Consider the following 55,575-nt stretch of genomic DNA (forward strand, 5'->3'; position numbering starts at 1 on the left):
GTTCGCGACGCGCTCGTGGACGAGGCGGGTGTCGCCTTCGTGGACGCTCGCGGCAAGGCCAAGGCGACGATCATGGCCAATACGTCCGGAAAGGGTCGGCAGACCCTCACCTCCGAGTACGAGATCATGCGCGGCGACCTGGTGCGCATCCTCCACGACGCGACGAAGAACGACACCGAGTACGTCTTCGGTAAGAGCGTGGACGGCTTCGAGCAGGACGAGCAGAAGGTCATCGCGCAGCTCTCCGACGGCTCATCCCAAGCATTCGACCTTCTGATCGGCGCGGACGGGCAGGGATCACGCATCCGGCAGGCGCTCCTGCCACAGGGCCTCGATCCGTACTGGAGCGTCGGCATTCACATGGCTTACTGGTTCATCCCGCGTATCGCCTCCGACAGCAACATCCGGGATACCTACATGGCCCCGAAAGGCCGCCAGATCATGCGCCGCAGCCACAACCCGACCGAGACCCAGGTGTACTTCGTGATGCGGGAGGAATCCGAGGAAGCCTCCGCGATCCACCGCGCGCCCGTCGAGCGCCAGCAGGACTTCTGGGCCGACCGGTTCCGCGACGCCGGCTGGCAGACCGAGCGCTTCATCGAAGGCATGAAGACCAGCCCGTTCTTCTACTCCCAGGAGATCGCCCAAGTGCGCACCGACACCTGGTCCAAGGGCCGCGTGGTCCTGGCCGGCGACGCCGCGCACTGCGCCTCCCCCTACAGTGGCATGGGCATCTCCGCCGGCCTGGCCGGCGCCCACGTCTTGGCCGGCGAGATCAACCGCCACCCCGGCGACCTGCTGACCGCCTTCGCGAACTACGACAGAACGCTGCGGCCCTTCGTCGATGAGATCCAGGGCGAAGTCAATCCGCGCCTGCTGAGCCTGGGCATGCCGATGACTCAGCGCGCGATCGACGCTTTCCAGGTCATCACCGCACTTGCCTGCTTCCTCCGCGTCCCGGAACTCACCGCACGCTTCTCCAGGGAAGACCGCGGCGGCGACTGGCAGCTCCCCGCCGATCCGGCACCGATCAGCGCCGCGTAAAAAGCCGCAGGAGCAGCAGGAATCCGGCCGTCACGACCAGGATGCAGAGCTGGCCGCCCAGGCGAAACAGGCAGGTCCGGGCGAGTGCCGAGAAGGCGACGGCGGCCCCGGACCAACGCCCGGGTCGGCTGCCCGTAGTCCTGCCCGGCCCCGTCGTCGTCCCCAGCGGGGACCGCGGGTCGGACTCCAGCGCCTGGGCTTCCGCTTCGCCGCCTACCGCGACGACCTCGGCCTCGACTCGGCCCTGGAGCTGCACTCCCTGCACAGGTCCTCCTCACCCATCTGATCGAAGCTGTGGGCGCCTCGTGCGGCCACAGCCGCATGAGGCGCCCAGGTGTTCTTCCGTTGAGTTGTGCCTCAGCGGAAGGCAGCGATGTTGCGGGTGACCCAGCCATTGAAGGGGCGCGGGGCGCGGCCGAGGACTCGTTCCACGTCCGGGCTGATCCGCAGTTCTGCCGGGTTCGGGGCGGAGATGATGTCGAGGGTGTCGTCGGCGAGTTCCACCGGCACGAACTGGGTCATCATGGCCTTGGCCTCGTCGCGGGTGAGTTCGTGGAACCGTACGGGCGAGCCGAGCTCGGCGGCGATTGCCTCCGCTTGCTGACGCGGTGTGATGACCTCTGGCCCGGTCAGCTCGTAGACCCCGCCGGTGTGCCGTTCGTCCAGCAGGCAGGCCGCCGCGACCTCGGCGATGTCCGCAGGGTCGATGACCGGCACCCCTACGTCGCCGAAGGGCGCGGCGACCGTCCCTTGTGTGCGGACGGACTCGGCCCAGGCAAAGGCGTTGGAGGCGAAGCCGCCCGGTCGCAGGACGGCCCAGGCCAGGCCGGACTCCCGCAGCGCGTCCTCCACCGCGCGCATCGCGACCCGCGACGGGCCGAGCGGTCTGGTCGCCACGCCCTGCGAGGACAGCAGGACGACTCGGCGGACCCCACTGGCCGCGGCCAGGCTGATGATGTCGGCCGGCCTGGCGTCGGGGGCGTGCAGGTCGCCGGACAGCAGGAGGAACAGTGCCTTTGCCCCGTCCAACGCGGGTGTGAGACTTGTCGGTTCGGCCAGGTCGGCCGCCACATGCCGGACTCCGTCCGGCAGCGCCACCGCGTGCCGCGAGACCGCCGTCACCTGCTCGCCCGCCTCGGCCAAGGCGTGCGTCAAAGGTCGGCCCACATTCCCGGTGGCCCCGGTCACCACAATCATGTTCAGCTCCTGGTCGGTCGTGTACTAGGGCATTGACGCTAGGAGCCGGGCTTACTTTTCGTAAGAACGTACCTAGAGGTAAGCTCCAGACGTGAGAGAAGGTGCGCAGCGTACACAGGCCGAAGTGGGCAGTCGGTATGAGGTGTTTCACACCGACTGCCCCGCACGTGACATGGTCGACCACGTGACCAGCAGGTGGGGTATCTGGGTGCTGATCTCCTTGCGGAGCAACGACCTTCGGTTCTACGAGCTGCGCAACAGCATCCACGGCATCAGCGAGAAGATGCTCGCTCAGACCCTGCGTGCGCTGGTCCAGGACGGCCTGATCCGGCGGGAGGTGGAGCCGACGACGCCGCCTCAGGTCACCTACGGGCTGTCTGAGTTCGGCCAGGACATCACCGAGCCGCTGACGGACTTGTTCAACCGGATCACACAGTGGCTACCGCCGCACAGCGCGGGATAGTGCGGTAGCGGCCGCCCTCGGAACCGGGGCCCACCGAGCGGGCCGTGCTCGGCCAAGGGGTGACCGTACGGCGCGGCCAGGGCCGCACCCTGCGCGTCACCGCCACCGATACGCCCCCGGCGACCGCACACGGTGGTACCGGAACCGCCCTCGACGAGGAATGGCGCGACACCTCAACAGGCGAGCCACCAGCCCCGAGGCCGTACAGCGCTCCACCGGCCCTCCCGTCCCTGCCGCGTCAGCCCACCTCATGCCCAGCCGTCAGGGGCTCGTCAGGATGACGAGTTGCCGGGTCGCCCGGGTCATCGCGACGTAGCGGTCGACCGCTCCCTCGACACCCTCGCCGAACGCCTCCGGGTCGACGAGGACGACCAGGTCGAACTCGAGCCCCTTGGACAACTCCGGGCTCAGCGACCGGACGCGGGGCGTCGCCCGGAACGTGGCATCGCCGATGACGCAGGCGATCCCGCCGGTGTTCCCGCCGAGCCAGGTGCCGAGGACCGAGTCCAGCTCCGCGACGGACCCGTGGACGACGGGGGTGTCGCCGCTGCGGATGGAGGCCGGCACATTGGCGTCCGGGAGCACGGCTCGGATGACCGGCTCGGCTTCCGTCATGACCTCTTCCGGCGTCCGGTAGTTGACACTCAGGGAGGCCACGTTGATCCGGCCGAGCCCGATCCGCTCGAGCCGTTCCTGCCACGACTCCGTGAACCCGTGCCGGGCCTGGGCGCGGTCCCCGACGATGGTGAAGCTCCGGGACGGGCAGCGGAGCAGCAGCATCTGCCACTCAGCGTCGGTCAGTTCCTGCGCCTCGTCCACGACGATGTGCGCGAACGGGCCGGCGAGCCGGTCCGGGTCGGCGTTGGGCAGGGCGGCCTCGTCGATCAGGCTGTCCTGGAGATCCTGTCCGCGCAGCATCGTCACCGCGCCCTCACCGTCGTCATCGGCCGCGAGCACGGTGTCGATGACATCGGTCATACGCTCCCGTTCGGCGGCGACGGCGGCCTTGTGCCGGCGCTGTCGCCGTGCCGTCTCCGGGTCGCCGAGCCGCTGCCGCGCCGCGTCCAGGAGTGGCAGGTCGGACACCGTCCAGGCCTGGGGCGCCTGCTTGCGCTGAAGCGTGCGGACCTCGTCGGGGCTGAGCCAGGGGGCGCACATCCGCAGGTAGGCGGGTACCGACCACAGGTCTCCGACCAGGTCGGCCGCTTCGAGCAGCGGCCAGGCCCGGTTGAGGGTGGTGACCAGCTCTTCGTCGTGCAGCAGCGACCTGCGGAACTGGTCGGGCGAGACGTCACCGTCGTGCTTGTCCATCAGGATCGTGAGCAGCTCCTCCCAGATCTGCTCACGGGCCTCGTTGTGCGGGGTGCCGGGTTCCGGTGCCTCGAACGCCTCGGCCCAGTCATCGGCGCTCAGCCAGATGTCGGACCAGTCGGTCGTGACCGTCATCCCCTCGGCGGGCGGCTCCTCGTAGAACCTGACGGCCTTCTCGATCGCCCGCACCATGTTCGCGGACGACTTCAGACGTGCCACGTCCGGATCGGCCTCGACCGCCGCCCCGGCTCCCTCGGCGACCAGGTCCCGCAGGGTGCAGGTGCGCACCCCCTCCTCTCCGAGGCTGGGCAGGACGTCGGCGACGTAGGCCAGGTAGGGCTGGTGCGGACCGACGAACAGCACACCTCCCCGACGCTGACCGAGGCGGGGGTCGGAGTAGAGGAGGTAGGCGGAGCGGTGCAGCGCGACGACTGTCTTGCCCGTTCCCGGGCCGCCGTCGACGACGAGAGCGCCACGGGACCCCGCCCGGATGATCGCGTCCTGGTCGGCCTGGATGGTGGTGAGCACGTCCCGCATCCGGGACGACCGGTGGCCGCCCAGGCTGGCGATGAAGGCGGACTGGTCGTCCAGCGCGGCATGGCGTTCCAGCCCGTCGGTGGTGAACACCTCGTCCCAGTAGTCGCTGATCCGGCCCTGGGTCCAGCGGTATCTGCGGCGGCTCGCCAGCCCCATCGGGTTGGCGTGGGTTGCGGCGAAGAACGGCTCGGCCGCCGGGGAGCGCCAGTCGAGCAGCAGTCGGCGCCCCGTGCTGTCCGTGAGGCCGAGCCGGCCGACGTACACGGGCTCGGGGTCGTCGGCGCTGACGATGTGCCCGAGGCACAGGTCCAGGCCGAAGCGGCGCAAGGCGCGGAGGCGGCCGGTCAGCCGGTGGATCTCCCTGTCCCGGTCCATCGCCCCGCGGCCGATGCCGCCGGGTGCCTTGCGTTCGGCATCGAGGCGGTCGGACAGTTCGGCGATCGTCCGGTCGAGGCATTCGGCGATGGCCGCGAAGTGATGCTCGTCGTCGGCGATGAGCATCGGGTCGGCCTTGGGGGCGAGACGGTCGGGAAGCGCAAACGCGCTGGTGGTCAGCGGGTTCATATCACCGGCTCCGATCCGGAGTCGATCCATGAACCGACAAGAACGTACGCACTTCGTGAATCCCCCAATACCGCAGGTTCTGGTCTTGGCCTGCGATTCTGCGGCACGACCCGGGCCTTGCCGCAAGCCCCCCGGTGCGCTATACGTTGAGAGTGGCAAGAGGTGTGTACACCCTCTTGCCCCGATCGCCCGCTATGGACGGGCAAGCCCTCGCACCCTGGTCTGCACGGGGACCCGTACGGGTGAGGTGTGCGGCGGGGGCGGCATCAGGGAGCGAACAGACGCAGGTTCTCCAGTGCGAAGGCCACCATGGCCGCGCGCCCCTCAGGATCCGGGGAGTTATCCGGATCATCCCGTTCGGCCCATCCCGTCCGCTGCAGCCGCAGCAGCGCCTGCTCGAATTCGGCCGGCACCGAGGACGGGACGTCATCCTCCAGCGCCAGGTCCATCGTGCGGGATTCGGCCAGCAGGACGAAGTGCCAGGAGGGGTCGGGTGATTGCAGCTCGTCGAGCAGCCAGCGGTTCGCCCCTGGCTCCTTGCGCTGCCAGGCCCCGGAGACCGACCGGGCGCGGAAGGCGGCGTCGGGCGAGTCGGCGTAGCGGGCCAGCGCGGCCCCGGATGCCCGGGTGTTGGCCTTGTCGGCGCACTCGAAATCGGCGAGGGAGGTGCCCGCGTCCAACCGGACGCCGCGATCGGGGTCGTGGTCGAGGAGTTCGATGAGCACCGCCACGGCCGACGCTTCCTCCGGACCTTTCCTCGTGATGGTGGGCAGCCCCATGGCGGCCGACGATCTCACCTGCGCCTCGGTGTGCCGCGTGCACGACAGGAACAACGCCACCGGCATCTCGACCAGTTGGTGGTGGACCCCAAGCGTCCGGTAGCAGTCGAGCACCTTGGACATCACGGAGGCGTCCTGGCCGGGAACGGCGAGAGGACCGAGGGTGGCGAGGATCGGTCCGGTGCGCCCATGGCCATGGATGTGGAGCATCATGAGGAGGTCCAGCGCCTCGACCCCGACACGGACCCGTGCCGGATCCGCGCTCCGGCACAGCACGAGGATCTCGTCGATGCGGGCACTGGCGCAGGCGCGGTCCCGCCACGTTCGCGTATCCGGGGACTGGGCGAGAGCGATGAGCTGCTCGGAGCGTTCCGCACTGCCCGGCGGATGAGCCAGTGCCCGGCCGAGCAGGAGACGCGCCTCTTCCTGGATCCGCTCAGCCGTTCCCGCAGGGAGCGGAGCGGCGCTGCGGCGCAGGGCGGCGTGCACGTCCCGCACCGCAACCCCCATCTGCGCCTCGTGGGCCAGGCCCTCACCAGGTGCTCCCGCCTCGGTCCAGCCGACCTCCCGCAGGGTGCCCTGTCGGGTGCGGATGTCCCAGCACAGCTCGTCGTCCAGGGTGTGCGTACAGGCCGAGCCGAGCCGCCCGGTGAACGCGGTCCAGGCACCCACCAGCGCCGCCGGATCGGACAGCGACCCGGCCAGGATCCGCTCGGCCTCCGCGTACAGGGACGGGTCCTTGCCGAGCGCGAAGGTGAAGCTCTCCGCCACCGCCTCGAACACATCCACCGACGGCTCGTTGTCGAGGGACCACAGCAACTCACGCAGCGCCCAGGCGGTATCAGGAAAGTGTGCGATGCTCCGGGACGCCGCTTCGCGCACCGCGCCCTCGGTCGACCTGAGCTCCGTCGCCAGCTGCCGTTGACGTTCCTCCCGCCTGCGGGCCCTCCGTGTGCGGAACATCTGGCCACCCTAACCGCGGGCCCGGTACGTGTGAGCATCCGGGCACATGGACGACGGTGTGTACGTGGGCAACGCGGGCAAAGACGCGGCGCTGGACCGTGGATGGCCGCTCGGGCACGTCAAGGAGCCCGGCGACGCTCGTCGGAGCGACGACGTGGAGATCGGATGGGGCGTCCACTCACAAGGCGACACGCGAACCCGGTGCGTGCGCGGCGAGTGATGGGTCTCCAAGTGCTCATCAGCGGCCGCTTCTTCGGCCCGGATCATCTCCGAGGCCGGCACGAAGCCGGCGGTGCGGTGGAACAACGCTGTCTCCCAGGGCGCGGTCGCGCAGCTCGTCCGCGGTTCCGAAGCACTGGTTTGGGCGGCAGTTGTGGATCTCGGGGCCGTGGATGGTCACGAGAAATAGCAGCGCGGATGATCAGTCGATTCGTGATCTCGTTTGAGCCGGTTAGGCGGGGCGGTGGTCGGCCGGGGAGCGGCGGCGCTGCGGTGCTGTGCAGAGGGCGGGCGGCGGCACAGAGTGCGGGGGCTCCGCCGCCCGCCCACAGGATGCCCAGACGCGGACGCGTCCGGGCATCTGGCATGCATGCCTCCGCCAACTCACCTATTCGACATACCGCACACAGTGTGTCGGTGAAGAAGTACCCATACAACGCTGGCGAATTGCGCTTGTCCGGGGCATGATCCTTTCCTGATGACCCGACAGGCTCGCCGCTCAGGGAGCCTGTGAGTGAAGAGAGTGAGGGACGTATGTCCCGTATCAAGCGTGTTCTGACCGTGGCGGTCGGCGCCGCCGCCTGTGTCGCCCTTGCGCAGGCCCCGGCGAACGCCGTCGGATCCTGGACCATCGCGGACGCGTCGCACGGTGTCGGAACCGGGGCGTTCAACAGTATCGACAACAACAAGTTCCGGATCGCGGACACCAAGAAGGACGGCTACGGCATGGTGCTCCGCATCAAGCTCCCCGGCCGCGACGAGATCACGTCGTGCGACGACCGGAACGGTGCGGACAACGGGTTCGAGTACTGCCAGATCCGCAGCATCCCGCGCAACACCGAGGTCAAGTTCAAGGCCTGCGCGAAGGACTTCAGTGGCGAGCTTCCGGGCTGGATCAACTGCTCTTACTGGATCAAGGACTACACCAGGTAAGAGGCGGGCGGGCGGGTGGCGGTACCGAACGCGAGGGTTCCGCCCCCCGCCTGCGGAATGCCCGGGCCTGTCCGCGCCTGACGGCAGCCTGTGGGACAGCACTGTTGAGTGGTGCGGCGCGTCCTCATTGGCGACCCGTGAAGTTCGGTGCCTTCAAAAGTGACGGCCTTGCTGTCACGGGCGAACATGGCTTGTTCGTACTCGGTGAGCGCGGCCTCGATGTCGTCGGGATGCGCGGCGAGGGCCTTCCCGAGTCTGGCGCCGTCGAGCATGGCCAGGTTGGCGTCTTCGCCGTTCGGGGCTGCGAGGTGGGCGGTGTCACCGAGCAGGGTCGCCCCCGGCACTCGGTTCCACCGGTGCTCGGTCGGCAAGGCGTAGTGAGGGCACAGAACAGGCGCGATATCAGCGTCCATCGACAGATTGCCGATACCCACCCGGAACGGCGTTCAGCTCGGCGTCTGGCTACCGGTCGGCCGGTCCCAGGGTGCGAGATGGCACTCGCCCGGTAGCGGGTAGCGGGTAGCGGTTTGCGGGTGCCGCTCCCGTACGGTCGGAGGGGGCGGCGCCGCCGTCCTGACGGCCGACGGCCGTCGCACCGGGGCAGCCGGTCCCCTCACCGGTTCCGAGAGGATCCTCCCTTGCCGCACACCACGACCCCGGACGGTGCCCGCATCGCCTACCAACTCCGTGGCGACGGCCCCCCACTCGTCCTGCTCGCCGGCCAGGCCAACAGCCACCACTGGTGGGACGGGATCCGCGAGGACTTCCACACCGCGCACAGCACCCTGACGATCGACTATCGCGGCACCGGCGAGAGTGACGAGCCCCGAACTCCTTACAGCACACAGCAGTTCGCGCGCGACGTGATCGCGGTGCTCGACGACCTGGGCATCGACCGTGCGGACGTCTACGGCACCTCGATGGGAGGGCGGGTGGCTCAGTGGCTGGCCATCCGGCACCCGGAACGGGTCCGTGGGCTGATACTGGGCTGCACCTCCCCTGGTGGGCCGCTCAGCCTGGAACGCAGCAACGAGGTCCGCCGGTCCCTGGCGGCGCCCGACGTGGCCGCGGCACAGCGGGCCCTGGCTGGACTGATGTACACCCCGGCCTGGCTGGCGGCCCACTCCGCGCCCTATCAGACCCTGGGTGACCCCACCATGTCCGCCCGTGCGCGTCGCGCACACCTGACCGCGAGTCGCGACCATGACGCGTGGGATGAGCTGCCCGCCATCAGCGCACCGACGCTGATCCTGCATGGCGACGCCGACCTCCTCAACCCCGCCGCGAACGCCCCGCTGCTCGCCGAACGGATTCCTGGTGCCCGGATGACACTCATCCCCGGGGCCCGGCACGCCTACTTCGAAGAGTTCCGTTCCTGTGCGAGTCCACTCGTCCTCGACTTCCTCCATCGGGAAGCGGCCGAGGCCTGAAGACCGCATGGCGCACGGGGGCTTGCGAGTGGAGCCGGCCCCGGATTCAGCAGGAGCTGAGTGTCACGCCGGCGGCTGGCCGAGTTTGGTGGCCACGGCGTCGAGGACCCAGTCCAGGCCGGTGGCGAAGGATGCCTCGGCATCCACGTCGGTGCCGTCGTGCACGGCCCTGGCCAGCGCCGGGAAGCGTCCCGTGGCCAACATGCTCGTCACATGCGGGCCGTTGGCGCGCTGCCAGTCGTGCTTGGACAGGCCCGTGGCGCGCTCGGCCCGCAGGTTCGCGATCTCGCGTCTGATCGCGCCGATGAAGTAGGCGCTGACGGTTTCCACGGCGCGCAGGACGGTGTCGATGTCGGCGATGCCGTCGAAGGCGGACAGTGTGGCCTCGGTCACGGCGAGGCCGTTCGGGCCCAGGGCCGGGCGTCCGCCGAGGAGATCGGCGAGCCATTCGTGGCGGAGGGCGGCCTGCCGGGTGCGCTGAGCGAGGATGCCCAGCGCCTCCCGCCAGTCGCCGGGCTGCTCCTCGGGGCGGATCTCGGCGTACACCTCGTCCACCATGAGGTCGAACAGCTCCTCCTTGGTGGAGATGTATCGGTACAGCCGCATAGGACCGGCGTCCAGGCGGGCGGCGATCTTACGCAAGGACACCGCCTCCAGCCCGCCCTCGTCGGCCAGCGCGACGGCGGTGGTGACGATCCGCTCCCGGTCGAGCGGCACGGGTTGAGTCGGCGGCTCCGGCCGGTCCCACACGGTCATAGGGGCATCGTACCGTTGCGATGCATCGTATCGACTCAATACAGTGTATCGACATGAGACGTCGTATAGCAGTCGTCGGCAGTGGTCCTGCCGGCCTCACCTTCGCCCGCGTTCTGCATCGCCACGGCCATCCGGTCGCCGTCCTCGAACGCGATCCCGCCCCCGACACCCGCCCCCCGGGCGGCACGCTGGACCTGCACCGAGGGCTGGGTCAGCTCGCGCTGGACAAGGCTGGGCTGCTGGCGGAGTTCCAGACGCTGTCCCGTCCCGAGGGGCAGGCCATGCGCATCCTGGACACGGACGGGACCGTCCTGCGCGACTGGCAACCCACTCCGGATGAACAGGCCAACCCCGAGATCGACCGCGGACAGCTCCGTGACCTGCTGCTCGGCTCCCTCGACGTCCAGTGGGGGCGTAGCGTGACGCGGCTGGTGCCGGGAACCCGGGACGGCGTACTGGTCCATTTCGCGGACGGGCGACAGGAGGCGTTCGACTTCGTGGTCGGCGCGGACGGCGCCTGGTCCCGGGTCCGTCCGGCGGTCTCGTCGGTGGCACCGCACTACACCGGCGTCACCTCGATGGAGGCCTCCCTCGACGACGTCGACACCCGCCACCCGGACCTCGCCGGGCTGATCGGCGACGGTTCCCTGGCTGTGTACGGCGTGAACCGAAGCCTCGTCGCCCAGCGCTCCAGCGGCGGCCATGTCAAGGTGTACGCCCGGTTCCGCGCGCCGCTGGACTGGCACACGAACCTGGACCTGGCCGATGTCGAGGATGTCCGAGCGAGCCTGCTGGCTCTGTTCGACGGCTGGGCCGCTCCCGTCCTCGACCTCCTCCGCCACGGCACCGCCTTCGTCCACCGCCCCATCCACGCCCTGCCCGTGTCCCACACCTGGACCCACGTCTGCGGGGTGACGCTACTGGGCGACGCCGCCCATCTGATGCCCCCCTTGGGGGCGGGCGCGAACCTCGCGATGCTGGAAGGCGCCGAGCTCGCCGAGTCCATCACCACCGCCGGCACCGAAGACCTGGACGACGCCGTCCGCGCCTTCGAGGGACAGATGTGGGCACGGGCCGCCTGGTGGGCGAAGATCACGACGGCCGGCCTGGAACGCCTGGTGAGTCCGGACCCCGCCGAAGCCCTCGCCGTCTTCGATCAAGTCCAGCCATCCTGACCGCCGGGCGCGGCGGGCACCGGGCGATGTACCCCGACGTCGCCGGAGCCCGCCACTCACCCCAGTAGCGTCCCTGGTCGCCGCAGGAGGAGCGCAGCCGGGCCCGGGTCACCAGTGCTCTTCCCGCTGCTCCCAGTGGTCCAGGAGGTCCGTGTAGGCCCGCGGCAGGAGCCAGTTCTCCCCCGAACCAGGCCAGGAGTGGAAGATGCCTGGCGCCGCCGGGTTCTGCAGGTGCCGGGCTCTGCTGCTGGATGCGACGAACTCCTCCCACGTCAGCTCGCCGGGCAGTCCGTTCGCGCCGATGATCCGCCCGGAGTCCCACGCATCGTGGTGCCGTCCCTGTTCGACGAGCGGGTTGCGGGCCCGGCCGAACCTCCGGACGGTGGCAGGCGGCACCGACAACGCCTGGCCGGGATGCCGGCCCGCGCGCAGCCCGAGTCGGTCATCCGGGCGTCAAGCACGCCTCGAGAGCAGCTCGCTGCTGTTCGGGCAAGTGGCCGCCCAAGGGAGTCTTGCGCGGGCTGTGATCGCCTTCGCAGATCCAGCTGCGTTCATCTGTGTCGAACCACCAGTCCTGGGCGCCCCACATGGGGTGCCCCCGGAGCAAGCGCCTGGCCAACGGCTCGCTCGCCTCGGGAGCACCCTGGGCGATCAGGGCCCGGACCACGGCTGCCACAGCTTCTTCCTGGACTGCGGTGTCGCCCAGGACCGGAAGCAGGAGAAGCAGCCGCACATGAGGGTCAGCGATCCCGACGGCGTCTGCCGGTGCCTGCAGCAATGCGGCGAGCTCGGGCCAGCACAGCCCAGGTCCGATACGGTCCTGATCGTCGCTGGCCAGGACGAGATCCTGGCTCCAGGCGGGGTGCGTGAGGAAGTAGTCCGTGGTGGTGAACTCCTCGCCGCTGTTGTAGTGCACGACGATCGTGAAGCCGCCGATCAAAGGCACGGTGAACACCGGCCAGGCCGATGGGTCGTGAAGCTCGTCCAGCATGGCGTCCGCGTCACCCGCATCCGAGCCGAAGAGCTCTGGCGGCAAGCCCTCGCAGAGGTCAGCCAAGTGCGCGGGCCAGAAGCCCGGCTCATCCAGGAGCGGGTGCCCGTCCACGGCGGGCGAGGAGGAGTACCGGTGCCGTGCCATCACCATGCTGGGATTCTCTCCCTGCCTGGCCAGGAGTGTTCGAAGAGCCCGGCCTTCATGGCCGGCCGACGTGACGACATGGCAACGTGCCCCGGCCGTACCAAGGCCCGGTCACGGACTGTAATCATCCGGTCGGCCCCTCCAAGCTGCCGCCTGGCGCCGGAGAGCGCATAGTGGGACCGTGGCGCGGCCTGCCGAGCGCATAGGCGCTGGCCTCGGATCCCTGCGGCTGTCGGGTTCTTCCCCCGGCCGTCGCGGGTCAGGAGATGCTCATGGCAGCAGGAGCGAGCGATACCGCGAACGCCGACTGGGGCAAGGCGAACTTCGACGAAATCTACGACTGTCCTGACCCACGCCCGTACTTCGCAACCCTGCAATCCCTCGAGTACCAGATACCCCATCACGGCCAAGCCGTCTTCCGGGCGCTGGCTCACGTCCTGCGGGGCCTGCACCCCGAACGGACGCCACTGAAGGTGGTGGACCTGTGCTGCTCCTACGGGATCAACACAGCCCTCCTCAACCACGAGGTCACTCTGGCGGACCTGTTCACCCGGTACACCTCTCACCGCCTCTCCGCGGTGCCGCCCCGGCAGCTGGTGGCCGAGGACCGGGCCTTCTTCGCAGCGCGCCGCAGCCTGGACCCCGCAACGGCGACCGGCATCGACTCGGCAGCCCGGGCCGTCGCATACGCCCGCGCCGTCGGCCTGCTCGACCACGCCTTCGCGGAGAACCTCGAACTCACCGAACCGAGCCCCGCGCTGCGCCGCGCACTGGCGGGCACGGACCTGATCACCGTCACGGGCGGCGTCGGTTACGTCTTCACCCGGACGTTCACCAGGCTTCTCGACTCCATGCCGACCCCGCCGTGGGTCGCGGCGTTCGTGCTGCGCACCGTGCCTTACCAGCCGGTTGTCGATCTGCTGGCCCGCTCGGGTCTGGTGACGGAGAAACTTCCCACCCGTACCTTCCGGCAGCGCCGTTTCGCCGACAGCTCCGAGCGGTACGCGGCGTTCGACGCCCTGGCTGAGAACGGACTGCAGACGGCCGGCAAGGAAGCGGACGGTTACTACCACACCGACCTGTATGTCTCCCGGCCCGCTCCCGACATCGCGGCGCTGCCTCTCACACGCCTGCTGTGATCCGAGGAGGTGTCGAGGTGGGTGCCGGCACCCCATGGGTGGATGGGGGTAGCCGGCAGGTCCGGACGGCTACCGATCACGCTCTACGGCCGGGGGTGATAGGCGCTGAGCCAGAGGCCGAGCTCGGTGAAGATGCGTTCGCGCACCTCGGGTGTCGACAGGACCAGGTCGTGCACCCCGTCCCGGACGCGCACGGTGGTGACCCGCGGCCCCAGCCGGGGTGCGAGGCGGGCGATGTCCTCGGCGCGCAGTACGGCGTCGGTGCGGAGCAGGTCATCGTCCCATTTGGTGGTGGTGGAGCTGGCGGTCGAAGCCATCACGAGGACCGGACAGTCGATCCCCAGTCCGCGGCGGACACGCCGCTGCCCCCGTTGGATGGCCGCCAGCCACCCGGCGTAGAGGGGGAAGCCCTCGGCTGGTTTGAGCGTCAGGTCGAACTCCCAACTGCCCCGGAAACTGCGGTGGAGACTGTGTACGTAGTGCGGGTTGAGCGGAGCCGGAAGTTTGCGGGTAGCTGCGAAACGCCCGAGGAGGTCGACGGCGGGGGCGGCGAGGGTGCGTATCAGCGACGGGGCGGGCAGGGACAGGAACGGGCTGTTGAGGAAGAGCGCGTCGATGATTCCCTGCCCCGCCCGCCGGTCGGCGTACAGGGCACTGATCAGGCCGCCCGTTGAGTGGCCGTTGAGCAAGAGGGTGTCGTGTCCGTCGACCTCGCGGATGATGCGGATGGCCTCATCGAGTTCCTCGTCGTAGATGTCGAGGTCGTGAATGTAGTTCGGCGAGTGGTGCGGGCGCAGTGAGCGGCCGTACTTGCGCAGGTCCAGCGCGTAGAAGTCGTAGCCGCGCTCGGTGTAGAAGTCGGCCAGGTGGGTCTGGAAGAAGTAGTCGACATAGCCGTGCACATAGAGCACGGCACGGCGGCTGCCTCCAGCGGAGGCGCCAGGACCTTCGGACCAGCGGCGGATCAGGGTTGCGACGACGTCGCCCTCGTCGTCGGCGGTGAGCGGGAGGTCGATCGCCTGGTAGGGCTCGCCCAGAATGTCGGTGAGGAAGTCCACGGCGCTGACTGTAATGGGCATGTCCGCTCCAACACCGCCCGAATTCCGTGGGCTTGGTCACTGCCGACGCAGGCGTCCATCGCCCTGGTTCCCGTCGTCACCGCGGCCGGGTGGTGGGCCATGCGACAGGTTGAAGAGGCGGGGGACTGTCGGTGGCTGGTGACAGGATCACCGTATGGTTTTCGTACGTACGACTCCGCCGCGGCCAGTCGAGGTGACTGCGGTATTTCCTGAGCTGGCTCCGTTGGCGCGTCCTGCGATTCGGCTGCATCCTCGACCCGGATCACCGTCGGTCAGGGAGAGCTCGGTCGGGGGGCCGTTGCTGTGGCCGGTGGAGGAGCCGTGGCCGCACTGCGAAAGCTCGCACCTGCACTGTGACAGTGGGTTTCGCCAGTCGCCTGCAGAAGTGCGGCTCGAGAGGCGCATCCAGGCCCGGCTGCAGTAGGCCCTGGTCCAGTGCCAGTCGTAGTACGCGTATGGGCGGCGTCACTTGTCGTGGCCTTTGTCGTTGCCTTGGCGTTGACGGGGGCAGGTGCGATGACGGTGGGCTTCGAGCAGGTGATCAAACGAGCCCAGGCATGGATCGACCACAAGGTCCCCTACAGCAGCAACGGTGCCGGGGGTCCCTTCGGCTGGTGAGCTGACGACGCCATGGGGGCGCTACCGGCAGGACTGCTCGGGCTACGTACCCATGGCCTGGCGGCTCGGCTCCAGCATGAGCTCCCAGCCCCTGGCCCACGGTGGCCATCCCGATCGCCATCAGCGAGCTCATGCCCGGCGACACCTCAACTCAAGCCGGCACGCCCCTCATCTTCGGCGGCTGGACCAACCAGGCCGAGGGTACTTTCACCTACCACCAACAGAGCAACCGCTCCTGCCTGACGGACGACCAGCGCCTACAGCACGCTGTGCTACGAGAACATCACCGAGATACCGACCCCCGCGCCGGCGCAGAGACCCCAGCCGATGTGAGCTCGTCAAATACAACGGAGAGCCGGCAATTGGACCAAGACCGGTGGCGCAGGCGCCGCTTTCACGGTTGGCTTCCAGGGCCTCTACGGAGTGACTCCTGACCGCTCGGGAGCCGTCAAGTGGGCCGGCAGCGGCACCGACTGGACCGGGATCGGCGCGCTCGCATCCGGACCGGTCACCCCGCAGGAGAAGCTACAGCGCCTTGACGAGCTGAGCGAACCGGGGGACGCCGCCACCAGGGCTTGGTGGAAGGCGAGGGTCAACCACAGCAAGAAGCGGCCCGACAGGTTCGGGTTCAACTGGGACAGCAACGGCTGCAGCGGCGGCTCCGACGCCCCGACCGGCTTCGACTTCACAGATGAGTGCGCCAGGCACGACTTCGGGTACCGCAACTACCAGGAACTGATCGGAGAAGAAGAGTTCTTCAAGCCTTCAAACAGGTTCAAGGCCAGGGTTGACGACCTCTTCCACCAGGGCCTTTTGAACGAATGCACCAGGTGGCACCCCCTCGATCTCAGCCGCCTCACCGGGATGTGCCAGCGCTCGGCACATGCCTACTACGTGGGCGTAGTCGCCCTGGGCGACAGGTAGCCGAAACTAAGATCACTCGATGGCCCGACAACACCGTTGCGGCTGATGACCACCCCGTCATCAGCCGCAACGGCACTCCATCCCGACGCACCGACCGCGATTCCGGACGATGCCACCTCCCGGCGTTCTACTCACTCGCGTATGCCGGCCTTGGGGATCTTGCTTCAAGGCATGCGGCGAGCTCGTAGCCCTGAAGGGGGATCGAAACGTCCCGCCCGCCGATCCTGCCCACTTCCTCCGCGACCAGAGTCGCGATCAGCTGAGCTGGGCGCCATCTCGTGAGGCCGGTCCAGCAGGCACCGCCCTCACAGAGGTGAGCCTTTGTGCTGCTTGCCGCACTGTGGTCGTGCTGGTTCCGACTCCACCCCGGCATCGGGGCTCTCCCCACAACGGCCCCGGCGCAGAAGCACCGAGGCCGCCCTTTCGGGTCGGTTGCACGTGAGAGTGAACCGACCCACTCACCATGCTATGCCGAGTTCGCCTTTCCGGCATAGGGGATTTTTTGGGCCCACTGGCGAGCATCCCTTCAGACCTCGTCCGTCTGCGTGGCGTCCTGCCCGGAGGACCGGCTTGCTACCAGCCAGGACCGCTCCGGTTCTGCCGTTCGCGTGGTGTCCACGATGAGATGGAGGCGGGTTCCGCCTTCCGCGCCGGCGGGGTAGCTCCGCTGTTCGGTGCCGGCGAAGCAACGACGGAGTACCTCTGCGACCTGACGGGCGACCTCGGGGGACGCGGCGACGATACGCACCTCGGCGCGCCCTGCCGGGGGTGATTCCGGTGACTCCGTGGTGACCCCGTTCATCAGGAAGACGTGCCGGTGGGCGTCGGGCCTCGCTCCGCGCCCACCGGCCCCGGTCAGGAGAAGGCCATGCGCCATTCGCGGCCCGTCGCGCTGTTCGGGGTGAGGAGGAGGAGGCGACGGGCGGTCGGGCGGGCTTGCCGGCCGTCGGCTCTTCCCGCTCCGTCGGCCGACTCCCGGCAGGGCATCGCTGTAGTGGAAGGCTGAGATCCGCTCGCTGTGCTGGCCGTTGAGCAGGTGGATCAGCAGCACTCCGAGCATCAACATGCCGATCATCACGGACACTGTGATGGCGGTCTCCACATCCTCACCTCCCTGGGAGCTCAGGAGTCCGGTGGAGCTCAGGGCTCCGGGCGGGTGCGGCCTCCGGCCGCCACTGAGGCGGCCCGCCTTCGCTCTCCCATTCCTCCTCGCGGCTGAGATCCTCCCGGGCGTTGCCGGTGGCGGCCTCGCTCGCCATCAGACCGCTGGCGGTGAGCAGGCTGCCGATAGTGGCCGCGGCGGCCATCAGCCGGGCGGCGGCTGCCGCACTCGTTTCCGGCGGGATCACCAGAAGGTCCCAGCGACCTACGGTGTAGGAGAGCAGGATCAACTTGTGTGGGTCCTGCTCATCGGTGAACCAGCCCACGTTCACCATGTGCCCGGTCGCAGCCACCTTGCGTGGGATCACGGGCCAGTGGGCCGGGTTCACGGAGACGCGGGTGATCCGGCCCCAGCGTGTGTCCAGCACATCCGTCAGGGGCGGCAGCTCACGGAGGAGATCGCGGGAGCGGGGCCACCACGCACCGTCCAGAGCACCTGGAACCGGGGTGGCCGGCGTCAGCGACAGACGGGCCGGTGGCGAGGGTACGCGCTCATTGGTGGTCGTACGGTCGATGGTCACGGTCATGGCGCGGACCTGTCCCTGGGCGCGTCTTGCAACGTCCCGGTGTTGTTTCTCGCCGAGAACGACACCCGCGTGGGAGCCGGTGTGCGAAATGCTCCCGGTAGTTTCACTGTACTCCGGTGCGAGGCCTCGCCGAGCCGGCGTGTGATCAGTATCCGCACGGCGCGGCTGAGCCCGTGAGTGGGCTCCCGGAGTACGGTGAAACCGGCGGTCCACCGAACCCCGCAGAGGGCGAGCAGATCATGTCCGACGCCGACACCCCGCGTGCAGTGAATCTTCTGCCGGACGCGATCCAGCATGCTGTGAAACCTGGAACAGCCCTACTGCGGTTGGCGACGACACATACCCGTGAGGGCATCCTTGATGGTGCGTGGTGGCCGCGTTCGCGCGACATCGGCGCCGAGCTTCCCGCCCTGGTCGCCGCGCTGACCGAGCACCTCGGGCCCGTGATGCGCGTCGGCCTGGACTCCGACGCCTGGGAAGAACTGCCGACACGGCTGATCATCGACGACCGCATCGTGCACATCGACTCATTCCCCGTGGGTGACGACACCATCCTCATCACCCGAAACGATCAAGATATCTTCTCCCTGCTGGTGATCCCTCCGCACACGACGCCCGACGCGGCGCACACCGCGATGGCCCAGTCCGTCCGCGCCGACAATCTCGCACCGGCCAAGCAGATCCTCATCGACACCGGCACCGGCCGAGCCCGCCCGATCACCGAGGGAGACCCGCACGCAGGCCCGGAACGCCGCGGCACGTCCTGACGCCTCCTCGCGGCGCGACGAGATCCCCCAGCGCCTCTTCAAAATCCCCCAACAGTGAGAACAGCGCCTCAACGTCATACCCCAGCAACGCCGAGCAGCGGCTGCGCCGTACGGCCGTCCGGTTCCGCCGGACAGAGCGGCCCCAGGGAACGCCGCTGGACCCGGCCCACACAGCAAGTCCCCCGTCCCCACTCCCGCGTATCCATGTTCTCGGCTGGCCGGGAGGGAGCGGCCGCGGGGCTGGTCCCGGGCATGAAGCCCGCATCAGAGTCTTCCAAGTGGCCTCGTGACAGAAACCTCCTCGCCCAGCGCGGAGGAAATCTATTGTGGCGAGAGTAGACATGGGAGGGTGTTGGAGGTAGCGTTCTCACATACCAAAGAAGTCGAAGAGGGCATGGCAGAGATGAACTGCCGTGTGAGCAGGTCAGCAGGAAGCGGAACGGCAGTGGAGTGACGGGGCCGGGAAAGGTTGGGTCCCGTCACTGACCGCCGGGCCGGGCGGCTCCAGGGGCCGCAAGCAGTACCTGCGATATCCAGCAGTGCAAACGAGTAGCCGAATGAGGTAAGGAGCAGACGCCGTCAGGATCGCCCGGGTGGGGGAGAAGCCGCTCGGGTAACCGCAGGCCCCGATTGGAAGGTGGTCCCCGGTCACGCATCCGCGATCCCCGCACTTCCGCCCTCCCAGGCGGACCAGCGGAACAAGAGAGCCGGCGCAGTCAGCCGGCAGATGGTGTTGAAAGCTCGGGGCCCGGGTGCCGCTACGGCACCTGGGCCCCTCGACGCGTCCTTTCGAAAGAAGAGGTCTATGCCCCCTGGCAGTGCCCGTCCTACCGACAACCTCGACGACGACGACTACCCCGCCTACACCATGGGCCGGGCCGCCGAGATGCTCGGCACCACTCCCGCCTTCCTCCGTGCCCTCGGCGAGCACCGCCTGATCGCCCCCCTGCGCTCAGAAGGCGGCCACCGCCGCTACTCCCGGTACCAGCTACGTATCGCCGCTCGGGCCCGCGAACTCGTCGACACCGGCACCCCGATAGAAGCCGCCTGTCGCATCGTCATCCTCGAGGACCAGCTGGCAGAAGCCCAGCGCATCAATGAAGAACTACGAGCCCGCCCGAACTGATCACCGCCGTGGACCCGTGAAGCACCGGCACGCTCGTAGAAGGGGTCCTGTCCCAGTTGCGACGATTACTCAGGCGCCGCGGAGGTGCCAGCACCTCCCGGCTGCCCGGCCACCGGGGTCCGCCCACGTCCTGCACCTGCTGCGCCAGAACATCCCTGGCTGCGTTGGACGTGCGTAGCCGCCGAGCAGGGCGAATGACGTATCGGCACCCGTAGTGTGGCAGCACGGTACGCACGCTCCCCCTGTGTCGATGGCGAGAGGGCGCTGTAGCCACCGCTCCTACGCCTGGGGAGCGACCGTTCGAGGGAGCATTGCACGGCGAGAAACTGCCCTCGTCCTGGGCACTGCGGCCGTATGCCGCTGGTGCGGCCGGGCGGCGGGCCGAGCCCGTCACCCGGCCGTCGGCTATCGCGTGAAGTGGAAGATGCCCCACGTCACATGGTTGTTCCTGCCGCCCTCGACCCAGTTGGTGAGACCCTTCTTCATGCGCGCGAGATAGTCGGCGCTCACCTTGTCGGCCAGGCCGTCAGCCTCCTGCCGCTGCGTCTCGTCCAGCACCCGGGCGTAGTGGGTGATCAGTTGCTCCCGGAGTTCCTCGAAGCCGCCGCCGACCTCGGTGAATCCGAGTCGCGCCAGCTCATGGCGGTAGAAGTCGGGCGAGCCCATATCCTCCAGGTGGATGCGGTCCAGGATGGGGCGCAGTGTCTCGGCCGGGCAGCCGTCCACCGCCATGGGGTCGGTGAAGATCAAGTGGCCGCCTGGGTGCAGCACACGGGCGGCTTCCTCCAGGGGGCGGTCGCGGCTGCCGCTGTGCAACAGGGCGTCCTGGGACCAGACCACGTCGACGCTCTGGTCCGGGAGTGGGATGTTCTCGAAGGAGCCGTCCACCACCTCGATGGCCTCGCTGAGCCCGCGCTCGGCGTTCAGCACGCGGTGACGGGCGTTCTCCACCTCGCTGAGGTTGAGAGCGATGACTCGGCAGCCGTAGGTCTCGGCGAGGTACCGTGCGGAGCCGCCGAAGCCCGCCCCGAGATCGAGTACGACGGAGGAAGCCGTCAGATCGAGCTGTCGCGCCATGCGCTCCACGGTGCGTCTGCTGGCCTCGGCTATCGGCTCGTCAGGCCGGTCGTAGATGCCGATATGAATGTCTTCTCCTCCCCAGACCTGGGAGTAGAAGGCGTCAGCGTCCGCCGAGTTGTAGTAGTCGCGCGCGGTACCCACGGCCTCGGAATATTCCAAGGGCGGCTCGGCTGTGATCCGGTATTCCTTCTCCGCGACATGAATGAAGAAGTCGGGCCGCTCTTCCCGGTTGGTGTGCTGGAAGTCGCCGTATGTCTCGATCCGCTGGAAGCCGACCTCCTGCATGAGCCTGCGCGTGTAGTCCTTGCGCAGCGGGAACATGTTCAGGTGGTAAACGGATTTGTCGGGGAAGCTGTAGCGCATGCGCACCAACCCCTCGTCAACATACTCCGGCTCGACCGCGACATCCTTCCCGCAGTAGTAGTACACGTGCTTGCTGGTGTAGCCGCGATCAAGGATCGCGTCGTAGTTGCGCTGGTCGAGAACGAGGATCCCGTCGTGCTTGAGCATCGCGTAGAACTCCGCGAGTGCCTTGCGCCGGTCGCGCTCCGAGAACAGATGGGTGAAGGAGTTCCCGAGGCAGACGATGGCGTCGTACTCGCCGTGGGCGTCACGATTGAGCCAGCGCCAGTCCGCCTGTACGACGCGGAGGATGTGCTCACCGTGCTTGAGCCCGTTGTCGAATGCCTGGGCAAGCATCTCGGCGCTGCCATCGGCGCTCACGGTCTCGAATCCAGCCTCCAGCAGCCGGACCGAATGAAAACCGGTCCCAGTGGCCACGTCGAGCACCTTTTTGACGCCACGCTCCCGCAGGAGGTCAATGAAAAACGTTCCCTCGCTCTCCGTCCGCCTATCCCAATCGATGAGCGAGTCCCACTTTTCGACAAAACTGGGTACGTACTCCTCTGTGTAGTGATCGGTGTCCCGGACGTCGACTGGATTGTGTCCGAATTTCTGTACAGGATGTGCAGAAATAACGAAACCTCCGGTGCTGAGACGGAAGACAACGGCACCCGTGCCCGCCGGGGCGTATTCCCGGCATCGCGAGATGCATGCAGCCGGAAGAGCAATCCCTACGCAAAAAGCCAGGAAACCAACCTACCCGACGGGAAATAGAGTGACTCATCACGATTTAAATAGCTCCTGTCAGAAAAGCGACTATCTTGGCGTTTTCGGCTTCCGTGTCGGATCGTGAACACGCCGGATGATGCCTACTTGTCCTTGCGAAACCTCATCCGTGCAAGTCATGCGACATGTTGCGACTCGTGGAGGATCCGCCGAGTCGATCGCGTCGTCTTATGTCGAGACGGTTGATCTGCTCAGGGTCGTCGATCGACATGGCTGACGCGCAGTGGGCGGGCGTTGCCCGCTGACGGCAAGCACGTACATCCGGGCCCCGGACAGGGTGACCGTTTCGAAGAAGCCGCAGGCCAGCAAGGCATCGGCCTGAGAGCGCAGGAAGTCCGCCCAGGTACTGGAGGAGCGCTCGGGTGCTGGATCGATGTCGGCCTCCTGCGACATCTCCCAGACGGTGGGTGCGGCCATCTTCACGCTCAGGACGAGCAGTTCAGTCCGGGGCCCACCCCCGGGGCCCTGTCCCTCCGCAGGGTGGGTAGCCCTCGCGGCGGTTGGCCGGGGGACTACTACTGGGTGGCGCAGGGGTCGCAGCAGGAGGGGGCCGGTTCGACGCAGACGCTGACGGTGTCGGTGTTGTTGGCGGTGGCGGGGTCCTTTTCGTTGCTGGTGGCGATGGCGGTGTTGCTGATCAGGCCGGCTTTGGTGGCCTTGGCCCGCAGCACGAGGGTGGCGGTGGCGCCGTCGGCCAGGTCCCCCACGGCCCACTGGCCGGTGGCCGGGTCGTAGCTACCGGGGCCGTCGGCGGACAGGAAGGTGAGGCCGTCAGGGAGTTGGTCGGTGGCGGTGACGCCAGTGGCGTCGTTCGGTCCGGCGTTGTGGACGGTGATGCGGTAGGTCACCGTCTGGCCGACGGTGACGGTGGTCGTGTCGGCTGCTTTTGCCACGGTCAGGTCGGCAGCCGGTTTGACCTGTGTGACCTGCTCGTTGGAGGTGGAGGCCAAGGGCTCCGGCGTGTCGCCGAGCCGGTTCTCGTAGGAGGCGGTGGCGGTGTTGCTGATCTGCTTGCCGCCGCTGGCCCTGTCGATGGTGACCCGGTACTCCACCGTGGTCCCCGCCGGCACGCTTTCAGTGTTGAGCAGGCTGCCCCCGTGCGCGGCGGAGGCGCCGTTGCCGAGATGGAAGACGACCTTGTTCGCCCCGGGGTCGTAGTAAGCCTGGTCGTCACCTTGGGTGTCGGTCTTGGCTCCGGCGTTCGGGCCGTCGACGATGCGCAGGGAGCCGGGCAAATACGTCGTGCCCTGGGGGATGAGGTCGGTGAGGGTGAGGTCTTCCGCCGCGCCGCCGCCCTCATTCTTGGCGGTGACGCGGTAGGTGACGACGTCACCCACCTCCAACGGCCCCGCTGGGATCGCGGTCTTGTCGAGCACCACGTAGGGAGCGGTGCCGAAGAAGACGCCGTCCAGGAAGTTGCCAACACTCTGGTTGTTGCCGGCGGCGGAGATGGAACGGAAGGCGAAGCGTGTCAGCGTCTGGCCTGCCGGGACGGTGTAGGTGCCGGTGTGGTAACCCCAGGCGGTGTTGCCGTCGGTGAAGCGCCTTTGCTGCACTGTGGAGCCCGGTGCGCCGATGTCCAGCGCCATGGTGTCGTCGCCCTGGCGGCCGCGGTGATACAGCCGCCAGTACAGCTTCGTACCAGGGGTGGTCGGCAGGTCCTGGTAGAGCGTGGAGACCTGATAGGCGTTGAGTTCGGCGAACTGGGCACCATCGGCTGATGTCACGCCGTTGGTGTCCGAACGCCACAGCTCGATCTTGTGATCGGAGGCGGTGGTGATCCAGCCCGGAACCCTCTTGGGGGCCTGCGTCTGTGAGGTGTCCGGCAGGATCTCCACACCGGTCACAGGGGGCTGTTCGAAGCTGCCGTTGACCAGGGCAACCCGGAATGGAGCAGGAGGCGTAGCCATGGTGGTTCTTCCCCTCGAGTCGACTGCTGGAATGCACCGCCAGCTGGGGCCGTACCTCTGCGCGCCGTGGCGGAACCGAAACACCCGGTAGCTCACCGCCCTTATGTGAAGACGGAAAGTGACATGTAAAGGGATCTAGCCAATTTCGCGTGGCAAGGTTCGAAGGAACCCGCCCCGGAATCACTCCGGCTGCGCTGTCATGCGTGATGCGAAGCACACCCTCCCGCCCCACGTGCCTCCCGGCCCCCTCCCGCCTGCCCCGTCATGACCGAAAGCCCCCGTCGTACCTCTGCCTTCATCCTTGTTCAGGGTGAATCAGTTGCCAGCGAAGTTGACGCTCTCGGCACAGTGGCACGGCCGGGCAGGGAACGGCGCAGTAATCGGGTGCTGAACGTGACGGCAGCCCTCTTGACCCGTTGTGGTGGTGAAGGCCGATGTCGTGTTTGGGGAGGGTGTCGTGTCTGTGACGGGCCAGTGATCTTCAGGGGGCTGGGTGTTCTGGTCTGGTGTCCCGCTCTTTTCGTTGGGATTTTGAGCCGGGGGAGCGGTCATGTTCTGGAGTAACCGGCGTGGCCTGTTGGTGTGTTCGGTTTGGTTGTGCGGGTGCTTGGCCTGCGGTCCCGTATTCGTGTGGGAAGGATCTTGGGTTTCCAGTGGATGTAGTGGTGCGTCTGGAGGCGGCCGCGCTCATTCCGGGCTTCGGAGTGTGGTGTGGCTGGTCTGGGGCGTGTGTGTGAGGAAGACCCGGAGGGGATCGTTCGCGTTGCTGGCCAGACGGGGCAGTTCGAGTCGGTGGGCGATAAGGCTGAGGGCCTTGCCGGTGTCGCGTGTGGCCGGTCCGGGAGGGCGGCGAGTGCGCGGGCCAGAGTGACGGTTTCCGGGTAGATCACCAGATCGCGGGTCACCAGGGCGGGGGAGGCGCTGCCGTGGTGGCCAGGCTGGGGTTGGCCGCGCAGAGCGGGGTCAGACGAGTGTGCCCGTATGGATGGCGGCCAGATGCGCGTCGGTCTCGGCGTCGTCGGCCATGTCGGCTGCGAGCAGTTCGTCGCGCATATGCCGGGTGGTCGCCGCTTCCAACCGGTTGCAGGGCAGTCCGTCGACTGGGAACGAGCCCGCCGCGGCGGCATCGTCCAAGCCTGTCTCACGCAATGCCCGCGGCGGTGTCCGGCCGTAGCGCAGGTCCGTGCCGCGGCGCGTCGGCAGTTCCCGGACAGCGTCGCGCAGCCGGTTGGCGCGCCACTGTGCAAGGGCCGCTGTCGTCCAGGCAGGCCAGTGGCTGCAGGGCGGTATCGGCGTCCTCGACCAGCAGCCGGCTGCCAGGCCGTAGCGCTGCCGCCATCGTGGCCAACGCCCGGGCCCGGTCTGGGACATGGGCCAGCACGAGCCGGGCGTGCACCAGATCGAACGCCCCCGGCTCCGGGGGCGGATGTCCTGCAGCGCGGTTGTGCGCTGTGACGCGCCGGAAGGGGGGAGTTGTATTCGGCGCCCACAGCCCGCACCAGGCGCGGGACAGCACGCTGACGGGAGGGTCGGCTGTGGCGGTTCGGCCTCGTAGTGGATGCCTTCGATTCGACGTGAAGTCGGGGCGGCGGATCGAGCACATCTGGCGTCCGCGCAGGGAGTCTTTGAGGTGAATCTCGTCCGTGTGATCAGGGCTGGGCGGTGGCTCGGTGTGCTGCCCGGGTGTGACCCACCCGGGCAGCGGCCCTCCTGGATGACAGCGGTTGATGTGCCCAGACTCGTGGGGAGCGGGACGGAGCCCGTGCCAACCGAGGGAAGGAGCTGGCTGTGATCGGGACCAGTGGAGACGACAGTGTTGATGTGATCGGTATGTGGGTCACCCTGGATGGTCACATTCGTCAGGAGCTGTTGCCGGACGGCCGCTACGACGAAGCCCGCGGTGGGCGGCTCAGCGTGTACACCGGCCGCTACACGGTGACCGGCAGTCACCTGGACTACGTCGATGACACCGGGTTCACCGCCACTGGCGACATCCGGGACGGAGTGCTCTATCACGAGCACCTCGTGCTCTACCGGGAGGAGAAGCTGTCGTAACACAGGCGCCGTGGTCGCGCTGGACACCGGGGCGGATCCACGAACAGCGGACCGAGAAGCCCCGGGTCAGCGGTCCGCATCACCGAGAATCAGGGACCACTTCCACGTCCCTTCCATGACACGGCAACGACTCGACGGCACAGCGCGCTGATCACTGGTGCGGTCGGCGACCCCGTACGGCGACCGATACAGCATGTAGGAGACGGTCTAAAGGGAACCCTCTGTAGAGACTCCGGTCGGTGTGGCGGGGGTGTGCCGCGAACGGCGTTGGACCGAAAGCGCGCGAGCTGCGACGTCGGGCCGCGTGGGGTGTCTGTGGGGGTTTGAGGCAGGTCCGTGGACAATCGCCGGCTCAGAGGCGGTCGCGTACGCGATCTGTGATCTACAGGTCAGGGTCCGCGAAGCCCGTGTGAAGCAAGGCCATGCCGACCTGTTCACATGTGCCGATGGCGACAGAGGGCCGTCAGGGGCTGCCCGGGCCGACCGCTGCCAGGGCTTCCGCCGCCACCCGCCGCAGCGCACGGCGCGTAATCCAGCTGGATTTCCCCTCGGCGAGGTACGCCACGGCATGGCCCACCCATTCCGGGTCGCCGAGGAGATGCAGCTTTCCCTCGTCGATGAGCTGCCGCAACAGATACTCCAGCCGGAGGGCGTCCACCGCGCGGTACTGGCGGGTGTGCTGGTCGAAGCGCAGCTGGTGGTTCTCGTACGGGTGGCGCAGTGTCATGTGCATCCAGCCGCCGTCGCGCCCGGTGACCGTCCCCGTCGGCGTGTACATGCCTCTGCTGTTGGTGTTCCAGGAGCCCTTGCCCCAGGTGAACCAGATGCCGGTCATGATCCTGGACCACGGGATCAAGCGTCCCTCGGAGTCCGGCTCGCGCTGGTGGAGCCCGTCCGGGCTGAACTCCACCCAGCGGGTATCCGGTCGTGTGGCGTCCCCGACTCCCCAATGGCCGCCAGTCAGTTCCAACGGTCCCAGGAATGTGCCGTTCTCCACCATCTGGTCATTGAATCACGTGTTCTGCGAACTGGTGTGCCGTCTCTGCCCATACCTCCCGTGTCGTGGGCGGTGAGGTGGCCGGCCGGGGGTCCCCTCTGTGGCGTCGCGTTTACGGGAGTCGGGGCCGGGGGTGTCGCTGGTGCCCGGTGGACAGCAGGGTGTCCGGGGGCCGGCTGCGTGGTTCCTACGGCTTGTGTGCGGTGGTGAGGAAGTCCAGGACGAGGGGACAGGCCACTGGGCCGCTGTACCGGGCGGAAGCTGAGCGCCAGGAGCCCATCGCACAGGGGGCCGAGCGCCACGGTGCCGATGCCGCCCGCCGCCTGGCCGAGGCCCAGTGCCGAGGACCTGGCCGACGCGACCCCGGGAGGCGCCTCGACCAGTGATTGTCCCGGTCGTCGAGCTGAGTGAGCTGGTCCACGCTTTCCGTGAAGCACGGGAACTCGGTTACTGCGTCCGTTGGTCGTAGGCCGCGTGAGGCGGCATCTCAGCCTCGCTCGGCCGCGGGGCTCGCGCTCCGCGACCTCGAGTCGCTGACCACCCGCAGTGCGCCGAGTCTGGGCCTCGGCGTCACCAGGCACATTCCCCGGGTGCTACCGGAAGTCGTGGTTGTTTCGATCGGGCAGGCGGCTCGGAGCTATGCCGCCGGGGCAACTCCGGCTCGTTCGCCCAGCTGCTGGCAGGTGCGGCTGATGAGGCGGGAGACGTGCATCTGGGAGATGCCGAGGTGGTCGCCGATCTGGCTCTGGGTCTGTTCGCAGAAGAAGCGCAGGTACAGGATCTCCCGCTCGCGCTCGGGAAGTGCTCGCAGGCCGGCCTTGACGGATTCGCGCTGGAGGACTTGCTCGTAGGCGGGCTCGGTCGAACCGAGGGTGTCGGCCAGTGAGTAGCCGTCGTCGGCGCCGGGCATTTCGACGTCGAGGGAGAGGGGTTTGTAGCTGTCGATGGCCTCCATACCGAGCAGGACGTCTTCTTCGCTCATTCCGGTGTGGGTGGCCAGGTGGCTCACACTGGGGGAGCGGTCATCCGCGGAGCGGGTGAGTTCCTGGATCGCGGTGCGGACGCGGTTGCGCAGTTCCTGGATCCGGCGGGGGACGTGCAGGCCCCACATGTGGTCCCGGAAGTGCCGTTTGATCTCCCCCACGATGGTGGGCACGGCGTAGCCCGCGAAGGCCGTGCCGTGTGACGGGTCGTAGCGCTGGACCGCTTTGACCAGGCCGACCATCGCGACTTGCTGCAGATCATCGGCGGTCTCACCGCGGTTGCGGAATTGACGGGCCAGGCGTTCGGCCATGGGCATCCACGCGCGGACCACGTCCTGCTGCAGGGCTTCCTTGTCCGGGCCGTCCGGCATGGCGGCGAGTTTGGCGAACTGGGTGGAGGTGTCGGGGGCGTCGTCGTGCGGATGCCGCGACCGTGCTTGTACGGATGTCATGTGCCAGGTCTCCCTAGGGCGCAGTGGTCGTTGGCACCACAGGGGCAAACCAGGCGAATAGGGTGCGGCCAGCGGAGGCCCGCCCAGGGAGCCGGAAGGTCCCTATGGCGTGCCTCCGTTCCGAAGCACATCAACTCGCCTGCCCGAGCACGCTTTGGGTAAACGGCGTCTTCTCGGGCCAAGCGCTAGGAAGGGGCGTCGTGGCGGCGCTGACCTCCCCATCGCATGCCATCGGGGCGTCGTGGATGGGTCGCGGGAAAGTCGACATTCTCGGCGTGCCTCGCCGGACGCGGCCTCCCGGGCCCCAGCGAGCGGCCACCGGATGGTCCTACTGCGCCGGTGGCGTGGATTGCGCAGCGGCCGTTCGCGCCGTCGCTACTGCTGCTCCCACCGCTCCTTGGTGATCTCGTACCGTACGCCGCCATGCTCGGAGCCCTCGACCATCTCCAGGTCGGAGGGGGTAGGGATAGTGTCCGCGAGCGTCATGTCGAGCTTCTTCAGGATGTTGCGCGAACCGTGGTTCACGGACATCGTCGCAGCCCAGACCATGCGCACACCGAGCTCCGTGAACCCCTTGCCCAGCAAGGCCCGCGAGCCCTCGGTGGCATAACCTTTGCCCCAAGCTGCCTGCCGCAGCCGGTAGCCGAGTTCGGCTTCGTCCAGCGGGCCCTCCGGCTCGGGACGCAGGTGGAACCAGCCGATGAACGCGCCGCCGTCCATCTCGTGCGCGGCGAAGAGCCCGAGGTCGCCGCCCCACCTCTCGTAGCCGGCGAGGATGTTCGGTAGGTCACGCTCGCGGACGAGCTCCGGCGCGGTCGGAATGCCGCCGCTCAGGTAGCGCATGACCGCCGGGTCACTGTCCAACTCGATCAGCAAATCCGCGTCATCGGCAGTGAAGCGGCGCAAGACCAGGCGCTCGGTCTCCAAGTAGGTGTCCACGAGTCGATCATGCCTGACCCAAGGCGGCCGGCCCAACGGTTTCCTCGGCCACTCGGGGACCGGCCCTGTTCACCGTACTGCACGAGGTCGAGGCGCTGTTCCGTCAGTTACCAGCCGAGACCGGCGCGCCGCAGTCGCGCTGGTCGTGTGCGGAGCTGGCTCGGGAGGTGGTCGCCCAGTCCATCGCCGGGTCGATTTCCCTTTCCACCGCCGGGGCTGGCTCAAACAGGACCGGCACAGCCCTGGCAGCTACCGGTCCTGGATCCCCGTGCGCGACCCCGCCTTGCGACCCAAGGGGCGAGGACGACGGATATGAGCAAGGTGCACAGCGCTTCGGCCCACGCGGCCGCCAGGAGGTCGTCGCCTCCGGCGGTCCGCCTCAGGGCTGGAGCGCCGACCAGCTCCAGCCGCCACGCCCACGAGCCCGGAAGTACGCACTCCCCGCCGCTTCTGCACACGGCCGTAGGCTGTTGCGCACCGTCACGCCTATGACGCAGCTTGGGAGTCAGGGCCGACCAGGCCGAAGGCTTCTCGGGAAGCGCCCCGTTCTCCCAGCCCAGGGCGGCCGCGCCCGGGCAGACCGGGCCATCCATCAGGGCGAACGGGCGCCTGCTGTTCCTGCGGCCCAATCGAGGCACTGGCCGCTGTCGAGCACTCGATCATCTGCCCGTGCGTCAGAGTCGCTCAGTGGCTCTCACGCGATCTGTTGCCCGTCGGGGTAGTCGGTGGACTTCGACAGCTCGTACCAGGCGGCTGTCTCCGCATCGAAGGCCGAGCGGGCGTCGCCGACGAGGCGGAGGGCATCGCTGCCGAGGATGAGGTGGGTCGGCGGTTTTTCGGCCTCCACGACGGCGAGCAGGGCGCGGCCTGCTTGGACGGGATCGCCCAGCTGCTGACCGCGCGTATCGAGGCGGCGCTCGCGGATCGGGGCGAAGACCGAACCATAGTCGGTGATGGAGCTTTCTACGCGGTGCATGGAGCGGCCGGCCCAGTCGGTGCGGAAGGAGCCGGGCTCGATCGCCGTGACGTGAATGCCGAACGATGCGACCTCCAGGGCGAGCGTGGCCGCAATGCCCTCGACGGCGAACTTGGAGCCGTGATAAGCGGCCAGACCAGGGAACGCGCGCAGACCGCCCATGGAGGTCACGAACAGGATGTGCCCGGCACGGCGCTCGCGCATGCGGGGCAGAACGGCTTGAGTGACCGCGATGACGCCGAAGACGTTGACGTCGAACTGGTGGCGAAAGGTGTCGGGCGGGGTTTCCTCGAAGGTGCCCTCGACGCCGTAGCCGGCGTTGTTGACGAGTACGTCGATGGGGCCCACCTTGTCCTCGACCGCTGCGACGGTCGGCGCGATGGCTTCGGTGTCGGTGACGTCCAGCACACGTGCGTGAGCGCGACCCGGAGCGAACTGCTCGAAGGCGGCGATCTGGTCCGGGTTCCGAACGGTGCCGATGACGGTATGGCCGGCCTCGAGGGCGGCGATGGCGAAGGCGCGGCCGAGGCCGCTGCTCACGCCGGTGATGAGAAATGTGCGGGACATGTGTCTCTCCGTTGGAGTCGGATGGAGTCGGAAGTGTCAGACGGTGGAGTGCGTAAGCCCGTAGAGCGCAAGTGCGCGAGCTTCTCGGCAGGCTCGTCCGTGAGGTCGTAGTGGCCGGTGAGCTTGCGGAGATGAGTGGCCCAGGATGCCGATGACGTCATCCACGCCGGTTTCGGGTGAGGATCATCCGGGGGACGTCTTCCGGCCAAGGTCGGTGTGGCCGTCAATGGCTGTTCGCGGACAACTCGTTCGAGGCGGTGACGGCATATGGATCGGTGGAACGGTGCGGCACCGCCTGGCCTTCCACGGGATTGGATTTCGTCAGCCACAGGCCCGTGAACACGGCGGTGGCCAAAGTGACGGTGCCGGCAGCGACGAAGGCGCTGTTGAGGCCGCTCTCGAAAGAGGCGCCGCCGGATTGACAGGTGCGGACGATGGCTCCGAGTACCGCCACGCCGAGCACCGCGCCGATCTGCCGGGTGGTGCTGCTGATGCCCGAGGCGAGGCCCCCTTCCTGCGGGCTGACTGCTTGGATGGCTGCTCCAGTCAGCGGGGACATGGTCAGAGCGAAGCCGATGCCGACCGCTCCCAGCCGCCACCACACGTTCCCGTAGCCAGTGTCGGCGTGCACCATGCCGAGCGCCAGCAGCCCCAGGCCGGCCAGGACCAGGCCGGTGGTGACCACGATCCGGAAGCCGTGCCGGGCGGCGAGCCTGCTCGCGTACGGGCTGACGATCACCATGGCGAGGGAGGTCGGCAGGGTCTGCAGCCCGGCGCGCAGGATCGAGCTGCCCTGGACGTACACGAAGAACTGGGAGAAGAAGAACGACGAGCCCATGAGCGCGAACCCCACCACGATCATGGCGGTGTTGGACACGGTGAACAGCCGCTGCCGGAACAGCCGCAGCGGCAGCATCGGTGCGGAGCGACGCGCTTCGACGGCGACGAAGCCGCCGAGGAGGATCGCCGCAGCGGCGAAGGTTCCCAGTATGACCGGTGAGGTCCAGCCGCGGGCGCCACCCTCGATCAGCCCGTAGGTCAGTGCCCCCACTGCCAGAACGGACAGAGCCGTCCCTGGGATGTCGATCGCGGGGGCGCTCGGATTGCGGGACTCGCGAAGGTGGCGCAGGCCAACCAGCAGCAGGATCACGCCGATGGGCAGGTTGACCAGGAAGATGGCCGGCCAGCCGTAGGCATCTGTCAGCACGCCGCCGACCACGGGTCCGGCGGCGAGGCCGATTCCGCTGAAGCCGGCCCACAGCCCGATCGCCTTGATTCGTTCTTGCGGAACGGGACAGGCGGCGGCGAGGAGGGCCAGCGAGGCGGGGCTCAGCGCCGCGGCTCCGATGCCCTGCAGCACCCGGCCGGCGATCAACCAGCCGACCGAGGGCGCGAGGCTGCACAGCACCGATGCGGCGGTGAACACCACCACGCCGGTCAGGTACACCCGCTTGCGGCCGAACCGGTCGGCGAAGACACCGCCTGACAGCAGCAGCATGGCGACCAGCAGTACGTACGCGTCGACGATCCATTGAAGACCGGTCAGCTGAGTGTGCATCCGGTGCTGCATATCGGGCAGCGCCGCTCCAACAATCGTGTTGTCGAGCAGGACCATGAATTGGCCCAGGCAGGTCACCGTGAGCAGCACGGCCCGGCTTGGTCGACTGCCTCCGGCCGCAAGCGCTGCCGCCATGGGGTTCCTCTCAATCGGTAGTTGTGCCTCTTCACGCCCGACGCGGTCAGCCTCTGAGCGCCCTAAAGCAGTCATTGACTGCGTTAGGAGGACTGTAGGGAGGGGCCCGCCACAAACGCAAGTCACGGCTGCGTTAAGGTGGGGGTATGAACGAGCGACAGCGAGCCCGGCGACCCGGCGGGCGCAGCGCCCGCGTCGGCGCGGAGGTGCACCAGGCCGTCACCGACCTGATCAGCGAGCGCGGCTACGGCAACTTCACCGTCGGCGAGGTCGCAGCCCGCGCGGGCGTAGCCGACAGCAGCATCTACCGCCGGTGGGGCAGCCTGGAAGCCCTGCTGTCCGACGTGGCGCTCACCCGCCTCAACGCGCGGTCGCCGATGCCTGACACCGGGAGTCTGGCCGGCGACCTGCGTGCCTACGCGGCCAACGTGGCCCGCGAGATCACCGGACCCGATGGTCTGGCGGTGGTGCGCCTGGCCATCGCCCTGTCGAGCACCAGTCACGAGGGCCTGCAGGCGCGTGACGACCTCCTCGCCGAACGCACCCGGCAACTGCAGTCCATGCTCGACCGCGCCCGAGAACGCGGTGAGCACGCACCCGACGCCTTCGGCGTGCTGGACCACATCTTGGCCCCGATGTACATCCGCGTCTTGCTCGGCATGGGCCCGCTCACCCCGGACTACGTCGACGGTCTGGTAGACCGACTGCTGTGACCCCGACCCGGTCCGCGGGCTCCGTGCGGCGCCTGCCCACCCATTCAGGTATCCAGTCACTGGCTGGCTCGCCGAAGCGGCGGATGTCCGCCTCCTGCTCGCCTGCCCGGTGAGGCAGTCCCGCCGCCGACTACTGCGGAAGGCACCCCAGCATCAGCCGTTGTCGGTCCGAGCTTGGTGGCCCAGCGCCAAGGTGATCTCCATATGCGCCCGGACCGAGAGCGGCAGACCCGACCCCCGGGACCCGCGGTAGGTCAGCGCCCACCCGATCTCCTGCCGCGGCATGCCGTTGGCGCCGATACGATCCTCCACTGCGACCAGCCGAACGGGTGCGTGCGGCACTCCGCGAAGGAGGCCACGAAGGCATACGTGGCAGGCCGCTCGTATCCGTCACACCTCGCCATCTGCGGGACCTCCGGATGCCCAGGCATCACCGACGGCAGCAGAGGGCACAACGAAGAACGCTCACGCAGCTCGGCGCGCGACCTCTCGACGGAGAGGTCGCGACTGCACCCATCGTGCCCCCGAGTGCTGGTTCATGCCCGGCAGTCGGCGACTTGTGGACCATCGTGGAGGGCTTTCGTATCCAGCTCTATGGAGATGGTCCGCTTCTTCGGTGGCCTCTGTGGGGACGCTCGACATCGGGGGGCGAGAGCCTGCTGTGGATCCGTCGCACCGCGACAGCGGCAACCCTCATGCTCTGGCTACGAACTTGATCGGCCCGACGAGTCCTAGCTCCTGCCCGGCCGACGCCCCGAGCTCGACACCCGCGAGGAGCGTGACGGTAGCTCGGAACTGTCCGCCTTCACCACGGCGAACCACACCCGGCTCAGCGGTGGCGCAGCGACCACCGCACTGCGAGTGCGAATGCGGAGACTGCAGCTGCGGACGACTCGTCGCTGACCCCTATGCTCAGTGCCCCGTTTGCCTCGGCTCCCCTATGTGCCTACAAGGGTCTCGCCGTTACGACCCCGACTGCGGCCGGGCACGTACCTCGTGCCACCCATAGGTGTTGTGGGTCTGGGAGGAGTTCGTCTACTGCGGCAAGAGCGAGCCGGAGCTGGTCTGAGATCCTTCGCCTATGAGCACACCTCCGGACGGGTTGCCCGTCTATCGAGTCTTGACCGGCCCGGACGACGCCACGTTCTGCCACCGGGTGAGCGAGGCGATTGGCCTTGGTTACGAACTGCACGAAGGCCCCGCAGTCACCTTCAACGGTGAGAACGTCATCGTCGCTCAGGCGCTGATCTGGCCGGCACGGTCGTAGAAACCTCGAGAGGAGCGGTGGTCACGACCGGGGCGTGGCGTAAGAAGAGTCGTACGACGAGATGGGATGGTGAAGCGAATCGCTGGGTGCCCCAGCTGGCCCCGGCCCGCTGATGAACACGGGGTACCCCGGCGGTGGTCCGTCCGGGGCCTGACGATGGAACGGGTCTCTACCTGCTTTCGCAGGCCACGCGGGCCAGCGAAGCGTGCCCGCACGTGCATCCGACAATCCAGTGCTGGCTTCGTCGGATGACGCTGGGCCAGATGGCTGGGCGAAGACCACACCACTCGCCTCTGGATTCTGCAGTGGCTGACGCGTTCGGCAGCACCCGCGGAGCGGAAGCGCAGGCGCTGGGATACCGCAACGGGCGCGCCTACGGGGTGAACGCGGGCTTCTACAAGACGGGGGACACAAGCACCATCACGGTGCCCTGGGGCAACGTCGGCGCCACGCCGCAAGCCCGCTCCCGCACGCCCGCTGGTTTCGGTGTCCTGAGCATTCGCTTCGAGTGCTAAAGGAGCAGACGCTCTCGCACGGCCAGGCCCCCCGACGCGCCTGGCCGTCGGCCCGGCGGCGCCGCTCGGCATCGAGGCGATGGGCTGTGCGTTTGCTGATGGTTGATCCGCAGACCTCAAGCTCAACTGTGGTGTCAAGCCAGTCACGCCAGCACCGTGACTGGCGACTTCAATGACCGAGGCCCGATCAAGCGCCGGCCCAACCTCAGGGTTGGGTTCGTGGACCTGATGGTCGCGCTCAAGGACAGCGTGCGCGCCGCGACGGAAGCCCGCGGCGAGACGACGGGCGGGGGAGAGGTGCACGAAATGCCGCCGAAAGGCGGCAGGCAAGGAGACGGCCGCGAAGACCGACAGAAGAATCCGGCGGAGACGATGGCCAGGAAACGGACCGTGTTCTGACGCTGCCCAGCCCGCCGGGCAGAACCGGGACGAAAGCTCGCGCTCAGGTCACCGCTGCTCAAACGGAGGCGACCTGACCGTGGGGCAGCGGTGGGCCAGCTCGACCGTGCTCTCCGCGTCCGGACAGCCGCTTCAGCGCATCGACCTCCGCCAGGTCTGCCGTGAGCGCGCCCAGCGCATCATGGCCGCTGTCCAGTCGGCCACACTCCGGACAGACTCATAGAACTTCCTCGACAGCCGACACCGAACACGACAAGCTCCGTGGCCTAGACGGCGACGAGCGCACCGCCCAGATGAAGCTCTGGTTCGATGCCGCCGCCACCAGCCAGGCCGCCGTCACCGAGCACGGCCGGACCGCTTGCATCAGCCAGCCGCTACGAGCTGGAGACCGCGGTGAAGAAAGCTGTACGGCATTCGGCCGATGACGGGGGGTGAGCACGACGAACTGCAGCGACGCCACCCAGCTCCTGCCCTTGCGCGACGCAGAGCCGCCCGCCCGTGGCCACGCCCGCAGGCGCGACCTGCTGTTCGCGGCATCTGGCCGGCGAGGTGATCTCTCATGGCTTGGCGGCGTGTGAGGGCGATGCCATCGGGGGAAGGCTGTGCGCTGGGTGACGTCGAAGACGGTGGGGTCGAAGGCACCGTCGACGGCCGGGACCCCGGGCGCCGTTGAACCCGAGAAGTCATCTCGTCCGGCCTCCGTGACCGAAAGGTTCGCCAGCTTGGTGCCTCGCATTCTCATGTGGAGGCGTGAGCAAGGCCAGTGCGATGGGTGGCACTGCGCCAGCGGCGGCCGATCCGAGGAGTAGTTCGGCCAGATCATGGGGCTGCGCCTGTTCACCGGTCGGGACCGCTGCCATGATCCGGTCCAGCCGAAAGCCCCGGCCGGCCCGGCGTGTACGGCACCAGGCGATGAGGTACCAGCGGCCGTCGGTGGTGAGCAGCCCGGCCGGTTCCACGACCCGGTTGCTTTCGTGACCCGTCGCGTCGGTGTAGGAAAGCCGCAGCGCCCAGTTGTTGGCGAGGGCCTGCTCCACCGCGGTACGGATCGCGGGGTCGCCGTGCGTTGGCAAGGTGACGATCCGCGCGGCGAGTTCGTGGGCCGCCGCCGAGACGGGGCCTGCCATCGAGGCCACGATCTTTTGGGCCGCGGTGCGGACCGCGCCGACGTAGGGGGTGGAGGTATCGGCGGCGGCGAGTACGGCGGTCAGCGCCGACGCCTCATCGGCGGTGAAGTGTATCGGGGGCAGGGTCATCTTCGGGTCGATGGACCAGCCACCGCCTCGCCCTGGTATGGAGCGCACCGGGACACAGCTCTCCATCAAGGCCTGAAGGTCGCGTTGTACCGTGCGTGTGCTGACCTCGAACCGCGTGGCCAGCGCCGCGACCGTCAGCGGTCGCGGCGCTGCCGCGCGCAGCACTTCCACCAGCGCGTACAGTCGGGCAGTGCGATTCATGGTGCCGAGGCTACCGTCACGCGGTGGCCAGGAAGTCCCGCTCCCGCTGTAGTTCGCGCTCGGTGATGGTCAGGGGGAACAGGGTGAAGCCGTGCATCGCGCCGGCGACGACGCCGAGCCGCACCGGCGCACCTGCCGCCTGCCAACGTGCGGCCAGGAAGAGCGAGTCGTCCAGAAGCGGGTCCTCGGTGCCGACGACGATGCGGGCGGGCGGAAGTCCTGTCAGGTCGGCGAACAGGGGCGAGATCTCCGGGCTACGGCGCTGCTCTTCTCCCATCCCTGGCGTGAACAGCTCATAGCTGCCGCGAATCGTATTGCTGTTGCTCAGCAGGCGTCGGGATCCGAACAGCCGCTGGCTTGGTGTCATCGACAGGTCGTAGGGGCCGAAGAGCAGGTGGGCTGCCCGGAACACGCCGGTGACGCCGTGCAGGTCGCGAAGGCGCAGCAGTGTCAGGACGCTGAGGTGGGCACCGGCCGATTCACCGCCGATCAGCAGCCGGTCGGTGCCGAATTCGGACGCGGCGCGTCTCACCAGCCAAAGGGCCGCTGATTCACAGTCGTCGGGCCCGGCGGGGAACGGGTGTTCCGGCGCGAGGCGGTAATCCACGCTCACTACCGCCAACCGTGCCCGCTGGGCGAGGCGCCAGAGCCTTTCATCCTGACCGTCCGCGGAACCGAAGGCCCAGCCACCGCCGTGGATGTGCAGGTACACGCCATCGACCTGCTCGGGCACAAAGGCCCGCACCTTCACGCCGCCCTCAACGACGCGATCTTGACCGTGCGGCCCTCTTTCCGGTGGCGTGTCGCCACCGAGCCGGTTGCGCCGCAGGGCTGCCAGCGCGGCTGCGCTGGGTATCTGTGCGCGAGAGGGACCGCTCGCGGCAGCATGCTCGAATTGCTCGTTGAACGCCAGGGTCTCGGGAAGGCAGTCCTCGTCTGTGAACGTCATGCCGTCCACCGTTGCAGCTGCCCGCGACAACCCCCTGTCACCCTTTGGTGGTAACCGTTCCGGACCACTTGCCGTCGGCGTCCCGCCGACCGCCACCTCGATCGCCCCGGGCACCGGTCCGGCAACCGGGGAGACGGGGCCGTTTGCGGCTAAGCCCTACACCTTGCTGCGCGAGGCCCTGGAGCGCAGCGGCAAGGTCGCGATCACCAAGGTGATCATTCATGGCTTAGCGGCGGGTGAGGCGGGTGAGGGTGATTCCGTTGGGGAAGGCCGTGCGCTGGGCGACGTCGAAGACGGTGGGGTCGAACGCACCGTCGACGGCCGGCACCCCGGCGCCGGCGACCACCGGGTAGCTCTTGAAGAGCAGTTCGTCAATCTCAGGCAGTAGGGCCCCTGCGAGCCTCCCGCCGCCGCAGAGCCAGATGTCCAGATCTGCGCTTTCGCGCTTAAGGTCGCGAACGAGGGTGAGCGGGTCACCCGGAACAACGGTGACAGCCGGATCGACATCGGTCTCGAGGGTGCTGGATACCACGTACTGGCGCAGGTGCGCGTACGGACTGCTGGTCCCCTGCTCGAGGGCGGGCCGATAGGTGCCGTGGCCCATGACGACGGTATCGAAGCGTCGATTGGGTGCGTCAGTGATACCGACGGCGTTGCGGTAGGCGGTCGGGACGGTCTCGGGGTACAGCGTGTTCATCCAGGAGGAGTAGGCGGCGGCCTGCTGTGCGTCGCCCTGGGGGAAGAAGTCGAACTCGCCGCTGGGGCCGGCGATGCGGCCGTCGAGCGTGACGCCGACGTAGTACACGAGCTTTCGCAACTCACACACTCCATATGAAGTACTCTGATCGAAGTGGTGTGAACGTAGTACTGCAGATGGAGTGGTGTCAATGGTGAGACGAAACGACCAGCGACGAGGCGCGCTCGTCGACGCCGCGATCGAGGTGCTTGCCCGGGAAGGGGCGCGGGGCCTGACCTTTCGGGCTGTGGACACCGAGGCCGGCGTGCCCGTCGGCACTGTGTCCAACTACTTCACGAGCCGCGACGATCTCCTCACCCAAGCCGGCGCCCGTGTCTATGAGCGACTCCAGCCCGACGAGGCCACGATCGCCCGCCAGCAGGCCGCCGGCCGCGACCGGGAAACCTACGCGGCGCTGATGCGTGAACTCGTCGGCCGTGTCGCCTCCTTCCGTACTGGCTACCTCGCACTGCTTGAACTGCGGCTGGAGGCCACTCGCCGCCCCGAACTGCGCAAAGTCCTCACCGAGCGGGTCCGGGCCGACGTCGACGCAAATATCGACTACCACGAGGCATCCGGCCTCCCCGGTGACGCCATGGCCGTCAAGCTGCTCATGCTGACCCTGAACTGGCTCATCGTCGAGCAGCTCACCTTGCCGGACGTCTTCACAGAGGCAGAGCGTGAACAACTGGTGACGGAAGCGGTCGAGCGCATCGTGGCGGCGCAGTAGCCGGCTGGGGCCCAGAAGAGTGCATTCCGCCCCCAGCAGGGATCCACGCGTACTCCGAAACCCGTTCGCGTCCAGACGTCACGCCCTGAGGGCGGTTCTGCGTCGCGTGCGTCCGAAGCGGCCATCATGACGGGGCCACAATGAGGGTCGCCGGGTCCGGCTTCACGCCGCCTCAGGTTCGACGTGCTCCCGGCCGCCGGCAGGCGCGGCTGATAAGGCGCGAGACGCTCATCGCGTGCATCGTGGCCTCCGGAACGATCCGTCCGGAGGCCGGACACGTCGACGGCTTCTACGCCTGCTACCAGTAGTGCCGGCGTCCACCGACCGCGTGCCCGAGAGCCCCCAGGACCCACAGAATGGCTCCGATGACAAGAAGGACGATCCCAATCGTCCACAAAATGGAGATGCCCGTCAGAAAACCAATGACGAGAAGAATGACCCCAAGGACAACCATGGAATCCTCCGATCCCTCGAAAGACTTTCACCCTTCACTGTGACAGCTCCCACGGGAGTCAGCAGCTTCGCCACTCCGCCCAGGTGCTCCGACCTCGTAAGCGATACCGTTGTAGTCCTTGAGGATGCTGCGTAACCTGACGTCGTGGGCCACCTCCCAGGGCTGCAGCCGGGGGCCAGCCATTCACGCGCAGCTGGCAACTGGCGGAAGTTGTGGCGCCTGGGCAACTTCGGTCTGTTCGGCCAGGTGCTTGCAGGTGCGATTGATGAGGCGTGAGACGTGCAGCTGGGAGATGCCCAGCTGTTCGCCGATCTCGCTCTGGGTCTTCTCGCAGAAGAACCGCGGGTACAGGATCTCGCGCTCACGCTCAGGCAGGGCCTGGAGCCGGGGCTTGACGGACTCACGCAGGATGATTCGCTCATAGGCAGGTTCCCTCGCGCCGAGGGTGTCGGCCAGGGAGGGTCCGTCATCCGCGCCGGGCATTTCCACGTCCAGCTTGTAGCTGTCGATGGCTTCCATGGCCAGCAGCACGTCCTCTTCGCTCATCCCCGTGTGACGGGCCAGGTCGCTGACGCTGGGGGAGCGGTCATCCGCGGAGCGGCTGAGTTCCTGGATCGCGGTGCGGACGCGGTTGCGTAGTTCCTGGATCCGGCGGGGGACGTGCACGCCCCACATGTGGTCGCGGAAGTGCCGCTTGATCTCCCCGGCGGTGGTGGGCACGGCGCAGCCGGCGAAGGCGGTGCCGTGGTCGGGGCTGTCGCGGTTGACGGGTTTGACCAGGCCGACCATCGCGATCTGGCGCAGGTCCTCCTCGGCCTCGCCGCGGTTGCGGTACCGGTTAGCCAGGCGCTCGGCCATGGGCATCAATGCCCGGATCACCTCGTGCCGCAGGGCATCCTTCTCCGGGCCGTCGGGCAGGACGGCGATGCGGGCGAATTCCGCGGAGATGTCGGGGGCATCGTCGTGCGAATGCCGCGTACGTTCCCGGACGGAAGTCATCTGTTCGCACCTCCTGACAGCTGTGGGCGTGGACACCGCAGGATCCGGACGAATTGGGCGCCACAGGAGTCCGCCCTCGTGAGCCGACGGGCCCCGCGGCGTGCCTCCGTTCTTTCGAAGCACGCAGCCTGTTGAGCAGGAAGCTTTCCGTCAACGACGTGAGCGTCGCCGTGGTTGCTTCTTCTCTTCGGCCTCATCTTCGGCGTCCTCAGGCTCCTCTGTCTCGGCTTCCTCCTCGTCCCTGGCTTCGTCGTCTTCTCCGGCTTCTTCGTCTTCCTCGGGCTCTTCTTCTTCGACGACTTCGCCCTCGTGGACAGTGCCTCGCCAGCCCTCGATCTCGTCAGGTTCAAGCAGCACTTCGGCCATGAGGTGGCGCCGGAAGTGCTTGAGTTCAAGTCGAGCGCGACGACCTTGGGCCCGCCAGATATTGCCGGTGCGTTCGAAGAAGCCCTGAGGGTAGTACTGGAGGACCAGCACGATCCGGGTGAGTTCCGGAGCTATCTCATGGAAGGTGACGGCCCCGTTCACATGGCCCTTCTCGGCCCGTGACTCCCAGATGATCCTCTTCTCCGGCACCTGTTCCAGAATCTCGGAGCTCCACTTGCGGTGAGACCAGAAGACCTGGGCCTTCCACTCCATTTCTGTGTCGGACTCCTGTGAGACGTCCTCGACCTTCTTCATGAAGGTGGGGAAGTCTTCGAACTGGGTCCACAGGTCGTAGGTGAGGGACACCGGCGCCCCGACGTCGATCTGCTCGACGATGTTGGTGACCTTCAGCTTCTTGTCCTTGCCCCCGCCGCCGCCGAGGCCTGGTATGGCCTCTTTGGCCTTGTCCATGACCTTGTCCTTGGCCTTGCCCAATCCGGTCTTCATCAGGGGTTTCACTACGTCGCCGAGCCCGCCTCCGGAGCCGCCGGACTCGCCCAAGTCCTTCACTGATGACAGGGCCTTCTCGCCCAGGGCGGTGACAAGGCCCTGCGCTTCCTGCTTCAGGCGGTCGGTGGGCAACTGTTCAACGAGCCCGCCTCTGTCCTTGCCGTCCGGCTTCTTGGCCATGCCCCATCACCCTCGGGTTCGTCCTGCCCCGGACCGAGACTGCTTTTCTCGCCCGGCCGGACGGTCAGCTGACGTTTTGGACGTATCGGCTCCGGACGTCTTCTTGCTCTGGCGCCCCTGCCTCGAATCGGCTTCATCCGCCCGCGCTTCGTCCCGCTGTGATGAGGTCTCTTCTGATTCCTGACCGTTCGGGCCAGTATGCAAAGCCGATGCTCGTTCCCCCAGTGCATCGCTGAGGGAATTCATCTGGTTGCTTATCGTGGCCATGGCTGCGGAGCGCCCTACGGTCACCAACTCGCTGCGGAGTTCCTGGCCGAGTCGGCTGAGCTCGGAGGGCTCCGATCGGCCCCCGCTGGCCGCCCCCTGGCCGGACAACAGGCGTCTCCCGGCCATCAGTCCCGCAAGAGTGAGGGCCGACCGCACCTTGAGCCTGCGGCCGACGAGGTAGCCACCGGTAACAGCCAGGGCGGCCTGGGTGCCTTTCATGCTCGCTCCTCCTCCCGCCACAACGACGATGTCGCAAATAGTCGTATAGATGCAAGTATGGCGCATAGTGGGTGTTTGGGAAACGCGGCTAGGCCTCGGCTAGCCACGCCACACCCTCCCGGTGCGGGCTGCCCCGCTCCGGCCGCTAGCGCAAGGCGTCGGTCGCACGACGCTGCTCTGCCGGCCTGCCAATCGCCTGCTTGATGGTCAGCAGTGCCCGTCCTGAATGGAGTTCGGGGCGGAGAGACCTGTGGCTCCGACACCGCGGCACACAGAAGCTGCGATATCGGCTGAGCTGTGTCAGCGGCCAGTGCGAGTGGCCGGCGTCCGTGCGCCACAGCCGGAGCAGTCAATTTTCCACCCTGGCCCCCAAGCGCTCACTCTGCGGCCAGATCAACAACGAGACTCGCTTGGGGCGTCGATGCCTTAGGAACATGAGACGGATCAGCACTGTCAACGCTCCGGTCGCTGAGCTGAGCGGGCCTTTCGGTCCAGCCCTGGATCCGGGCGGCACACGCCTTTGGGCAATGTGGTTCCGCTCCGCGTCACCCGCTGGGCAGCGGGAACCCGGAGAGGAGCCCAGAGGGGGGAACTCCCTAAGGAACCACCGTCATGATCAAGAAACTTCACGACATGGGCCTGCGCAGCGAGCACGCCTACACCGCCGCTGTTGCCTCCATCGGACTTTCCATGCTGACGTGGGCCACGTCGCTGCGGGCCGAGCCCGGCGTCGGACTCGACCGCGCTGACCGCTGGGGCATCTACGTCGGCGAGTGGGCGCCCACGTTCTTCGGCCTTGGCCTCGCCCTGTCGCATTACGAGCAGGAAGAGGGCTCGCTGATGGGCAAGGCGCACACGAACGGAGAACGGAAGCGGCAGATGACAGACACCGCTTAGCAGGGTCCCGAGGGCAGCACAAAACGTATGCCGGTGAGGCAGGCTCATCTCCCTCTCGCAGCAGCTCCTCTCCCTCGTGTATGTAGGGGAGTGAAAAGGGAGGGGAGTGTGCCGTGGTCTTGACGCAAGACGTGGTCGTCGACGGACGTAGCGACGTCTGCTCACCGCAGCACTGGCTCGGCAGGCCGGCCGGGTGACGGCTGAGGCCGAAGAGCCCCTCAGGGACGGCACCCGGGAGGGGGCCAGCACCCTCTCCACGCGGCTTTGGGGAGATTTGAGTCCCAGTCGGGGCAAGGGCGCCCGATGAGGTCACTGACCGTCTCCGGTGGCGTCCCGGCCTTTCTGGTCAGTCGGCATCGGCCCCCATCTGCTCTTCGCCGTCGACCCGGTGACAAGGCATTTGATCTTGGTGCCGGCCACACCAGGCGCCAGCGAGCAGCAGAAGCGCCGGTAGGAGACCCGCGAGACGGAGCAAGAGCCGCACACGTGTGAAGCCGAGTCGGCTTCGGCGACGAAGGAGCGCGGTCGCTAGGTTCTGTCTCTTTGGTCTGCGTCGGGTCCAGATGAGGATGCCGGCGACGTGGAGTCCGGCCTGGTAGGCGATGGCGAGCTTGTCGGTTCGTGTGGCCAGGCCGCGCCACTGTTTGAGCCGGTTGATGCACCGCTCGCTGGCGTTGCGCTGCTTGTATGCCTTGGGATCGAAGCCGGGTGGGCGGCCGCCTCGGCGGCCCCGCCGCAGGCGGTGGCCGATCTGGTCCGACGGTTGGGGGATGACCGCTCGGATTCCCCGGCGCCGCAGGTGGCTGCGGATGGCGCGAGAGGAGTAAGCCCGGTCGGCCAGCACGGTCAAGGGCCGGGTGCGTGGCCCTCCGGGGCCGCGGCGAGGCACGCGGATGCGGGACATCACCGTCTCGAAAACCGGTGCGTCACCGCTCTGGCCCGCGGTGACGGTGAAAGCCAACGGTCGCGCACCGCCGTCCGCAGCCAGGTGGACCTTGGTGCTCAGCCCCCCCGCGTGACCGTCCGAGCGCGTGATCGGCGGGCTCGCCGGAACGGGTCGCGTCACGAAGAAAGACATCGCAGGGCGGTCTTCCACGACCCAAGGACCAGCTCGGCAAAGCCCTGGGCCGCTGAATCAACCCTCACACATGGCCGGTGCCTGGGCGACCACAGGCTGTACCTTCGGCCTGGCGTCAGGCCGCCTCCCCGGAAGTCACCGAGTCACCTTCGGCATGGCCGCGGGACAGCTGGCGGTGGGCAGCCTGCAAGGCCGCGTTCACCTCCTGTGTCCCCATGATCACACACAGCGTGTAGGAGACATCATTCAGTTTCAGCTGTGTATCCGAGCAGCCCCCACTCATCTGGAGCGTCCGCAACGCCTCGTACCGGGTGATGAGGTCGGCCAGAACGGCGGGATGAGCTGTCAGCATGAGGAGTCCTTCCGCGCACGGCGAACTTATCGTTGTGTCGGACCTCTTCGGTGGATGCCGGTGGTCAGGTGGGGTTGATGCGGCCTCGCCAGCCGCCTTGTTCCTCGCCGCGGCGTTCGATGAAGTCCTTGAACCGGTGCAGGTCACCTTGCACACGGCGATCGACGGTCCCGGTCATGTCCGCGGCCTTCTCGACGGCTTTGGCGGGTTCGTATTCCATGGTCAGATCGACCTTGGTGTGGTTGTCGTCCACGCGGCGGAAGCTCACCATGCCCCGCTGCTGGATGTCGCCGGAGGTGGTGCGCCAGGTGATGCGTTCGTCGGGGAGCTGGTCGACGATCTCGGTGTCGAACTCGCGCTGGATCCCGGCGATGGAGGTCTTCCAGTGATTGTGGCGGTCGTCGAGCTGGGTGATCTCGTCCACGCCTTCCATGAACTGGGGGAATTCGGTGAACTGTGTCCACTGGTTGTAGGCGGTGTGCAGCGGCACCTCTACCTCGACGGACTCCCGCACAGTGCTCATCACAGACTCCTTTCCACAGATGGGTCCCCCGGGTTGCCGGGCAGCGCGCGCCTAAAACGGTCCTGGTCAGCGGTGCAGCGCGAGGTTCGGCCGGCAACGAAGGCATCACAGAGGGTGACGTCTTGAACGGCATGCGGCCTGATGGCCCGGTCGGTGGTGATGCGTCGGGGCTGGACTGCTGACCGCGCTCCGGACGTGGAGGTCAGGTGTCGGCGTCCGCCTCGGCGTGGCGGCCGCTGGTGCGTGGTCCGTGCCAGTCCAGGCAGAGGACGGTCGCGTCGTCTTGAAGGTGTCCGCTGCAGGCGTCAAGGACGGCGGTGGTGAGGGTGCGGACCACTTCGCGCGGGTGGTCGGCGGAGGTGTCGCGAACGAGGCCTGGCAGGTCGACGTGCCGGGCCCGGCGTTCTTGCATGCCGTCGGTGTACAGCACGAGGCGGTCTCCGGGGCGCAGCTCGAGGTTTTGCACGCGGTAGGCGGCTTGCCCGGCCATGCCAAGGGGCAGGTCGGCCTCCAGCCGCACCTCGGTGACGGTGCCGCCGCGCAGGCGCAGTGGGCGGGGGTGGCCGGCGTTGATGAGCTGGGCGCTGGTGCCGTCCAGGGCCAGTCGGACGATCTGGCCGGTGGCGAAGGTGTGCGGGCCATGGTCGAGGATGGCTTGGTGGGTCTGGCGGGCTTGCTCGGCGAGGTGTGTTCCTGCGCGGCGGGCGCCGCGGGAGGCGTTGACCAGGAGGGTGGCCATGAGGGCGGCGTCGATGTCATGGCCCATGGCGTCGGTGATGGACAGGTGCAGGGTGTCGTAGTCGAGGGTGTAGTCGTAGGTGTCACCGGCGATGGTGTCTGCGGGTTCGAGGGCTGCGGCGAGAGCGAACTCGGCAGCCTCGCAGGAAAGGGCTGAGGGCAGGAGCTGGCGCTGGATCTCGGCCGCCAGAGTGACCGGGGAGGTGCGTTGGCCCCAGTGGTAGAGGTCGGTGAAGCGGCGGTCGGTGACGATGATGTACGCCAGCGCATGTGCGGTCTCCTCGATCTGCTCCAGGACCTCACTGGTCGCCTCGGGGAGAAACAGCTCCAGGAGGCCGATGGTGTCGCCGCGGTTGGTGACCGGAGCAAGTACCCGCTGCCCGCCTCCGCCCTCCGATACCCGTTTGAGTTCCTGTGAGCGCAGCACCTCGTCGTAGATGCTCCCTGCCAGAGGGATCTGGTCCGCCCGGCGCCCCTGCTGGGACGCCGTGTCCTCACCGACCCGAACCACCTGGCGCCCGAAAATGTCGACCAAGAGAAAAGATACAAACCGTGCGTCAAACCTCTCGCGCAGGTGGCGCGCTACGACGTCGAGCGACTCGACCGGCGCGGCGTCCTCCGCAGCAGCCAGAACCTCGCCCAGCCCGATTCGCTCAACCGACACGAGAGCCTCCTCGATGCCCAGTGTCCACCCGCAGTGTCCGGGCCGTGCTCGCGAGAAGCGAACGCACCCAGGTGGTGTGTGGTGGGCCCATCAAGATCACGCACGCTACGACCAGGTGATGCGCATCGCGTACGCGCGGGCCGCCCCCCACTACCGCGGCCCCCGCTACCGTCTTTGTGGCTCCGCAATGAGGCCGCCGGCCTTCGGGTCCGGCATGACTTCCCCGTTTTGTTGTTCATGATCCGGGGGTGGCGTCACCGGGCCCGGAGGCAGTGACGGACCGCTGATGAGGGGCTTGAGCACTGGCTTCACCCGAGCCGGAAGAGCTCTCCGTAACGTGGATGTGGCAGCTCGGTGTCCAGGCAAGGCAGGACGAAAGCGTGATGGAGGGGCCCGCACGTGAGCACCGGCGACATCGACGTCTTCCTCGGCCCGGACGTCGGCAAGGGCGAACACCACGCCACCGCTGTCACACCGGCCGGCAAGTAAGCCTTCGACAAGCGGCTGCCCCACACCGAGCCCGAGCTCCGCGAGCCGTTCGCGAAACGCCAGGCCAAGCACGGAGGGTGCTGGTCGTAGTCGACCAGCCGGCCTCGATCGGAGCCCTGTTGCTCGCGGTCGCTAGAGACATGGGCTGCCCAGTCGCCTACCTGCCCGGATCAACGATGCGCGGATCGACCTCTACCCGGGCGAGGCCAAGACCGACGCGAGGGACACGTTCATCATCGCGGACGCGGCCCGCGCGATGCCCCCACACGCTGCGCGCGGTCGACAGCGAGAACGAGGACGTGACGATCGCCGAGCTGGAGTGATCGTCGGCTTCGACGACGACCTGGCCGGCGAGGCCGCCAGGGTCGCCAACCGGCTGACACGGTCTGCTGTCCCAGATCCACCCGTCGCTGGAACGGCTCCAGGGACCGCGGTCGCAGCACTCGGCCGTCCTCACGCTGCTGACACGGTTCGGAGCGCCCGCCCAGATGCGCAAGGCCGGGCGGTGGCGGCTCGCCCTGCTGCGGCCGAAAGCGCCGAGGATCGCCGAACGGCTGGTCGAGGAAGATTTCGACGCTCTGGACGAGCAGACCCTCACCGTTCCGGGCACCGAGGCGGTGGCCCTGATCGTCCCGAGCCTCGCCGGATCGCTGGCCGCCGTCCTTGACCAGCGCGAACTGCTGGCCGCGCGGATCGAGGAACTCGTGGACGCCCACCCTCTTTCGACGGTCCTGACGTCGATGCCGGGAGTGGGCGTCAGGACCGGTGTTTTCGACAGGGTGCAGGGGGACCACTCGGGCGGTGAGATTGGGGACCACGGTCTGGGCAACGAGAATGGGGACCATCCGGTCTGATCGTGTGTGGCATGCCGCTTTCGGCGTAATAGGGGTCTTGGGCTGTTTGGCCGGTCACGCTGTGCGCGTTGATCAAGGTCGTGTCAGGAGACCTTTTCGTGTACAGATCGCGTGAGTGGATCTTCGAACGGATCCGTCGGGACCGACGGCTGGATCCGACGGTGTCGCAGCGGACGCTGGCCCAGCGGTACCGGGTCTCGCGCAAGACGGTCGTCAAGGCCCTGAACCATCCGGTGCCACCGGTGCGGAAGCCTCCTGCGCCCAGGATCAGCGTGCTGAAGCCGGTGGAGAGCTTCATCGACGAAATGCTGCGGGAGGACACCCAGGCACCCCGCAAGCAGCGGCACACGATCAACCGCATCCTGCAGCGGCTCGCGGCCGAGCGGGACTTCGAGCAGGCGTCGTACTCCACGATCCGCGACTACGTGCGCAAGCGCCGGCCTGAGGTCGAGCTGGAGGCCCGTGAGGGACGGCGGTTCCTGGAGGGCACGGTGCCGCAGGCGAAACGGCCCGGGGAAGAGGCCGAGGTCGACTTCGCGGACGTGTGGGTGGACCTGGCCGGGCAGCGGCGCAAGCCTGCGGTGAAGCAGGTGCTGTTCGGCCGTTCCCGCACTGAGTCGGCGCGATGGACCGCTTTTAGATCTTGGTACGGTTTCTCGCCCTTCTACTGCGCCCCGGGAGAGGCCGGCGCCCACGAGAAGGGCGGGGTGGAGCACGAGGGTGGCAGGTTCCGGCGGCGGCACCTGGTCCCGCCGCCGGAGGCGGAGTCCCTGGCGGAGCTGAACGAGCGCCTGGCGGCGATCGATGCCGAGGAGGATGCCCGCCACATCCACGGCCGGCCCACCTCGGTCGGTTTCGACTTCGAACAGGAACGGCCGCCGCTTGGGCCGCTGCCGGCGGACGAGTACGACACCGGCATCGACCTGACGCCGGTGGTCCACCGCAACGGCCGGGTCACCGTCCGCCAGAGCTACTACTCGGTGCCGGCACGGTTCATCGGTACCAAGGTGCGGGTGAGGCTGAAGGCGAACGAGGTGTGGATCTTCGACGGAAGGAAGGTCGTCGCCCGCCATCCGCGGCTGACCCGCCGCTACACCTACCACGACATCCTCGACCACTACCTGGAGATCCTGCTGGTCAAGCCGGGCGCGTTCGCCGGGGCCGCAGCTCTTGCTCAGGCCCGCGCGGAAGGCGTCTTCACCAAGATGCACGAGGCGTTCTGGGCCGCGGCGAAGCGGAAGTGCGGCAACCGCGAGGGCACCCAGATGTTGATCGAGGTGCTGTTGCTGCACCGGGCTCTGCCCGCCGAGGCGGTCATCGCCGGGATGTCCAGGGTGCTGCGGGTCGGTGCGGTCAGCACCGACCTGGTGGCCATTGAGGCCCGCAAGGCCCTGGAGCACACCGAGGCCGAGCCGGACGACGAGGGCGAAGAGCCGCTCGACCAGGATGGCGGCGACCGCAGTGAGGGCACATCCGGTGATGGCGCGAAGGTGATCTCCCTGCACACCAAGCGGCTGCCGCCCGACCTGCGGCCCGGGTTGCCGGACATGAGCAAGTACGACCGGCTGCTCAAGCCGGTCACCGCCTCGAGGAGTACGGCGACGACGCCGCAGAAGGGCACCAGCGCATGACCCCCACCACCACCGAGCGGCACGCGGCCGAGGTCCCAGCCACCAGGATGCCGCTGCCCGGCGATCCACAGGACGCCGCAATTGACGAAGCCTGCCGGGACCTGCGGCTGCCGGCTCTGCGCGAGCGGTTCATCGAGGTGGCCACCACCGCCCGCCGTGAGCAGTTGACCTACAAGCAGTTCCTGCTGGATCTGCTCCAGCTCGAACGCGAGGACCGGGAACTTCGCCGCCAGCAGCGGTTGATCCGGGCCGCGCGGTTTCCCCGGCCGAAGCGGCTTGAGGACTTCCGGTTCGAGAAGAATCCCCACGTCTCACCCGAGATCATCGGCGAGCTGAAGAATCCCGCCTGGGTCCAGGAGGGCCGTCCCCTGGTCTTGATCGGTGACAGCGGCACCGGCAAGAGCCACCTGCTGATCGGGATCGGCACCGCGATCGCCGAGGCCGGCCTGTCGGTCCGCTACACCACCACTGCCGCGCTGGTGAACGAGCTCGCCGAGGCCGCCACCGCCAAGCGTCTGTCCTCCGTGATCGCCCGCTACAGCAAAGTCGACCTTCTGTGTCTGGACGAGTTCGGCTATCTCGACCTGGACAAGAAGGGCGCCAAGCTGCTGTTCCAGATCTTCACCGAGCGGGAGGAACGCAAGGCGACCGCGGTCGCCACGAACTCCCCGTTCAACGAGTGGGAGGCCATCTTCAACGAGCCCCGGCTCTGCGCGGCCATCGCTGACCGGATCACCTTCCGCTGCACCCTCGTCCAGACCGGCACCGAGTCCTACCGACTCCAGGCCACAGAAGCCGAACACCACCCCGCCCGGTGAATCGCCCCTCTGTCATGCGAAATGAGGCCAGCGGGATGGAAAGGTCATGGCTATGACGGAAGGTGAGCGACAGCCGGACAACGGCGCGGTGGACCGCTCGGAAGGCTTCGGCGAGCGGCTGCTGGGAGTGCTGCTGGACCGCGCGCACGAAATGCCGCCGCAGCTGATCGCCCCGCTGATCGCGGAGGAGGTGAGCCACGTCGGTGGCCGGGACGTCTCGATCCTCTTGCAGGACTACGGGCAGCTGCATCTGGTGCCGCTGCCCGGCAGGCAGCTGGTCGTCGGCGAGCCCGAGCCGATCGGTGACTCCCACGCCGGCACGGCCTTCCTGCGTGCGACCCCCGTCGAGGTGCCGCAGACCGGCGGCGTCCGGATGTTCCTGCCCTTGCTGGACGGAAGCGACCAGGTGGGAGTGCTCGCCCTCACCCTGGACGCCGTCGATGACGACGACCGGCGGCTGCTGCGCAGGCTGTCCGGCCTGGTCGCCGACATGCTGGTCACCAAGCACCACTACACAGACCAGTTCTTCCTGGTCCGGCGCCGCGAGCCGATGAGCGTGGCCGCGGAGCTCCAGTGGTCCCTGCTACCGCCGCTGGCGATGTCCGTCCCGCAGGTCGCGGTCGCCGGCATCCTCGAGCCCGCCTATGCCGTCGCCGGCGACAGCTTCGACTACGCCCTCAACGACGACACCCTGCACATCGCGATTGTCGACGCGATGGGCCACGGCCTGGACGCCGCCACGATGGCGACCGTCGCCATCGGCGCCTACCGGCACGCCCGACGCGCCGGCATCGGCCTGGCCGAGATCTACGCGTTCATGGACCGGGCCATCGCCGAGCAGTTCGGGCCCGACCACTTCGTCACCGCGCAGATGATGCGCCTGAACATCACAACGGGCCAGCTCCGCTGGGTCAACGCGGGCCATCCGGCGCCACTGCTGATCCGCGATCACGAGGTCGTCCAGCAACTGCGCAGCCCGACCACCTTGCCGGTCGGCTTCGGCGGCGATGAGCCCCAGGTCAGCGAGCAGACACTCCAACGCGGCGACCGGGTACTGTGCTTCACCGACGGCCTCATCGAAGAGCGCGGAGCCGGTGGCGAGCAGTTCGGCGAGGAACAACTCATCAACTGGGTCAGCCGCATCGAGCACACCGAGGAAGGCGTGCGCGCGGTGGTGCGCTCCCTGTCCCACGCCCTGAAGCAGGAACGGGGCGGGATCACCAGCGACGACGCGACGCTCTTCCTGATCGAGTGGCGCGGCGGCGCCGCCGACCACCTCGCCACCATGGAGTGATCCGACACCCGCACCACCACTGACGGAACCGACGAGGCAACGAGCCCCGCAGCCCGGTCGACTGCAGCGCGCTCACACGGAGCCGGGCCCTCACGAGCCGTGCCTGTCAGGGACACGGCCCGAGGGGACCCGGGAACATCAGCCTATCCGGCTCCACACCCGCTGCTTCCGCGAGCACACCCGAGCCCGCAGCCACAACCAGAAGCCACCCGATCGGGTTGGCTCTCAATCTCGTTGCCGATCATGGACTTGTGTCGCCCCCATCCCCACCACGAATGGAGCAACGCGGCTCTCGATCCCACTGCCCAAGTGGCCCTCATTCACCCTGTCGAAAACAGGACCGGGGCACCCATCCTGATCGAGGTCGGCGACGGCAGCATTTTCCCCACCGCCGGCCACCTCGCCGCATACGCCGGGCTCGCCCCCGCGACCCGCAGCTCTGGCTCCTCGATCCGCGGCGAACAGCCCTCCTGGAGTGGAAACAAGCAGCTCAAACAGGCCCTTTCTCCGCGTTCGCCACCCTGGGCGACCCGGCATCGCGGGCCTACGACGACAAGAAGATCGCCCAGGGCAAGCACCACACCCAAGCCCTGCTCTACCTCGCCAGACGCCGGGCCGACGTCCTGTCCGCGACGCTCCGCGACAGAACTTTCTACGAACCGCAGCCGTCGGCCGCACTCACCCGACCTGCGGGTCTGCGAAGAGAACGACTTGCTCGGCCTCGACATCGAAGCCGAGCACCGGGTGGCCATAGTCGCCCTCCGGCTCCATCAGCACGGGCTTGCCCAGCCGCCGCCCGATCTCCCGGAGGAAGCCGCAGAACACATCAAGTCGACCCTGGCCCTGCAACTCCCGCAGGTCGACGTCGAAGTCGACTTCAGCGGCGGCATGAAACCGGAAGATCGCCAACACATCGGCCGTCGTCCAGACCCGCAGGTTCGGGCACTCGACATCCGCCAGGCGGGACAGGACGGCCTCCGCCCGAGGAACCGGAAGTACTGTCTCTCCCTCGGAGTACTGGCACTTCCAGCCCTTCTCCGCGACAAGATCGAGAATTGACTGCCAGTCCTCCACCGAGGCATTCGGGACACGCACGTCCGGCAACGACCCCATCAGATCGGGGTTGAAGAAGCACTTCACGTCATCCCACAGCAGATCAGTCACCCCGCCATGCTGCCCGGACCGCCGACCCAACGCACTCCCGATTCCCTTGACCAAAGACAAAGGGGCACCCCCGAGCGCGAGGCCGACGATGAACACGATCATTATCGTGGCACCGCCGAAGGAGGGGTCAGAGTCTCAGGGCTCGGTCAGGTCGGCAGATATCACAGATCGCGGCCTTCCGGTCGACGCAGAGTTCGGCTGCTTGCTGGGTGGTGATGCGGGTGTGGCTGTCCTGGGCTTGCCAGCAGTCGCGGCGGTGCAGGCGTCGGGAGGGGGAGTCTTCGCTGTACTGGTGGATCTTTTGCAGCACCCACTGGCGGCCCGCCACCGCTCCCTCCGTCGGCAGCGCCGAGTAGTCCTCACCAGGAATGGGCGTGATCCGCTCGGCCTGGACGCTGATCGGGGTGGGCGCGCCGGTCGGCTTGGTGGCGCCGTCGGCTGCTTCGTGCCGGGCCGGGAGGATGGCTTCGCATTCGTACCACCAGGCACCGTCGTGTGAGCGGTGGCGGGAGGTGACGACGACGTCGAGCTCCTGGCCGTCCGGCAGCGTCGCCCGCGCCCACGGCCCGGCCTTCGACCTCCACTCATCCTCCTCGTTCACCGTTCGATTCTAGTTCGATTACTGGGGCGGGGCCTGATCAGGGGTGCGCAGCCGCTTCACTCGCTTAGATGATCGATCCCAAGGGGTGCCGGAAAGGTTTCGTCAGTCGCTTGTCGGGCGCTCTGGGGGTTGTCAGATCCTGCGTAACGCTGTCCCTGTCGACACTCTCAGGTCAAGATCCCTGTTCGGAGAATGGGCACTCGGGCGACGGAAACTTGAACCTGCAAGGAATCTCGATCAGACCGTCGGCGCGGCGCCCCCGTCCCGAGTCGTCCTCAGCCCTGGAGGGTTCGCAACCTGGAAATTACAGGCTTCGGGCTGCGGTGAGTGAAGAGGCCCCCGAAAGAGTGATACCGGGGGGAAGGTGTAGGAGGGTGCTTCATGGGGGCCGGTATTTTCCGGCCGTTGTTGATCAGGATTGGCGGTTTCGCGGCGGCCCTTAGCTGTTTGCTGGGTGTGAAGGGACCGTCCAGCCGTCGCCTCCCTGCCCAGGCATCACCGCATGGCCCTGCACCTGCGCAGCTGCGCGGGACGGCTGGACACGAGCTCCCCAGGCTCTTTGCCTGGCTGGACAAGCAAGCTGTCGGGAGTCTGCAGCAGATCAGTACGCAGATCTGCGAGGTATGCATGGTCCATCGCCGCTACGTGCTCGACGAGGACGGCACGGTTGTCGGCGAACAGAGCCCCGCAACGGGACGCGCCGCCGCTCAGGTCGTCTGCGGACGATCCCTTGTTGTCGGTGGCCACCGGAGTCCTGGCCCGGCAGGCCGGCAGCCAGTTCTGGTCGAGATGGTTCCCGGACCTGCGCGGGCCGCTGGAATCGGCGTTCGCCTCGGTGGGAGTGGAGAAGATGTTCGCCCGTCAGGCTTCCGAGGTCACCACGGCGGACGGCGTGTCCTCGTTGGCCTGGACCCTGCCGCTGCACCGGCTCCAGGCCGTCGCGCTGATCGGGATCGTCCGCACAGCCGTGATCATCGTTCTGACCGCGGTCTTTGGGATGAGGGCGAGTGAGCCGATGGAACTGCGGGGCGGCTGACCCGCCCCGCCCGAGGAGCCCGTCCCCGGTCTGACCCGCTACCGCGTCGCAAGCAAGGTCGTCAAAGGCCAACCGCTGGGCGGCACCGACGATGAGAGGGTCGTCATCGAACCGGTCTATCGCGCGATCGCACTCGCCGAGGAACTGCACGACGATGCGCACGACGGGTCCTTGCTCTTCGGCCGCTTCGCGTTCGGCGTTCGCTACAAGGGGTTCAAGAACTCGGTCAACTCTGAAGCGGGGCAAAGACGTGGGCTGGCCCCGGTTCAGCCAACCGCCCCAGATCGCTGCGCCCGTAGAGAAGGTCGTCGATGAACTCACGCCGGGCGGCTTCCTCCTCACGTACCGCCAGGCGCTGCGCCCGCTCATACCCCACGGCGAAGGCGTCGACGGCCTGTTCCACCGCGGCGAGAACACTGTCGGTCGAGCCCGGACCGCCGGGCCAGGCAGCACGCGTGGCGGCGAGGTGATCCCGCACGAGGCTGCGCAGACTGCGCCCGTCATCGGCAGCCCGCTCCCCAAGGGCACGGCGCTGGTCGAGCTCCTCCCGGGTGAGCCGCCGCCCGGTGACGGACACCTCGGCCAGGATCTCCGCGTAGCCCTCCAGATAGCGCTGCGCCGTCTCCGGCTCGGTCACTCCGCCCCCTCTTCTGATGTGCCGCTGACGCACCCTTGACGGCGTCCGGCATGCGGGAGCGTAGCCACCACTGCGGGAAGGCGGCAATCAATGGTTGAGCCCTGTCGGCCTGATGAGGCATCACCGCGCCTGATGGGATCGCACCACTGGTGGCGGGCCATCCGTTGGTCATGAACCCGCGGACACTCCGGCCCTGCCCGCTGCGCCGAGAACCCCGGCCGCCGAGCTACGGAGTTGATGGCATTGTGTCGATTGTGGAGTGTTCTTGTGACCATCGGAGGCGTTCTTCCACCTCGTCCGCCGTTGACACGTCATCCAGGACGAGAGCACGGAAATGTCTTCGCAGCGAAGCGAAGACACACCCGCGCGACGAACTGCACTCCTGACGAATGGACAAGCGCACCATGG

Annotated in this window: 51 protein-coding genes and 9 pseudogenes (2 of these 60 only partly in view); 26 read left to right on the forward strand and 34 right to left on the reverse strand. The window is 67.8% G+C overall.

Annotated features, from left to right (window positions below; all coding sequences use genetic code 11):
- Positions 1-1,044 carry the 3' portion of an FAD-dependent monooxygenase gene (locus AC07FT_RS11980; RefSeq protein WP_479176052.1) on the forward strand. It extends 207 nt beyond the left edge of the window, so only the last 1,044 of its 1,251 coding nucleotides appear in the window; its start codon lies off the left edge, out of view; its stop codon occupies positions 1,042-1,044.
- A 357-nt stretch (positions 1,045-1,401) separates the two neighbouring features.
- Here the strand turns inward: AC07FT_RS11980 and AC07FT_RS11985 are convergent, their stop codons facing one another.
- Positions 1,402-2,241 carry an SDR family oxidoreductase gene (locus AC07FT_RS11985; RefSeq protein ID WP_479176054.1) on the reverse strand — a complete coding sequence of 280 codons (840 nt, stop codon included), beginning with the start codon at positions 2,239-2,241 and terminating at the stop codon, positions 1,402-1,404.
- Between the two features lie 91 nt (positions 2,242-2,332).
- Here AC07FT_RS11985 and AC07FT_RS11990 point away from each other — a divergent pair, with 91 nt between their 5' ends.
- Entirely contained in the window at positions 2,333-2,704 is a 372-nt protein-coding gene (locus tag AC07FT_RS11990; protein WP_479176056.1) for a winged helix-turn-helix transcriptional regulator, read from the forward strand.
- A gap of 261 nt (positions 2,705-2,965) precedes the next feature.
- Here the strand turns inward: AC07FT_RS11990 and helR are convergent, their stop codons facing one another.
- Entirely contained in the window at positions 2,966-5,116 is a 2,151-nt protein-coding gene (gene helR / locus AC07FT_RS11995) for an RNA polymerase recycling motor ATPase HelR (protein ID WP_479176220.1), read from the reverse strand.
- 266 nt (positions 5,117-5,382) lie between these two features.
- Positions 5,383-6,858 carry a hypothetical protein gene (locus AC07FT_RS12000; protein ID WP_479176058.1) on the reverse strand — a complete coding sequence of 492 codons (1,476 nt, stop codon included), beginning with the start codon at positions 6,856-6,858 and terminating at the stop codon, positions 5,383-5,385.
- Between the two features lie 46 nt (positions 6,859-6,904).
- Between AC07FT_RS12000 and AC07FT_RS12005 the strand changes: the two are divergent.
- A pseudogene (locus AC07FT_RS12005) lies at positions 6,905-7,075 on the forward strand (signal peptidase I); the annotation flags it as partial.
- A 536-nt stretch (positions 7,076-7,611) separates the two neighbouring features.
- Positions 7,612-8,010 (forward strand): hypothetical protein, encoded by a 399-nt coding sequence (locus tag AC07FT_RS12010; RefSeq protein ID WP_479176060.1) that lies wholly within the window; start codon positions 7,612-7,614, stop codon positions 8,008-8,010.
- Here the strand turns inward: AC07FT_RS12010 and AC07FT_RS12015 are convergent.
- A pseudogene (locus AC07FT_RS12015) lies at positions 7,998-8,429 on the reverse strand (FAD-dependent oxidoreductase); the annotation flags it as partial. The gene AC07FT_RS12010 and the pseudogene AC07FT_RS12015 overlap by 13 nt on opposite strands.
- Positions 8,430-8,648: 219 nt before the next feature.
- Here AC07FT_RS12015 and AC07FT_RS12020 point away from each other — a divergent pair.
- Positions 8,649-9,440, forward strand: a complete 792-nt coding sequence (locus AC07FT_RS12020) for an alpha/beta fold hydrolase (protein WP_479176062.1) — start codon at positions 8,649-8,651, stop codon at positions 9,438-9,440.
- 63 nt (positions 9,441-9,503) lie between these two features.
- On the opposite strand, the gene AC07FT_RS12025 is transcribed toward AC07FT_RS12020, so the two are convergent.
- Positions 9,504-10,196, reverse strand: coding sequence for a TetR/AcrR family transcriptional regulator (locus tag AC07FT_RS12025; RefSeq protein WP_479176064.1), 693 nt, complete (start codon positions 10,194-10,196; stop codon positions 9,504-9,506).
- Between the two features lie 53 nt (positions 10,197-10,249).
- On the opposite strand from AC07FT_RS12025, the gene AC07FT_RS12030 reads away from it, so the two are divergent.
- Entirely contained in the window at positions 10,250-11,371 is a 1,122-nt protein-coding gene (locus AC07FT_RS12030; protein WP_479176066.1) for an FAD-dependent oxidoreductase, read from the forward strand.
- 108 nt (positions 11,372-11,479) lie between these two features.
- On the opposite strand, the gene AC07FT_RS12035 is transcribed toward AC07FT_RS12030, so the two are convergent.
- Entirely contained in the window at positions 11,480-11,767 is a 288-nt protein-coding gene (locus tag AC07FT_RS12035; protein WP_479176068.1) for a hypothetical protein, read from the reverse strand.
- 46 nt (positions 11,768-11,813) lie between these two features.
- Positions 11,814-12,515: a hypothetical protein gene (locus AC07FT_RS12040; protein WP_479176070.1), complete on the reverse strand. Its 702-nt coding sequence runs from the start codon at positions 12,513-12,515 to the stop codon at positions 11,814-11,816.
- Between the two features lie 266 nt (positions 12,516-12,781).
- Between AC07FT_RS12040 and AC07FT_RS12045 the strand changes: the two genes are divergently transcribed.
- Positions 12,782-13,648: a hypothetical protein gene (locus tag AC07FT_RS12045; RefSeq protein ID WP_479176072.1), complete on the forward strand. Its 867-nt coding sequence runs from the start codon at positions 12,782-12,784 to the stop codon at positions 13,646-13,648.
- Positions 13,649-13,731: 83 nt separating this feature from the next.
- Here the strand turns inward: AC07FT_RS12045 and AC07FT_RS12050 are convergent, their stop codons facing one another.
- The gene (locus AC07FT_RS12050; protein ID WP_479176074.1) at positions 13,732-14,727 is read right to left on the reverse strand and encodes an alpha/beta hydrolase; all 996 of its coding nucleotides are present in this window, start codon (positions 14,725-14,727) and stop codon (positions 13,732-13,734) included.
- Between the two features lie 154 nt (positions 14,728-14,881).
- On the opposite strand from AC07FT_RS12050, the pseudogene AC07FT_RS12055 reads away from it, so the two are divergent.
- Positions 14,882-15,139 (forward strand): annotated as a pseudogene (locus AC07FT_RS12055) (hypothetical protein); the annotation flags it as partial.
- Between the two features lie 629 nt (positions 15,140-15,768).
- Positions 15,769-16,269, forward strand: coding sequence for a phospholipase A2 (locus AC07FT_RS12060; protein WP_479176076.1), 501 nt, complete (start codon positions 15,769-15,771; stop codon positions 16,267-16,269).
- A gap of 181 nt (positions 16,270-16,450) precedes the next feature.
- Here the strand turns inward: AC07FT_RS12060 and AC07FT_RS12065 are convergent.
- From AC07FT_RS12065 to AC07FT_RS12075, 3 genes and pseudogenes are all read right to left on the reverse strand, one after another.
- Positions 16,451-16,565: pseudogene (locus tag AC07FT_RS12065) on the reverse strand (serine/threonine-protein phosphatase); the annotation flags it as partial.
- Between the two features lie 230 nt (positions 16,566-16,795).
- Entirely contained in the window at positions 16,796-17,071 is a 276-nt protein-coding gene (locus AC07FT_RS12070; RefSeq protein WP_479176222.1) for a hypothetical protein, read from the reverse strand.
- A gap of 304 nt (positions 17,072-17,375) precedes the next feature.
- Entirely contained in the window at positions 17,376-17,957 is a 582-nt protein-coding gene (locus AC07FT_RS12075) for a DUF5994 family protein (protein WP_479176078.1), read from the reverse strand.
- A gap of 239 nt (positions 17,958-18,196) precedes the next feature.
- On the opposite strand from AC07FT_RS12075, the gene AC07FT_RS12080 reads away from it, so the two are divergent.
- Entirely contained in the window at positions 18,197-18,724 is a 528-nt protein-coding gene (locus tag AC07FT_RS12080; protein ID WP_479176080.1) for a DUF5994 family protein, read from the forward strand.
- Between the two features lie 805 nt (positions 18,725-19,529).
- A complete protein-coding gene (locus tag AC07FT_RS12085; protein ID WP_479176082.1) occupies positions 19,530-19,850 on the forward strand; it encodes a MerR family transcriptional regulator in 321 nt (106 codons plus the stop codon).
- Between the two features lie 405 nt (positions 19,851-20,255).
- Here AC07FT_RS12085 and AC07FT_RS12090 read toward each other — a convergent pair whose 3' ends face one another.
- The 4 genes from AC07FT_RS12090 to AC07FT_RS12105 all read right to left on the reverse strand — a co-directional run bounded on the left by AC07FT_RS12090 (position 20,256) and on the right by AC07FT_RS12105 (position 25,571).
- On the reverse strand, positions 20,256-22,001 hold the full coding sequence (locus AC07FT_RS12090; RefSeq protein ID WP_479176224.1) for a glycine/sarcosine N-methyltransferase: 1,746 nt from the start codon (positions 21,999-22,001) through the stop codon (positions 20,256-20,258).
- A gap of 572 nt (positions 22,002-22,573) precedes the next feature.
- Entirely contained in the window at positions 22,574-23,968 is a 1,395-nt protein-coding gene (locus AC07FT_RS12095) for an isopeptide-forming domain-containing fimbrial protein (RefSeq protein ID WP_479176084.1), read from the reverse strand.
- A gap of 963 nt (positions 23,969-24,931) precedes the next feature.
- Positions 24,932-25,102 carry a hypothetical protein gene (locus tag AC07FT_RS12100; protein WP_471206359.1) on the reverse strand — a complete coding sequence of 57 codons (171 nt, stop codon included), beginning with the start codon at positions 25,100-25,102 and terminating at the stop codon, positions 24,932-24,934.
- A 7-nt stretch (positions 25,103-25,109) separates the two neighbouring features.
- Positions 25,110-25,571, reverse strand: coding sequence for a methyltransferase domain-containing protein (locus AC07FT_RS12105; protein WP_479176087.1), 462 nt, complete (start codon positions 25,569-25,571; stop codon positions 25,110-25,112).
- A gap of 227 nt (positions 25,572-25,798) precedes the next feature.
- On the opposite strand from AC07FT_RS12105, the gene AC07FT_RS12110 reads away from it, so the two are divergent.
- The gene (locus tag AC07FT_RS12110; protein ID WP_479176226.1) at positions 25,799-26,023 is read left to right on the forward strand and encodes an Atu4866 domain-containing protein; all 225 of its coding nucleotides are present in this window, start codon (positions 25,799-25,801) and stop codon (positions 26,021-26,023) included.
- 463 nt (positions 26,024-26,486) lie between these two features.
- On the opposite strand, the gene AC07FT_RS12115 is transcribed toward AC07FT_RS12110, so the two are convergent.
- The 5 genes from AC07FT_RS12115 to AC07FT_RS12135 form a co-directional block, all read right to left on the reverse strand.
- Entirely contained in the window at positions 26,487-27,023 is a 537-nt protein-coding gene (locus AC07FT_RS12115) for a hypothetical protein (RefSeq protein ID WP_479176089.1), read from the reverse strand.
- Positions 27,024-27,657: 634 nt separating this feature from the next.
- Positions 27,658-28,455 carry a SigB/SigF/SigG family RNA polymerase sigma factor gene (locus AC07FT_RS12120; protein ID WP_479176091.1) on the reverse strand — a complete coding sequence of 266 codons (798 nt, stop codon included), beginning with the start codon at positions 28,453-28,455 and terminating at the stop codon, positions 27,658-27,660.
- A 375-nt stretch (positions 28,456-28,830) separates the two neighbouring features.
- Positions 28,831-29,394: a GNAT family N-acetyltransferase gene (locus AC07FT_RS12125; protein WP_479176093.1), complete on the reverse strand. Its 564-nt coding sequence runs from the start codon at positions 29,392-29,394 to the stop codon at positions 28,831-28,833.
- A 694-nt stretch (positions 29,395-30,088) separates the two neighbouring features.
- Positions 30,089-30,937 carry an oxidoreductase gene (locus AC07FT_RS12130; protein ID WP_479176095.1) on the reverse strand — a complete coding sequence of 283 codons (849 nt, stop codon included), beginning with the start codon at positions 30,935-30,937 and terminating at the stop codon, positions 30,089-30,091.
- A 223-nt stretch (positions 30,938-31,160) separates the two neighbouring features.
- Positions 31,161-32,630 carry an MFS transporter gene (locus AC07FT_RS12135; RefSeq protein ID WP_479176097.1) on the reverse strand — a complete coding sequence of 490 codons (1,470 nt, stop codon included), beginning with the start codon at positions 32,628-32,630 and terminating at the stop codon, positions 31,161-31,163.
- A 146-nt stretch (positions 32,631-32,776) separates the two neighbouring features.
- On the opposite strand from AC07FT_RS12135, the gene AC07FT_RS12140 reads away from it, so the two are divergent.
- On the forward strand, positions 32,777-33,343 hold the full coding sequence (locus tag AC07FT_RS12140; RefSeq protein WP_479176099.1) for a TetR/AcrR family transcriptional regulator: 567 nt from the start codon (positions 32,777-32,779) through the stop codon (positions 33,341-33,343).
- 153 nt (positions 33,344-33,496) lie between these two features.
- Here AC07FT_RS12140 and AC07FT_RS12145 read toward each other — a convergent pair whose 3' ends face one another.
- Positions 33,497-33,655 (reverse strand): hypothetical protein, encoded by a 159-nt coding sequence (locus AC07FT_RS12145; protein ID WP_479176101.1) that lies wholly within the window; start codon positions 33,653-33,655, stop codon positions 33,497-33,499.
- 769 nt (positions 33,656-34,424) lie between these two features.
- Between AC07FT_RS12145 and AC07FT_RS12150 the strand changes: the two genes are divergently transcribed.
- The 3 genes from AC07FT_RS12150 (at position 34,425) to AC07FT_RS12160 (ending at position 35,524) form a co-directional block, all read left to right on the forward strand.
- Positions 34,425-34,610, forward strand: coding sequence for a DUF1737 domain-containing protein (locus AC07FT_RS12150; RefSeq protein WP_043440283.1), 186 nt, complete (start codon positions 34,425-34,427; stop codon positions 34,608-34,610).
- Between the two features lie 305 nt (positions 34,611-34,915).
- On the forward strand, positions 34,916-35,125 hold the full coding sequence (locus AC07FT_RS12155) for a hypothetical protein (protein ID WP_479176103.1): 210 nt from the start codon (positions 34,916-34,918) through the stop codon (positions 35,123-35,125).
- Positions 35,126-35,344: 219 nt separating this feature from the next.
- The gene (locus tag AC07FT_RS12160) at positions 35,345-35,524 is read left to right on the forward strand and encodes a hypothetical protein (protein WP_479176105.1); all 180 of its coding nucleotides are present in this window, start codon (positions 35,345-35,347) and stop codon (positions 35,522-35,524) included.
- 683 nt (positions 35,525-36,207) lie between these two features.
- On the opposite strand, the gene AC07FT_RS12165 is transcribed toward AC07FT_RS12160, so the two are convergent.
- Both AC07FT_RS12165 and AC07FT_RS12170 read right to left on the reverse strand, forming a co-directional pair.
- Entirely contained in the window at positions 36,208-36,981 is a 774-nt protein-coding gene (locus AC07FT_RS12165) for a helix-turn-helix transcriptional regulator (RefSeq protein WP_479176107.1), read from the reverse strand.
- 16 nt (positions 36,982-36,997) lie between these two features.
- Positions 36,998-37,930, reverse strand: a complete 933-nt coding sequence (locus AC07FT_RS12170; protein ID WP_479176109.1) for an alpha/beta hydrolase — start codon at positions 37,928-37,930, stop codon at positions 36,998-37,000.
- 127 nt (positions 37,931-38,057) lie between these two features.
- Between AC07FT_RS12170 and AC07FT_RS12175 the strand changes: the two are divergent.
- Positions 38,058-38,156: pseudogene (locus AC07FT_RS12175) on the forward strand (non-homologous end joining protein Ku); the annotation flags it as partial.
- Here the strand turns inward: AC07FT_RS12175 and AC07FT_RS12180 are convergent.
- A complete protein-coding gene (locus tag AC07FT_RS12180) occupies positions 38,157-38,747 on the reverse strand; it encodes a dihydrofolate reductase family protein (RefSeq protein WP_479176111.1) in 591 nt (196 codons plus the stop codon). It lies immediately after the preceding pseudogene.
- A 70-nt stretch (positions 38,748-38,817) separates the two neighbouring features.
- Here AC07FT_RS12180 and AC07FT_RS12185 point away from each other — a divergent pair, with 70 nt between their 5' ends.
- Positions 38,818-39,396: a TetR/AcrR family transcriptional regulator gene (locus AC07FT_RS12185; RefSeq protein WP_479176113.1), complete on the forward strand. Its 579-nt coding sequence runs from the start codon at positions 38,818-38,820 to the stop codon at positions 39,394-39,396.
- Between the two features lie 298 nt (positions 39,397-39,694).
- On the opposite strand, the gene AC07FT_RS12190 is transcribed toward AC07FT_RS12185, so the two are convergent.
- The 3 genes from AC07FT_RS12190 to AC07FT_RS12200 all read right to left on the reverse strand — a co-directional run bounded on the left by AC07FT_RS12190 (position 39,695) and on the right by AC07FT_RS12200 (position 41,905).
- A complete protein-coding gene (locus tag AC07FT_RS12190; protein ID WP_479176115.1) occupies positions 39,695-39,850 on the reverse strand; it encodes a DUF6131 family protein in 156 nt (51 codons plus the stop codon).
- 183 nt (positions 39,851-40,033) lie between these two features.
- On the reverse strand, positions 40,034-40,849 hold the full coding sequence (locus tag AC07FT_RS12195; protein ID WP_479176117.1) for a SigB/SigF/SigG family RNA polymerase sigma factor: 816 nt from the start codon (positions 40,847-40,849) through the stop codon (positions 40,034-40,036).
- A 150-nt stretch (positions 40,850-40,999) separates the two neighbouring features.
- Positions 41,000-41,905: an SRPBCC family protein gene (locus AC07FT_RS12200; RefSeq protein WP_479176119.1), complete on the reverse strand. Its 906-nt coding sequence runs from the start codon at positions 41,903-41,905 to the stop codon at positions 41,000-41,002.
- A 1,098-nt stretch (positions 41,906-43,003) separates the two neighbouring features.
- Here AC07FT_RS12200 and AC07FT_RS12205 point away from each other — a divergent pair.
- The gene (locus AC07FT_RS12205; RefSeq protein ID WP_479176120.1) at positions 43,004-43,288 is read left to right on the forward strand and encodes a hypothetical protein; all 285 of its coding nucleotides are present in this window, start codon (positions 43,004-43,006) and stop codon (positions 43,286-43,288) included.
- 547 nt (positions 43,289-43,835) lie between these two features.
- Here AC07FT_RS12205 and AC07FT_RS12210 read toward each other — a convergent pair.
- The 4 genes and pseudogenes from AC07FT_RS12210 to AC07FT_RS12225 all read right to left on the reverse strand — a co-directional run.
- Positions 43,836-44,340 (reverse strand): annotated as a pseudogene (locus AC07FT_RS12210) (IS5 family transposase); the annotation flags it as partial.
- A gap of 141 nt (positions 44,341-44,481) precedes the next feature.
- Positions 44,482-44,718: a DUF5133 domain-containing protein gene (locus AC07FT_RS12215; protein ID WP_479176122.1), complete on the reverse strand. Its 237-nt coding sequence runs from the start codon at positions 44,716-44,718 to the stop codon at positions 44,482-44,484.
- A gap of 64 nt (positions 44,719-44,782) precedes the next feature.
- On the reverse strand, positions 44,783-45,241 hold the full coding sequence (locus tag AC07FT_RS12220; RefSeq protein WP_479176124.1) for an SRPBCC family protein: 459 nt from the start codon (positions 45,239-45,241) through the stop codon (positions 44,783-44,785).
- Between the two features lie 202 nt (positions 45,242-45,443).
- Complete coding sequence (locus AC07FT_RS12225; RefSeq protein ID WP_479176126.1) at positions 45,444-46,643, reverse strand: SpoIIE family protein phosphatase; 1,200 nt, start codon at positions 46,641-46,643, stop codon at positions 45,444-45,446.
- 399 nt (positions 46,644-47,042) lie between these two features.
- Here AC07FT_RS12225 and AC07FT_RS12230 point away from each other — a divergent pair.
- The 5 genes and pseudogenes from AC07FT_RS12230 to AC07FT_RS12250 form a co-directional block, all read left to right on the forward strand.
- Positions 47,043-47,896, forward strand: a pseudogene (locus AC07FT_RS12230) (IS110 family transposase); the annotation flags it as partial.
- Between the two features lie 188 nt (positions 47,897-48,084).
- Positions 48,085-49,617 carry a Mu transposase domain-containing protein gene (locus tag AC07FT_RS12235; RefSeq protein WP_479176128.1) on the forward strand — a complete coding sequence of 511 codons (1,533 nt, stop codon included), beginning with the start codon at positions 48,085-48,087 and terminating at the stop codon, positions 49,615-49,617.
- A gap of 47 nt (positions 49,618-49,664) precedes the next feature.
- A complete protein-coding gene (istB, locus tag AC07FT_RS12240) occupies positions 49,665-50,435 on the forward strand; it encodes an IS21-like element helper ATPase IstB (protein ID WP_479176228.1) in 771 nt (256 codons plus the stop codon).
- A gap of 52 nt (positions 50,436-50,487) precedes the next feature.
- Entirely contained in the window at positions 50,488-51,729 is a 1,242-nt protein-coding gene (locus AC07FT_RS12245) for a PP2C family protein-serine/threonine phosphatase (RefSeq protein ID WP_479176230.1), read from the forward strand.
- Positions 51,730-52,065: 336 nt separating this feature from the next.
- Positions 52,066-52,400, forward strand: a pseudogene (locus tag AC07FT_RS12250) (transposase); the annotation flags it as partial.
- Between the two features lie 7 nt (positions 52,401-52,407).
- Here AC07FT_RS12250 and AC07FT_RS12255 read toward each other — a convergent pair.
- The gene (locus AC07FT_RS12255; protein ID WP_479176130.1) at positions 52,408-52,893 is read right to left on the reverse strand and encodes a hypothetical protein; all 486 of its coding nucleotides are present in this window, start codon (positions 52,891-52,893) and stop codon (positions 52,408-52,410) included.
- A 127-nt stretch (positions 52,894-53,020) separates the two neighbouring features.
- On the reverse strand, positions 53,021-53,494 hold the full coding sequence (locus AC07FT_RS12260; protein ID WP_479176132.1) for a DUF6233 domain-containing protein: 474 nt from the start codon (positions 53,492-53,494) through the stop codon (positions 53,021-53,023).
- A gap of 739 nt (positions 53,495-54,233) precedes the next feature.
- Here AC07FT_RS12260 and AC07FT_RS12265 point away from each other — a divergent pair.
- Positions 54,234-54,530 (forward strand): hypothetical protein, encoded by a 297-nt coding sequence (locus AC07FT_RS12265; protein ID WP_479176134.1) that lies wholly within the window; start codon positions 54,234-54,236, stop codon positions 54,528-54,530.
- Positions 54,531-54,795: 265 nt separating this feature from the next.
- On the opposite strand, the pseudogene AC07FT_RS12270 reads toward AC07FT_RS12265, so the two are convergent.
- Positions 54,796-55,167 (reverse strand): annotated as a pseudogene (locus AC07FT_RS12270) (PucR family transcriptional regulator); the annotation flags it as partial.
- 404 nt (positions 55,168-55,571) lie between these two features.
- On the opposite strand from AC07FT_RS12270, the gene AC07FT_RS12275 reads away from it, so the two are divergent.
- Positions 55,572-55,575 carry the start of a serine hydrolase gene (locus AC07FT_RS12275; RefSeq protein ID WP_479176232.1) on the forward strand. It continues 884 nt past the right edge of the window, so 4 of the gene's 888 nt are visible here — the first part of the coding sequence; it begins with the start codon at positions 55,572-55,574; its stop codon lies off the right edge, out of view.

The organism is Streptomyces sp. NPDC045899 (assembly GCF_056431485.1).

What these genes read in the sequence shown, in the direction of transcription:
- AC07FT_RS12080 (WP_479176080.1), top strand. Translation starts at nt 18,197, where the DNA reads ATGTCCGACGCCGACACCCCGCGTGCAGTGAATCTTCTGCCGGACGCG.
- AC07FT_RS12070 (WP_479176222.1), bottom strand. Translation starts at nt 17,071, where the DNA reads ATGAACGGGGTCACCACGGAGTCACCGGAATCACCCCCGGCAGGGCGC.
- AC07FT_RS12245 (WP_479176230.1), top strand. Translation starts at nt 50,488, where the DNA reads ATGACGGAAGGTGAGCGACAGCCGGACAACGGCGCGGTGGACCGCTCG.
- AC07FT_RS12025 (WP_479176064.1), bottom strand. Translation starts at nt 10,196, where the DNA reads ATGACCGTGTGGGACCGGCCGGAGCCGCCGACTCAACCCGTGCCGCTC.
- AC07FT_RS12040 (WP_479176070.1), bottom strand. Translation starts at nt 12,515, where the DNA reads ATGGTGATGGCACGGCACCGGTACTCCTCCTCGCCCGCCGTGGACGGG.
- AC07FT_RS12095 (WP_479176084.1), bottom strand. Translation starts at nt 23,968, where the DNA reads ATGGCTACGCCTCCTGCTCCATTCCGGGTTGCCCTGGTCAACGGCAGC.
- AC07FT_RS12030 (WP_479176066.1), top strand. Translation starts at nt 10,250, where the DNA reads ATGAGACGTCGTATAGCAGTCGTCGGCAGTGGTCCTGCCGGCCTCACC.
- AC07FT_RS12195 (WP_479176117.1), bottom strand. Translation starts at nt 40,849, where the DNA reads ATGACTTCCGTCCGGGAACGTACGCGGCATTCGCACGACGATGCCCCC.
- AC07FT_RS12200 (WP_479176119.1), bottom strand. Translation starts at nt 41,905, where the DNA reads ATGGCCAAGAAGCCGGACGGCAAGGACAGAGGCGGGCTCGTTGAACAG.
- AC07FT_RS12185 (WP_479176113.1), top strand. Translation starts at nt 38,818, where the DNA reads ATGGTGAGACGAAACGACCAGCGACGAGGCGCGCTCGTCGACGCCGCG.
- AC07FT_RS12170 (WP_479176109.1), bottom strand. Translation starts at nt 37,930, where the DNA reads ATGACGTTCACAGACGAGGACTGCCTTCCCGAGACCCTGGCGTTCAAC.
- AC07FT_RS12105 (WP_479176087.1), bottom strand. Translation starts at nt 25,571, where the DNA reads ATGTGCTCGATCCGCCGCCCCGACTTCACGTCGAATCGAAGGCATCCA.
- AC07FT_RS12120 (WP_479176091.1), bottom strand. Translation starts at nt 28,455, where the DNA reads ATGACATCCGTACAAGCACGGTCGCGGCATCCGCACGACGACGCCCCC.
- AC07FT_RS11985 (WP_479176054.1), bottom strand. Translation starts at nt 2,241, where the DNA reads ATGATTGTGGTGACCGGGGCCACCGGGAATGTGGGCCGACCTTTGACG.
- AC07FT_RS12115 (WP_479176089.1), bottom strand. Translation starts at nt 27,023, where the DNA reads ATGGTGGAGAACGGCACATTCCTGGGACCGTTGGAACTGACTGGCGGC.
- AC07FT_RS12215 (WP_479176122.1), bottom strand. Translation starts at nt 44,718, where the DNA reads ATGCTGACAGCTCATCCCGCCGTTCTGGCCGACCTCATCACCCGGTAC.
- AC07FT_RS12140 (WP_479176099.1), top strand. Translation starts at nt 32,777, where the DNA reads ATGAACGAGCGACAGCGAGCCCGGCGACCCGGCGGGCGCAGCGCCCGC.
- AC07FT_RS12110 (WP_479176226.1), top strand. Translation starts at nt 25,799, where the DNA reads ATGTGGGTCACCCTGGATGGTCACATTCGTCAGGAGCTGTTGCCGGAC.
- AC07FT_RS12130 (WP_479176095.1), bottom strand. Translation starts at nt 30,937, where the DNA reads ATGTCCCGCACATTTCTCATCACCGGCGTGAGCAGCGGCCTCGGCCGC.
- AC07FT_RS12135 (WP_479176097.1), bottom strand. Translation starts at nt 32,630, where the DNA reads ATGGCGGCAGCGCTTGCGGCCGGAGGCAGTCGACCAAGCCGGGCCGTG.
- AC07FT_RS12010 (WP_479176060.1), top strand. Translation starts at nt 7,612, where the DNA reads ATGTCCCGTATCAAGCGTGTTCTGACCGTGGCGGTCGGCGCCGCCGCC.
- AC07FT_RS12150 (WP_043440283.1), top strand. Translation starts at nt 34,425, where the DNA reads ATGAGCACACCTCCGGACGGGTTGCCCGTCTATCGAGTCTTGACCGGC.
- AC07FT_RS12165 (WP_479176107.1), bottom strand. Translation starts at nt 36,981, where the DNA reads ATGAATCGCACTGCCCGACTGTACGCGCTGGTGGAAGTGCTGCGCGCG.
- helR (WP_479176220.1), bottom strand. Translation starts at nt 5,116, where the DNA reads ATGAACCCGCTGACCACCAGCGCGTTTGCGCTTCCCGACCGTCTCGCC.
- AC07FT_RS12205 (WP_479176120.1), top strand. Translation starts at nt 43,004, where the DNA reads ATGATCAAGAAACTTCACGACATGGGCCTGCGCAGCGAGCACGCCTAC.
- AC07FT_RS12075 (WP_479176078.1), bottom strand. Translation starts at nt 17,957, where the DNA reads ATGACCGTGACCATCGACCGTACGACCACCAATGAGCGCGTACCCTCG.
- AC07FT_RS12190 (WP_479176115.1), bottom strand. Translation starts at nt 39,850, where the DNA reads ATGGTTGTCCTTGGGGTCATTCTTCTCGTCATTGGTTTTCTGACGGGC.
- AC07FT_RS12045 (WP_479176072.1), top strand. Translation starts at nt 12,782, where the DNA reads ATGGCAGCAGGAGCGAGCGATACCGCGAACGCCGACTGGGGCAAGGCG.
- AC07FT_RS12085 (WP_479176082.1), top strand. Translation starts at nt 19,530, where the DNA reads ATGCCCCCTGGCAGTGCCCGTCCTACCGACAACCTCGACGACGACGAC.
- istB (WP_479176228.1), top strand. Translation starts at nt 49,665, where the DNA reads ATGCCGCTGCCCGGCGATCCACAGGACGCCGCAATTGACGAAGCCTGC.
- AC07FT_RS12050 (WP_479176074.1), bottom strand. Translation starts at nt 14,727, where the DNA reads ATGCCCATTACAGTCAGCGCCGTGGACTTCCTCACCGACATTCTGGGC.
- AC07FT_RS12220 (WP_479176124.1), bottom strand. Translation starts at nt 45,241, where the DNA reads ATGAGCACTGTGCGGGAGTCCGTCGAGGTAGAGGTGCCGCTGCACACC.
- AC07FT_RS12000 (WP_479176058.1), bottom strand. Translation starts at nt 6,858, where the DNA reads ATGTTCCGCACACGGAGGGCCCGCAGGCGGGAGGAACGTCAACGGCAG.